The 57,671-nt window shown below is 38.8% G+C and carries 53 protein-coding genes, 1 pseudogene and 2 riboswitches (1 of these 56 running past the window's edge); of the genes and pseudogenes, 8 read left to right on the forward strand and 46 right to left on the reverse strand.

What is annotated here, in order from left to right; translation table 11 throughout:
- The 6 genes from J7E66_RS23995 to J7E66_RS24020 form a co-directional block, all read right to left on the reverse strand.
- Positions 1–471, reverse strand: a 471-nt coding sequence (locus J7E66_RS23995) for a helix-turn-helix domain-containing protein (RefSeq protein WP_215004484.1), incomplete at its 3' end; no start/stop codon positions are given.
- A 146-nt stretch (positions 472–617) separates the two neighbouring features.
- Positions 618–938: a ribonuclease E inhibitor RraB gene (locus J7E66_RS24000; protein ID WP_215004486.1), complete on the reverse strand. Its 321-nt coding sequence runs from the start codon at positions 936–938 to the stop codon at positions 618–620.
- 144 nt (positions 939–1,082) lie between these two features.
- Positions 1,083–2,207 (reverse strand): NADH-dependent flavin oxidoreductase, encoded by a 1,125-nt coding sequence (locus J7E66_RS24005; RefSeq protein ID WP_215004488.1) that lies wholly within the window; start codon positions 2,205–2,207, stop codon positions 1,083–1,085.
- A 108-nt stretch (positions 2,208–2,315) separates the two neighbouring features.
- Complete coding sequence (gene trxA / locus J7E66_RS24010) at positions 2,316–2,630, reverse strand: thioredoxin (protein ID WP_215004490.1); 315 nt, start codon at positions 2,628–2,630, stop codon at positions 2,316–2,318.
- A 71-nt stretch (positions 2,631–2,701) separates the two neighbouring features.
- Positions 2,702–3,094, reverse strand: a complete 393-nt coding sequence (locus J7E66_RS24015; protein WP_215004492.1) for an IDEAL domain-containing protein — start codon at positions 3,092–3,094, stop codon at positions 2,702–2,704.
- A gap of 119 nt (positions 3,095–3,213) precedes the next feature.
- Positions 3,214–3,633, reverse strand: coding sequence for an RrF2 family transcriptional regulator (locus J7E66_RS24020; RefSeq protein WP_215004494.1), 420 nt, complete (start codon positions 3,631–3,633; stop codon positions 3,214–3,216).
- Between the two features lie 250 nt (positions 3,634–3,883).
- On the opposite strand from J7E66_RS24020, the gene J7E66_RS24025 reads away from it, so the two are divergent.
- Positions 3,884–4,888: a DUF3231 family protein gene (locus J7E66_RS24025; RefSeq protein ID WP_215004496.1), complete on the forward strand. Its 1,005-nt coding sequence runs from the start codon at positions 3,884–3,886 to the stop codon at positions 4,886–4,888.
- Positions 4,889–5,123: 235 nt separating this feature from the next.
- On the opposite strand, the gene gltD is transcribed toward J7E66_RS24025, so the two are convergent.
- Both gltD and gltB read right to left on the reverse strand, forming a co-directional pair.
- On the reverse strand, positions 5,124–6,608 hold the full coding sequence (gene gltD / locus J7E66_RS24030) for a glutamate synthase small subunit (RefSeq protein ID WP_215004498.1): 1,485 nt from the start codon (positions 6,606–6,608) through the stop codon (positions 5,124–5,126).
- Between the two features lie 16 nt (positions 6,609–6,624).
- On the reverse strand, positions 6,625–11,175 hold the full coding sequence (gltB, locus tag J7E66_RS24035) for a glutamate synthase large subunit (RefSeq protein ID WP_215004500.1): 4,551 nt from the start codon (positions 11,173–11,175) through the stop codon (positions 6,625–6,627).
- Between the two features lie 128 nt (positions 11,176–11,303).
- On the opposite strand from gltB, the gene gltC reads away from it, so the two are divergent.
- On the forward strand, positions 11,304–12,206 hold the full coding sequence (gene gltC / locus J7E66_RS24040) for a glutamate biosynthesis transcriptional regulator GltC (RefSeq protein ID WP_215004502.1): 903 nt from the start codon (positions 11,304–11,306) through the stop codon (positions 12,204–12,206).
- Between the two features lie 208 nt (positions 12,207–12,414).
- Here gltC and purD read toward each other — a convergent pair whose 3' ends face one another.
- The 8 genes from purD to purK form a co-directional block, all read right to left on the reverse strand.
- Positions 12,415–13,677, reverse strand: a complete 1,263-nt coding sequence (gene purD, locus J7E66_RS24045) for a phosphoribosylamine--glycine ligase (RefSeq protein ID WP_215004504.1) — start codon at positions 13,675–13,677, stop codon at positions 12,415–12,417.
- A 58-nt stretch (positions 13,678–13,735) separates the two neighbouring features.
- On the reverse strand, positions 13,736–14,314 hold the full coding sequence (gene purN / locus J7E66_RS24050) for a phosphoribosylglycinamide formyltransferase (RefSeq protein WP_215004507.1): 579 nt from the start codon (positions 14,312–14,314) through the stop codon (positions 13,736–13,738).
- Positions 14,315–14,316: 2 nt separating this feature from the next.
- Entirely contained in the window at positions 14,317–15,351 is a 1,035-nt protein-coding gene (gene purM, locus J7E66_RS24055) for a phosphoribosylformylglycinamidine cyclo-ligase (RefSeq protein WP_215004509.1), read from the reverse strand.
- Positions 15,352–15,364: 13 nt separating this feature from the next.
- Positions 15,365–17,653, reverse strand: coding sequence for a phosphoribosylformylglycinamidine synthase subunit PurL (gene purL / locus J7E66_RS24060; protein ID WP_215004511.1), 2,289 nt, complete (start codon positions 17,651–17,653; stop codon positions 15,365–15,367).
- Entirely contained in the window at positions 17,640–18,323 is a 684-nt protein-coding gene (purQ, locus tag J7E66_RS24065; protein WP_215004513.1) for a phosphoribosylformylglycinamidine synthase subunit PurQ, read from the reverse strand. The genes purL and purQ overlap by 14 nt, the downstream gene beginning before the upstream one ends.
- A 12-nt stretch (positions 18,324–18,335) precedes the next feature.
- Positions 18,336–18,590 (reverse strand): phosphoribosylformylglycinamidine synthase subunit PurS, encoded by a 255-nt coding sequence (gene purS / locus J7E66_RS24070; protein ID WP_168244331.1) that lies wholly within the window; start codon positions 18,588–18,590, stop codon positions 18,336–18,338.
- Positions 18,583–19,302: a phosphoribosylaminoimidazolesuccinocarboxamide synthase gene (gene purC / locus J7E66_RS24075; RefSeq protein ID WP_215004515.1), complete on the reverse strand. Its 720-nt coding sequence runs from the start codon at positions 19,300–19,302 to the stop codon at positions 18,583–18,585. Before purC ends, purS begins: the two co-directional genes overlap by 8 nt.
- A 65-nt stretch (positions 19,303–19,367) precedes the next feature.
- Entirely contained in the window at positions 19,368–20,495 is a 1,128-nt protein-coding gene (gene purK / locus J7E66_RS24080) for a 5-(carboxyamino)imidazole ribonucleotide synthase (RefSeq protein WP_215004517.1), read from the reverse strand.
- A gap of 197 nt (positions 20,496–20,692) precedes the next feature.
- Between purK and purF the strand changes: the two genes are divergently transcribed.
- Positions 20,693–22,072: an amidophosphoribosyltransferase gene (gene purF / locus J7E66_RS24085; protein WP_215004518.1), complete on the forward strand. Its 1,380-nt coding sequence runs from the start codon at positions 20,693–20,695 to the stop codon at positions 22,070–22,072.
- Positions 22,073–22,630: 558 nt separating this feature from the next.
- Here purF and J7E66_RS24090 read toward each other — a convergent pair.
- On the reverse strand, positions 22,631–22,768 hold the full coding sequence (locus J7E66_RS24090) for a hypothetical protein (RefSeq protein WP_215004520.1): 138 nt from the start codon (positions 22,766–22,768) through the stop codon (positions 22,631–22,633).
- Between the two features lie 204 nt (positions 22,769–22,972).
- Between J7E66_RS24090 and J7E66_RS24095 the strand changes: the two are divergent.
- Positions 22,973–23,131 (forward strand): annotated as a pseudogene (locus J7E66_RS24095) (AIM24 family protein); the annotation flags it as partial.
- A gap of 64 nt (positions 23,132–23,195) precedes the next feature.
- Here the strand turns inward: J7E66_RS24095 and J7E66_RS24100 are convergent.
- Positions 23,196–23,627: a DinB family protein gene (locus J7E66_RS24100; RefSeq protein WP_251033116.1), complete on the reverse strand. Its 432-nt coding sequence runs from the start codon at positions 23,625–23,627 to the stop codon at positions 23,196–23,198.
- 213 nt (positions 23,628–23,840) lie between these two features.
- Between J7E66_RS24100 and J7E66_RS24105 the strand changes: the two genes are divergently transcribed.
- Complete coding sequence (locus J7E66_RS24105) at positions 23,841–24,989, forward strand: SLC13 family permease (protein ID WP_215004523.1); 1,149 nt, start codon at positions 23,841–23,843, stop codon at positions 24,987–24,989.
- Between the two features lie 110 nt (positions 24,990–25,099).
- Here J7E66_RS24105 and J7E66_RS24110 read toward each other — a convergent pair whose 3' ends face one another.
- From J7E66_RS24110 to J7E66_RS24125, 4 genes are all read right to left on the reverse strand, one after another.
- The gene (locus tag J7E66_RS24110; RefSeq protein WP_215004525.1) at positions 25,100–25,756 is read right to left on the reverse strand and encodes a hypothetical protein; all 657 of its coding nucleotides are present in this window, start codon (positions 25,754–25,756) and stop codon (positions 25,100–25,102) included.
- Between the two features lie 175 nt (positions 25,757–25,931).
- Positions 25,932–26,681 (reverse strand): hypothetical protein, encoded by a 750-nt coding sequence (locus J7E66_RS24115; protein WP_215004527.1) that lies wholly within the window; start codon positions 26,679–26,681, stop codon positions 25,932–25,934.
- 498 nt (positions 26,682–27,179) lie between these two features.
- Positions 27,180–27,674 (reverse strand): DinB family protein, encoded by a 495-nt coding sequence (locus J7E66_RS24120; RefSeq protein WP_215004529.1) that lies wholly within the window; start codon positions 27,672–27,674, stop codon positions 27,180–27,182.
- A gap of 129 nt (positions 27,675–27,803) precedes the next feature.
- Positions 27,804–28,997, reverse strand: coding sequence for an FAD-dependent monooxygenase (locus J7E66_RS24125; RefSeq protein WP_215004531.1), 1,194 nt, complete (start codon positions 28,995–28,997; stop codon positions 27,804–27,806).
- Between the two features lie 178 nt (positions 28,998–29,175).
- Here J7E66_RS24125 and J7E66_RS24130 point away from each other — a divergent pair, with 178 nt between their 5' ends.
- From J7E66_RS24130 to J7E66_RS24140, 3 genes are all read left to right on the forward strand, one after another.
- Positions 29,176–29,937 (forward strand): IclR family transcriptional regulator, encoded by a 762-nt coding sequence (locus J7E66_RS24130; protein WP_215004533.1) that lies wholly within the window; start codon positions 29,176–29,178, stop codon positions 29,935–29,937.
- A 216-nt stretch (positions 29,938–30,153) separates the two neighbouring features.
- Complete coding sequence (locus J7E66_RS24135) at positions 30,154–31,104, forward strand: fumarylacetoacetate hydrolase family protein (RefSeq protein WP_215004535.1); 951 nt, start codon at positions 30,154–30,156, stop codon at positions 31,102–31,104.
- A gap of 79 nt (positions 31,105–31,183) precedes the next feature.
- Positions 31,184–32,308, forward strand: coding sequence for a cupin domain-containing protein (locus J7E66_RS24140; protein ID WP_215004537.1), 1,125 nt, complete (start codon positions 31,184–31,186; stop codon positions 32,306–32,308).
- Between the two features lie 65 nt (positions 32,309–32,373).
- On the opposite strand, the gene J7E66_RS24145 is transcribed toward J7E66_RS24140, so the two are convergent.
- The 24 genes from J7E66_RS24145 to J7E66_RS32035 form a co-directional block, all read right to left on the reverse strand.
- Positions 32,374–32,541, reverse strand: a complete 168-nt coding sequence (locus J7E66_RS24145) for a hypothetical protein (protein WP_215004539.1) — start codon at positions 32,539–32,541, stop codon at positions 32,374–32,376.
- 148 nt (positions 32,542–32,689) lie between these two features.
- On the reverse strand, positions 32,690–33,559 hold the full coding sequence (purU, locus tag J7E66_RS24150; RefSeq protein WP_215004541.1) for a formyltetrahydrofolate deformylase: 870 nt from the start codon (positions 33,557–33,559) through the stop codon (positions 32,690–32,692).
- A gap of 39 nt (positions 33,560–33,598) precedes the next feature.
- Positions 33,599–34,999, reverse strand: a complete 1,401-nt coding sequence (lpdA, locus tag J7E66_RS24155; RefSeq protein ID WP_215004543.1) for a dihydrolipoyl dehydrogenase — start codon at positions 34,997–34,999, stop codon at positions 33,599–33,601.
- A gap of 113 nt (positions 35,000–35,112) precedes the next feature.
- Positions 35,113–35,418, reverse strand: coding sequence for a HesB/IscA family protein (locus J7E66_RS24160; RefSeq protein ID WP_215004545.1), 306 nt, complete (start codon positions 35,416–35,418; stop codon positions 35,113–35,115).
- A 36-nt stretch (positions 35,419–35,454) separates the two neighbouring features.
- Complete coding sequence (gene lipA, locus J7E66_RS24165) at positions 35,455–36,333, reverse strand: lipoyl synthase (RefSeq protein WP_215004547.1); 879 nt, start codon at positions 36,331–36,333, stop codon at positions 35,455–35,457.
- A 123-nt stretch (positions 36,334–36,456) separates the two neighbouring features.
- On the reverse strand, positions 36,457–37,941 hold the full coding sequence (gcvPB, locus tag J7E66_RS24170; protein WP_215004549.1) for an aminomethyl-transferring glycine dehydrogenase subunit GcvPB: 1,485 nt from the start codon (positions 37,939–37,941) through the stop codon (positions 36,457–36,459).
- On the reverse strand, positions 37,934–39,286 hold the full coding sequence (gene gcvPA, locus J7E66_RS24175; protein ID WP_215004551.1) for an aminomethyl-transferring glycine dehydrogenase subunit GcvPA: 1,353 nt from the start codon (positions 39,284–39,286) through the stop codon (positions 37,934–37,936). Before gcvPA ends, gcvPB begins: the two co-directional genes overlap by 8 nt.
- A 1-nt stretch (position 39,287) precedes the next feature.
- Positions 39,288–39,683, reverse strand: a complete 396-nt coding sequence (gene gcvH, locus J7E66_RS24180; protein ID WP_088088213.1) for a glycine cleavage system protein GcvH — start codon at positions 39,681–39,683, stop codon at positions 39,288–39,290.
- A gap of 125 nt (positions 39,684–39,808) precedes the next feature.
- On the reverse strand, positions 39,809–40,921 hold the full coding sequence (gene gcvT, locus J7E66_RS24185; RefSeq protein ID WP_215004553.1) for a glycine cleavage system aminomethyltransferase GcvT: 1,113 nt from the start codon (positions 40,919–40,921) through the stop codon (positions 39,809–39,811).
- Between the two features lie 14 nt (positions 40,922–40,935).
- Positions 40,936–41,817 carry an L-serine ammonia-lyase, iron-sulfur-dependent, subunit alpha gene (sdaAA, locus tag J7E66_RS24190; RefSeq protein ID WP_215004555.1) on the reverse strand — a complete coding sequence of 294 codons (882 nt, stop codon included), beginning with the start codon at positions 41,815–41,817 and terminating at the stop codon, positions 40,936–40,938.
- On the reverse strand, positions 41,817–42,329 hold the full coding sequence (locus J7E66_RS24195; RefSeq protein WP_215004557.1) for a serine dehydratase beta chain: 513 nt from the start codon (positions 42,327–42,329) through the stop codon (positions 41,817–41,819). Before J7E66_RS24195 ends, sdaAA begins: the two co-directional genes overlap by 1 nt.
- Positions 42,330–42,344: 15 nt before the next feature.
- Positions 42,345–43,595: a serine hydroxymethyltransferase gene (gene glyA / locus J7E66_RS24200; protein ID WP_215004559.1), complete on the reverse strand. Its 1,251-nt coding sequence runs from the start codon at positions 43,593–43,595 to the stop codon at positions 42,345–42,347.
- A 241-nt stretch (positions 43,596–43,836) separates the two neighbouring features.
- A riboswitch (glycine riboswitch) is annotated at positions 43,837–43,939 on the reverse strand.
- A gap of 112 nt (positions 43,940–44,051) precedes the next feature.
- Positions 44,052–45,440, reverse strand: a complete 1,389-nt coding sequence (locus J7E66_RS24205) for an amino acid permease (protein ID WP_215004561.1) — start codon at positions 45,438–45,440, stop codon at positions 44,052–44,054.
- Between the two features lie 355 nt (positions 45,441–45,795).
- Positions 45,796–45,895, reverse strand: a riboswitch (glycine riboswitch).
- 328 nt (positions 45,896–46,223) lie between these two features.
- Positions 46,224–46,991: a response regulator transcription factor gene (locus J7E66_RS24210; RefSeq protein WP_215004563.1), complete on the reverse strand. Its 768-nt coding sequence runs from the start codon at positions 46,989–46,991 to the stop codon at positions 46,224–46,226.
- Complete coding sequence (locus tag J7E66_RS24215; RefSeq protein ID WP_215004565.1) at positions 46,988–48,826, reverse strand: sensor histidine kinase; 1,839 nt, start codon at positions 48,824–48,826, stop codon at positions 46,988–46,990. Before J7E66_RS24215 ends, J7E66_RS24210 begins: the two co-directional genes overlap by 4 nt.
- A gap of 99 nt (positions 48,827–48,925) precedes the next feature.
- A complete protein-coding gene (locus J7E66_RS24220; RefSeq protein WP_215004567.1) occupies positions 48,926–49,951 on the reverse strand; it encodes a TRAP transporter substrate-binding protein in 1,026 nt (341 codons plus the stop codon).
- 54 nt (positions 49,952–50,005) lie between these two features.
- Positions 50,006–51,301 (reverse strand): TRAP transporter large permease, encoded by a 1,296-nt coding sequence (locus J7E66_RS24225; protein ID WP_168244361.1) that lies wholly within the window; start codon positions 51,299–51,301, stop codon positions 50,006–50,008.
- Position 51,302: 1 nt separating this feature from the next.
- A complete protein-coding gene (locus J7E66_RS24230) occupies positions 51,303–51,800 on the reverse strand; it encodes a TRAP transporter small permease (RefSeq protein ID WP_168244362.1) in 498 nt (165 codons plus the stop codon).
- Between the two features lie 517 nt (positions 51,801–52,317).
- Positions 52,318–52,467 carry a helix-hairpin-helix domain-containing protein gene (locus J7E66_RS24235; protein ID WP_215004569.1) on the reverse strand — a complete coding sequence of 50 codons (150 nt, stop codon included), beginning with the start codon at positions 52,465–52,467 and terminating at the stop codon, positions 52,318–52,320.
- Between the two features lie 17 nt (positions 52,468–52,484).
- Positions 52,485–53,291, reverse strand: a complete 807-nt coding sequence (locus tag J7E66_RS24240) for an RQC domain-containing protein (protein ID WP_215004571.1) — start codon at positions 53,289–53,291, stop codon at positions 52,485–52,487.
- Positions 53,292–53,867: 576 nt separating this feature from the next.
- A complete protein-coding gene (locus J7E66_RS24245; RefSeq protein WP_215004573.1) occupies positions 53,868–55,268 on the reverse strand; it encodes an MFS transporter in 1,401 nt (466 codons plus the stop codon).
- 93 nt (positions 55,269–55,361) lie between these two features.
- The gene (gene deoD / locus J7E66_RS24250) at positions 55,362–56,081 is read right to left on the reverse strand and encodes a purine-nucleoside phosphorylase (protein WP_215004597.1); all 720 of its coding nucleotides are present in this window, start codon (positions 56,079–56,081) and stop codon (positions 55,362–55,364) included.
- Between the two features lie 304 nt (positions 56,082–56,385).
- Positions 56,386–57,126 (reverse strand): GntR family transcriptional regulator, encoded by a 741-nt coding sequence (locus tag J7E66_RS24255; RefSeq protein ID WP_215004575.1) that lies wholly within the window; start codon positions 57,124–57,126, stop codon positions 56,386–56,388.
- Between the two features lie 342 nt (positions 57,127–57,468).
- Positions 57,469–57,671: the 3' portion of a Gp49 family protein gene (locus tag J7E66_RS32035; RefSeq protein WP_251033117.1), read on the reverse strand. The gene runs 247 nt beyond the window's last position; only the last 203 of its 450 coding nucleotides appear in the window; its start codon lies beyond the right edge, outside the window; it ends in the stop codon at positions 57,469–57,471.

Genomic DNA, 57,671 nt, shown 5'->3' on the forward strand with positions numbered 1-57,671 from the left:
GGCTTTCAACTTTTTTAAGTATGCATTCTCCATGCGTAAACGCTCTACTTCCGCTTGTAGTGCTTCAACTGATCCCTCAACAGGTTTTGCCTTTTTTGATTTCTTTACTTCCTTCTCCATGGTTGGACGCCCCTTTTTCTTTGATTCGAGGGCATCAATTCCATGTTTTTCGAATTGCCTTCTCCATTTTCGAATTAAAGAAGGATCAGCTATCTTAAAAATAGCAGCTGTTTCATTCGGCGACGTCCCGTAATCATTCATATATTTTAGTACGTCTAGTTTAAACTGTGTTGAGTAACTTGTATAGGATTTTACAAACGCTTCTACACCATTTTCTTCGTACTGCTTCACCCAAGTTATTACTAAAGAAGATGCTGCTCCAATGGAAGCCCCAATCGTACGATAACTATCATTACCTTGTAAGTAGCGCTGGACAGCCGCTAATTTATCCTTCGCACTAAATTTAGCCATAAAAAATGCACCCCTAATTGTTAGATAGTGTCCAACAATTCGGGTGCAGTTCAACATGCAGCAACATGTCCGGTCAGTTTAAATAATATTTCCATCAAAATGGGGTCGCACCAGTCGCTAAACCCAAGATGACTTCACTCAATCCTTTAATCTACAAAAACACCCCAACCGTCAGAATAACCACCATGTGGTTTGCTTAAGTTATTTAAATTATTCTGGATTTTAATTATTTCATTATAATTTAACAACATTCTTTTAGAGCAACAACATGCCCACTCGTCAGTTTCGTCGTCTTGATCTAAGAAACAATTGAATCCTTCTTCTTTTAGTACTTGTGTTAATTTTTCTCCTGTTGTTTGATCAGGCACAGCAACAAAAAATTCCACTGATTGTTGTTTTTTAAAATCTAATCCCTCTTTATATAGACTTCGTAAAGCATCTCCATCAGCATCATTAGGAAATTTCATTCTTTTTCCTCCAAATTCTAGTACATTCACTGTTGTCATTATAATTCACTTATTTCTTTTCGACAAACCAGAAAGATGACAGGATACTTATTTTATCCAAATTAGATAAGCTACTTTTATTCGTTTAGCAAGTAATCAACTGCTCTATTCTACTCCCGGAAACCATCCAGGCGAATGAATAATGGCCTGCCAAAGGGGATCTGGTACTTCCAGTTCGTGCTGATGATTCTTATTTATTTTGGTGACAATTTCAGATTCTCTACCTTGTTCCACTTTCTGCACCCACTCAGGATCAATAATCAGTTCGCGTGCCAGTGCAATTAAAGGGACTCCTGTTTCGTATGCTTTTAAGGCATCATCAGCTGTATAAATCGAACCGACACCGATTACTGGAACTCGGTCACCTACACGCTCCTGAATGATTTCAAGACGTGAACGTGTATCCTCAACTCCCCGTTTAGGTGTTGATCTGAAATCCTGCAATGAAACATGAAGGTAATCAAGGTCTTTTTCTGCAAGTGTATCTATTAGTGCGAGTGTGTCAGCCATAGTGATCCCAGGTGTTTCAGGTTCCTCAGGGGAAAAACGATAGCCAACCAAGAAAGGCTCTTTCCCATATTCAGCAACAACTCTTTTTACTTCATCAATTACCGCTAACGGAAAAGTAAGACGTTTTTCAAGAGTCCCACCCCATCGGTCTACACGACGATTAGAATGAGGAGAAAAGAATTGCTGAATCAAGTATCCATTAGCCCCATGTAATTCAACACCATCATAACCTGCTTCAATGGCTCGTCGAGTGGTTTCTCCAAAATCGCGTATAATGGATTCGATCTCTGTTTCAGTCAATGCCCGGGGTACAGGTTTTCCTGCACCTTCTGAAGGAACTGCACTAGCACTTACCACATCACCATCTACTAATTCAGGTGGAACCTGGCGTCCGCCATGGAAGATTTGCAAAATCGCTTTTGCCCCCTTCTCTTTAATCGCTGATGCCACACGACGCAAACTTGGGATCATCTCATCTCGGTCTCCACCAAATTCACCATGAAATCCTTTACCATTCATTGTCACATAGGTACATGCTGTAATGACCATTCCGACGCCATTGGATCGTCTTTCATAATACTTGACCTCCGCATCTGAGACGGTCCCGTCAGGATTTGATGAGAAATTGGTCATGGGTGCCATGACCATGCGATTTTTTAATTGAATCCCCTTTCCTATCGTAAATGACTCAAATAATGGTGCATATTTTAAATTCATCATGCTTTACTCCTCCACCTTGTTCATTAATGTTAAATTGGAAATTACTTTGCCCAATCTACAACTTTATCCTATAGTTTACCGTTTCGTTCAAAGCAAATTCCTACCATATTAAGTGTGCTTCACAATTAATTCTGTCAAAGCTTCTTTTGGTTGGAAGCCGATAACCTTATCTACTTCAACACCGTCTTTGAAAAGAATCAACGTTGGAATGCTCATGACGCCAAATGCTCGTGTTGTTTCTGGGTTCTCATCTACATTAAGTTTGATAATCCCAACTTTATCACCAATTTCAGCATCGATTTCCTCCAACACAGGTGCAATCATTTTACAAGGGCCGCACCACGGAGCCCAAAAATCTACTAACACCAATCCCTCTTTCATTTCTGAAGCAAAAGTTTGATCTGTTACGTGTGAAATAGCCATTATTTTTTCCTCCAATTTAATTTTTATATTTTTAAAAACTTATTGTGTTCTCTCAGACAAATAGATGAAAATTACCTTTTTGCATCAAAATTCCTAATTCTGTTTCCACTGATTAGATATTCAGTTTTCTTGATAGGCACTTCTTGAATTTTTTTAATAGATACTAATTTCGCCGATAATTCCTTAAACCACTGCTCATCTTTAAAAAGTAAAGCTAAATCTATTAAAGCTAAAAGCTCACTTTCATTTCTACCTGTTATCTCTGGCAGCTTTTCAGCCCGTTTATTTTGGATCCAAATCGATTTTCCAATCGCTTTTTCATTGTCACTGTCAACCACATTTACTTGTAGCATTTCTTTGTGAGAGTCTACGGTTTCAACATACCCTTGAATCAGTTCTCCATCTTTTGACCTTCCATGTACCCAATCCCCATTTTCAAATCGATTGTTATCGGCCATCGTCATCTACACCCCTTAAATGTTATAAAAAAAGTTACAGTTTGGTTTTTTAAAAAAGTATATCATCTTTATCGCATCATACTGTAATAAAATAATATACAGTATAAAGAAAAGAAAAAACTAAATCATGTGCAATGTTTAATTTTTTCTAAAACAGTACTAAGGGTTATATTCTCTAAATATTTTTCAAAATACAATTCAGCATCATTGAAAATTTGATCCATAACCACCTGGGTATTAGACGATATCACACATTTTTGCTCCGGATCACCTGTGCACCAGTTTGGTTTTAGGCTTCCGCGTGAAACTATACGATAAATATCTGCCAATGATACCTCTTGAGAGTTACAGTCGAGAATATAGCCGCCGCCGATACCTTCTTTTGTCTTAACAAATCCATGATTTCGCAAACAGCTCATGATCTTCCGAATCCGTGCGGCGTTTGTACAAACATTGGTAGCGATTGACTCACTGCTAGCCATATGATCTGGTAAATAAGCTAAATAGACTAAACTATGGACGGCTATCGTAAAATCACTATTCACTTTAATGCTTCCTCCTCAAGAAGATTAATGTAATTTTAATATTTACAGTTTATAAAGTCAACAAAAAATAACTCCATATTAATAATTTCCACTATAGCCTATTAAATTCGCGAAAATAGTTTTTTGAAATCAAAAAATTTAGTTTATGCAGGATAATTTTTATTCAATATTTAGAAGAAGCACACTGTAGCATTTCATAAAATAATTTCCTAATGGTTACATTATAATAATAAAACTAGGGGGGTTTAGCATGACGACTTCGAGCCAAGCACCTATTACATCATCAGAATTAGCAAATTTGTGGATGGCTTATCAAGAAAAAACCATGATGCTTAGAGTATTGGAACATTTTATCAAGCACTCCGATCATGAAGGAAAACAACTGTTACAGTCGTATTATACTGGTGCCGCCAAAAACATTGAGATGATTAAAAGTATTTTTCAACAAGAAGGCTCAGTAATTCCAATTGGTTTTACAGAAAACGATGTATATAAAAGCGTTCCAAAGTTATTTGATTTTATGTACGATATTATGTATTTACATTTGATGACTAAAGTGGAAATGAGCCTTTATGCACTATTCACAGGCATGTCCTATCGAAAGGATATTGAAGATTTATTTATCGGAATGACAGCTGAATCACAATCAATGAACAGCCAAGCAACTCAATTCCTTTTAGAAAAAGGGGTACTGGTACGTCCACCTTTTGTATCAATGCCAAAACAGGTAAATTTTGTACAAGATAAAAATTATATGGATGGGTTTAATTGGTTTAGTGAAAATAGATCCCTGAATACTGTTGAAGTTTCTCTTATCCATCATGCAATTGAAACTAACCTTGTAGGGATGCAATTAATGATTGGATTCGCTCAAGTTGCTTCTGATAAAGAGGTTCGAAAATATCTTACCAAAGGAATGGAATTGTCCAAAAAAATCGAAATAGATTTAGGTGAATTCTTACGCCAAAGTTATATTGAGCCCCCAGCTACTCATGCTGGAAAAGCAACAACGTCAAAAACTGCGCCATTTTCTGACAAATTGATGATGTACAATACCAATTTGTTAGCTTCATTTGGGCTCGGAAGTAATGCATTAGGCACTGGATTTTGTTTACGGAGTGACTTGCCGGCTAAAATGTCTTTAAATGCAAAAAATATTTTCACTTTTGCTCAAGATGGAGGAAAGATTTTGATCAAAAATGGCTGGATGGAAGAACCACCACAGATTGAGGATCGAAATCAATTAACCAAATAATTATTTTTTTAGAACAGCAAAACTAACCTTAAAAAAGGCTAGTTTTTTTCTTTCTAAAGTGCATTCTTTATTTTTTGGTTAATTAATTTAAAAATCTCCTACTTCTCCTTTATTTTTATATAATAAACATTGTCAATTAATAAACATCTATTCCGCAGGAACTTATACTTTAATTCATAAAAAAGAGACCTGATTCAATAATGATATGAATCAGCTCTTTAATCGAACTCGACATTTATTTAGGTAATAAGGATTTTCCCATCAAATAACGGTCCACTTCATGTGCAACCTGACGGCCTTCGTTGATAGCCCAGACAATTAGGCTTTGCCCTCTTCTTGCATCTCCCGCAGCAAATACACTTTCTACGTTTGTTCTGTACTCACCGTATGCTGCATCAATCTTTTGATTGGCAGCTTTTACACCAAATTGGCTTAAAAGCGGCTGCTCCGTTCCCTCAAATCCAATCGCAATAAACACAAATTGAGCGGGCCATACTTTTTCAGTACCTGGTATTTCTTTAAAATAGAACCGACCTTCATCGTCTCTCAATTTTTCCATTTGGATGGTATGAAGTTCTTTAAGGTTGCCGTTTTCATCCGCAACAATTTTCTTGGTTTGGATAGAATACTGACGTGGATCTTCACCAAACTTTGCCTCTGCCTCTTTATAGGCATAGTCCATAGTAAAAACATTAGGGTAGGCTGGCCACATATTTCCAGAATTACGATTCTCAGGTAACTGAGGGTGTTTACCAAACTGAACCACACTTCGGCAGTTTTGGCGCAGGGCTGTTGCCACGCAGTCAGCTCCGGTGTCGCCTCCTCCAATGACAATGACGTCCTTGCCTTCAGTAGTAATAAACTGGCCATCTTCAAAGTTAGAATCCAAAAGACTCTTTGTCGATTTGCTCAGGTACTCCATCGCAAAATGGATTCCCTTCGCAGATCGGCCTTCAATTACAAGGTCACGCTGTTTCTGAGCGCCAGTGCAAAGAATTACAGTATCGAATTGTGCTTGCAAATCTTCGGCAGTAATATCCTTTCCAACCTCAGTATTAGTGACAAAATCAATACCTTCTTGACGTAACAAGCTAATTCTGCGCTCTACCACTTCTTTATCAAGCTTCATATTTGGAATGCCGTACATAAGTAATCCACCTGGACGGTCTGAACGTTCAAAAACCGTTACCGAGTGACCTGCTTGGTTAAGTTGATCTGCACTGGCCAATCCTGCAGGGCCGGAACCGATAATCGCTACTTTCTTCCCGGTCCGTGAAACTGGAATACGAGGCGTGATCCAGCCATTTTCAAAACCTTTATCGATAATTGCCTGCTCAATGTTTTTAATCGTTACCGCTGGATCAGTAATAGCCAACGTACATGAACCTTCACACGGAGCTGGACAAACTCGCCCTGTGAACTCAGGGAAATTATTCGTTTTTAGCAAACGATCGAGTGCTTCCTTCCAACGGCCGCGATAAACCAAATCATTCCACTCTGGAATAAGATTATGAATCGGACAGCCTGATGTTGCTCCTTGAATTTCCATTCCTATATGGCAGAAAGGAGTGGCACAATCCATGCACCGTGCTCCTTGTCTGCTTAATGTTTCATCTGAGAAAGGAACTGAATACTCTTTCCAGTCGCTTAAACGCGTATGGGGATTTCGTTCTTTTCCTTTTTCTCGATTGTATTCCATGAATCCTGTTGCTTTTCCCATCTTCCTCTCCCCTTTCTTAGCGTAGTACAGCTTCTGGCTGTTTAGGTGTATTTTTCTGTTTGGAGGAATTGTCCAAAAACGCACTCATTATTGCGTCTTCTTCTGTTAAACCTGCTTCCTTTTGCTTCTGAATTTGCTCCAACATGCGTTTATAGTCCTTTGGAATGACCTTGTTAAATTTTCTCACATGATTTTCCCAGTTTTCTAGAACACAGCCTGCTTTTACACTGTTCGTATAATTGAAATGAGTTTGAATCATTTGCTTAAGTTCATTCGCATCGTTTTTCGTTAAAGATTCAATCTCTATCATCTCTTGGTTACATAACTTCTTAAAGGCATCTTGATCGTCTGCTAATACGTACGCAATTCCGCCAGACATCCCGGCCGCAAAGTTTTTGCCAACATCACCTAAAATAACAACGCGACCGCCCGTCATATATTCGCAGCCATGGTCACCAATTCCTTCGACCACAACGTTCACACCACTATTACGAACCGCAAAACGTTCACCGGCACGTCCATTAATATACGCTTCGCCGCTTGTCGCACCATATAAAGCAACATTCCCAGCGATTACATTTTCGCCTGCCGATAGTTTAGAAGATTCGTCTGCTTTCACAATCAACTTTCCGCCCGATAAGCCTTTTCCAAGGAAATCGTTTACGTCACCCGAAATCTCTAATGTCACGCCTTTCGGAACAAAGGCACCGAAGCTTTGACCTGCAGATCCAGTAAATCTTAGAGTAATCGTATTTTCAGGAAGCCCCTCTTCACCGTATCGCTTCGATACTTCACTACCGACGATTGTTCCAACGACACGATTCACATTCGAAATCGGGAAGCTCGCATCCACTGGAATTCGATCTTGTAATGCTTGTTGAACCGCCGGCAAGATTTTTTGAATATCAAGTGAATCATCAATTTTATGATTTTGTGGAGTCTTGAACGTACGAACTCCTTCAGGTTGATGCAGCAATGGAGTTAAATCTAGATCCTTTGCTTTCCAGTGTGCTTTTGCACGGTCACTCATTTTCAGAACATCTGTACGGCCCACCATTTCGTCAACGGTTCTAAAGCCAAGCTCAGCCATTAGTTCACGTACTTCTTGGGCAACAAAACGCATATAGTTAACGATGTAATCAGCTTCTCCTGTGAACTTTTTACGAAGCTCCGGATTTTGTGTAGCAATTCCAACCGGGCAAGTATCTAAGTGACATACACGCATCATGACACATCCAAGCACAACAAGCGGTGCAGTCGCAAAACCAAACTCTTCTGCCCCAAATAAGGCAGCCATTACGACATCTTTCCCAGTCATTAATTTACCATCTGTCTCAAGGACGACACGTTCACGCAAGCCATTAAGCATTAATGTTTGGTGTGCTTCGGCAAGTCCAAGCTCCCATGGTAATCCCGTATGTTGGATACTGGTTTTTGGTGATGCTCCTGTTCCGCCGTCATAACCACTGATCACAATAACATCAGCTGCACCTTTCGCAACTCCTGCCGCAATCGTTCCTACTCCGCCCTTGGATACGAGCTTAACGCTGATTCGGGCATCCCGATTAGCATTTTTCAAATCGTGAATCAGCTGTGCCAAGTCTTCAATCGAGTAGATATCATGGTGCGGCGGCGGTGAAATCAGCCCGACTCCTGGTGTAGAACCACGAACATCTGCCACCCATGGGTAAACTTTATTCCCAGGCAGCTGTCCGCCTTCACCTGGCTTTGCCCCTTGTGCCATTTTAATTTGAAGCTCATCAGCATTGACAAGATAGTGACTTTTCACTCCGAAACGGCCTGAAGCAATTTGCTTCACAGCACTTCGGCGATTATCGCCATTTTCATCCAAGATAAAGCGGCTTGAATCTTCCCCGCCTTCACCCGAGTTGCTTTTTCCGCCTAAGCGATTCATCGCAATCGCCAAGGTTTCATGGGCTTCCTTACTAATGGATCCAAATGACATTGCTCCTGTTTTAAAACGACGAACAATGGAATCGACTGTTTCTACTTCCTCTATTGGTAAAGACTTTCTAGTTTCATCAAATAAGAACAAATTCCGTAAGAATCCAATTCTCTCTTCATTAGCTAGCTTGGAATACTTTTTAAATAATTCGTAATCGCCTTTACGGCAAGCCCATTGCAGGGTATGAATCGTTCCAGGGTTAAACGCGTGATGTTCCCCTGTTTTTCTCCACTGGAAATTACTTCCTGAATCTAAAGTTTGATCATTCGAATCTGCGTAAGCCACTGTATGAAGCATTTTTGCTTCTTCGGCAATCGTATCTAAACCGATACCGCCGAGCTGAGAAACTGTACCAGTAAAGTAACGTTCAATGACATCTCCGCTAATTCCAACTGCTTCAAAAATTTGCGCACCGCGATAGCTTTGAACGGTTGAAATTCCCATTTTGGACATGACTTTTACAACGCCCTCAGTCATTCCTTTTACATACTTGCTTACTGCTTCCTCATATGTGAACGGTAAGCTTCCATCTAAGATAGCCTGCTTATAGGTTGCGAACGCAAGATACGGATTGATGGCATCAACACCATAGCCAATTAAAGCGGCCAAATGATGAACTTCACGTACTTCCCCAGATTCAATTATGATGCTTGCTTTCGTTCTGCTGCCTTCACGAATCAGATGCTGATGAAGGGCGCTTGCAGCCAATAATGAAGGAATCGCTGCTTCCTTTTGATTCATGTTACGATCAGATAAGATTAATAGACTTACACCTTCAGAGATGGCAGCATCCGCCTCTCGGCAAATCTTATCAAGACTACCTTCGATATCTTCAGTGAACAGGATGTCAATTACCTTACTCTTAAAACCAACTGAATCCAATGATTTTAGCTGTTCCAGTTGACTATTGGTAATTACCGGTGTATCCAGCTGAATTCGGCGGCAGTTTAATTCTGAAGGATTCAATATATTTCCTTCCGCCCCTAATAATGTCATCGTCGATGTGACAATCTCTTCACGAAGTGAATCAATTGGCGGATTGGTTACTTGGGCAAATAGTTGCTTGAAGTAGTTAAACAAGGATTGAGCACGGTCAGATAAAACCGCTAATGGCATATCATTTCCCATTGCTCCAATTGGATCTTTCCCTTCGCTCACAACAGGAACTAGATATTTTGAAATATCTTCGTACGTGTAGCCAAATGATTTCTGGCGAACAAGTAAATCCGATAGAACCTCTTCTTCGTTTTGTCCATCGTCATTTAATCGAACTAGTTGGTTATCTAACCATTGTTGATAAGGAAGAGCTTCAGCCATTTCGGATTTTACTTCTTCATCCGAAATAATTCGGCCTTCTTCTAAATCAATCAAAAGCATTTTGCCTGGGCTTAAACGTTCTTTATATATTACTTTCTCGGGTTCGACATCGATGACGCCAACCTCTGATGAAAAAATAATATAATCATCATCAGTAACGTAATAACGAGCCGGACGAAGACCGTTCCGATCTAATATTGCCCCAATTTGTTTTCCATCCGTAAAGGAAATAGCTGTTGGACCATCCCAAGGTTCCATCAGGCAGCTATGATATTCGTAAAAAGCTCTCTTTTCCTTTGACATATGCGGGTTTTCTGACCATGGTTCAGGTATCAGCATCATCGCAGCGTGAGCAGGTTTCCGGCCAGCTAACACCAAGAATTCAAGTGCGTTATCCAAAATCGAAGAGTCACTTCCATCTGTATCTAAAAGTGGGAGCACCTTTTGCAGGTCCTCACCAAATGCTTCCGACACAAATTGCTTTTCACGCGCCTTCATCCAATGGACATTACCGCGAAGTGTATTAATTTCCCCATTATGGATCAGGTACCGGTTTGGATGAGCTCTTTCCCAGCTAGGGAACGTATTTGTACTAAAGCGGGAATGCACTAAAGCAAAAGCCGATACAAAACTCTCATCCTGTAAATCTAGGTAAAACCTGTCTACCTGTTCAGGTGTCAATAACCCTTTGTATACAATTGTTCTGCTTGAGAGGCTGGCAAAATAAAAACGTAAATCCGATGCCTTAGCCCATAGTTCTGATTGTTTTCTAATGATGTATAATTTACGCTCAAAAGATAAATCATCCAATAGTCCCTCGTTTGCTCCGATAAAAACTTGGCGGATGAACGGGCGGCTTTTCTTGGCTGTTTCTCCGATTGTTTCTGTATTGACAGGCACAGTCCTCCATCCAAGAACCGTCTGACCTTCTTGTGCAACCAATTTATTGATATACGATTCTATTTTTTCTCTTTCAGAATCATTATTTGAGAAAAAAAGCATCCCTACCCCGTAGCGACCTTTTTCAGGTAATTGGACGTTCTGGAGGGCTTTGCGAAAAAAGCTATCTGGAATCTGGACCATGAGCCCGGCGCCATCTCCTGTAAATGGATCACTTCCCTGTCCCCCGCGATGGTCTAGTTTACAAAGCATGCTTAGTCCTTTTTTTACAATCTCATGAGATGCATGCCCTTTAATGTGGGCATATAATCCAATTCCACATGCATCATGTTCATATTCAGGGCGGTAGAGACCTTGTGCCTTTGGTAGTTGATGAAATGTCATTATTATCTCCCCCGTTCTTAATTTTCCGATAAATCAGTATGAAGTAATTTTATGTTTAAACATACATATAAACAATATATAATTAAGATTAAATCAATCTGATTTTAATATGAACGGAGGGAATTAGCGTGGAATTGCGTCAATTACGGTATTTTATGGAGGTTGCTGAACGCGAACATGTAACAGAAGCGGCTGAAAATCTGAATGTAGCACAATCGGCAGTAAGTTTTCAGATTGCCAAGCTTGAAGATGAACTCGGTGTTCGTCTATTTGAACGAACCGGAAGGAATATTAAGTTAACCCAGATTGGAATGACCTTTTTAATTCATATAAAAAAGGCGGTAAAATTTATTGATGAGGCAAAAGAAAAGATTGATGAGTATTTAGATCCTCAATCCGGCACCATTAAAATTGGATATCCAACAAGTTTAGCCAGCTATTGGCTTCCAACGGTTATCTCTGCTTTTAGAACAAAACAACCAAACGTTGTTTTCCATTTACGTCAGGGCTCCTATCAATACTTAATTGATGCCGTTAAAAATGGAGAAATTGATCTAGCGTTTATTGGCCCCGTCCCAACCAAAGATCCTGATATTGAAGCAAAAATTTTATTTACCGAAAACATTTCTGCTTTGCTTCCTGCAAACCATTCACTTGCCGACCGAAAGAGATTAGATCTAGGTGAGTTACGAAACGATTCCTTTGTTTCATTCCCAAAAGGGTATATTCTCCAAAAAATTGCAGTCGAGGCATGCAAAGAAGCAGGATTTGTACCAAATATCACCTCAGAGGGAGAGGATTTAGATGCATTAAAGGGACTAGTTTCAGCAGGCATCGGGGTATGCCTCTTACCAGAAAGCACCGTTCATGACTCCATTCCACGGTTTACAGTAAAAATACCGATTGATTCTCCTCAAGTCAAAAGAACAGTTGGCCTAATCACACCAAAATTTAGGGACCTAGCACCCTCCGAAAATCTCTTTTACCAATTCGCGATTGATTTTTTCCGCGTATTAGAGCAGTTCCAATAGATGGGATTTTCGGTGCGGTGTCAGGCACCATTAAAAGACACTTTAGCTCATTTGTCCATATGGGGTGGACATTATAGCCATTTCCTTTTTTCAGTGGTCACAGGAACTAGAGATTTATCGTCCATAAACGGTATGAAAGACAAATGTAGCTCCAGAGGAACAAGAGATTTGTCCTTCATAAGGGACGCTTATGACACGTTATTAATAGTCAACGAACTCCTTTAGATCCTATATCGGTTCGGTAATGTGCACCATTAAAAGATACTTTTTCTACGGATTGGTAAGCCAACTCTCTGGCTTCCTTCAAATGGTCGCCAATGGCAGTGATTCCCAGTACACGGCCTCCATTTGTTAGCATTTCGCCATCCTTTAAAGTGGTACCGGCATGGAATACAATAGCCGGTTCAGTTACATGATCCAATCCTTTTATTACCTGGCCCTTTTCGTATGGGCCAGGATAGCCAGCTGAAGACATAATGACACAAACTGCGGACTTGTCTTTCCATTTTACCTCTACTTTTTCTAATTCTCCGGTAAGGCTTGCCAGCAAAATATCAAGTAAATCTGTTTCTAGCAGTGGAAGAACAACCTGTGTTTCCGGATCGCCAAAGCGTGCATTATATTCAATGACCTTTGGACCTGATTTTGTCAGCATCAAACCGGTATAGAGAATTCCCTCATATGGGCAGCCTTCATCTGCCATAGCTTTTGCAGTGGGCCCGACTATTTCATCAATAATCCGCACAACTATAGATGGATCAATATGTGGTAACGGCGCATAAGTTCCCATTCCACCAGTGTTAGGTCCTTTGTCGCCGTCAAATACTGGCTTATGATCTTGAGCGGGAACCATGGGCTTTACAGTAGTTCCATTCACAAAAGCGAGCAGGGTCAATTCTTCTCCTTCCAAAAATTCCTCAATAACCACCCTCGCCCCCGCAGAGCCAAAGGAAACTTCTTTCATCATACTTTGAAGTGCTTCCTCAGCTTCTATCAGTGTTTTTGCCACAACCACACCTTTTCCTGCTGCTAAGCCATCTGCTTTTATTACGATTGGTGCCCCTTCGCTACGGACATACGCAAGTGCTTCCTCATAGTTAGTAAAAGAAGCGTAATTAGCTGTCGGAATCTCATACTTCATCATTAATTCTTTAGCGAACGCCTTACTTCCCTCGATCAATGCCGCTTCCTTCGAAGGGCCATATACCGCTAATCCCTGTTCTTTAAAATAATTAACTATCCCCAATGAGAGAGGCTCTTCTGGTCCTACAAAAGTAAGATTGATTTGTTCCTTTTTAGCAAAAGCTGCTAATTTCTCTATATCTGAAACCGCGATTGAAACACATGTTGCTAACTCTGCAATCCCAGGATTGCCCGGAGCACAATAAATTTGAGTAACTTTAGGACTTTGAGACAGTTTCCAAACAATCGCATGCTCTCGGCCTCCTCCCCCTATTACTAACACCTTCATTTCGTAGGACCTCCAGGTTTTTCTTTTCCTTCAATAAATCCAATGCATCTAGCCCGTCTCATCTTGCTGCCTCCCTGTTCGCCAGTCTTTGAATCACTTCTGGTAATAATCTGTGCTCTTGTTCCTGAATTTTTATAATTAAGGTTTCTTTTGTCTCGTCTGAATCGATAGTCACTGCTTGTTGAGCAATTATGGGACCTGTATCCATTCCTTCGTCGACATAATGGACCGTAACCCCTGTCACCTTTACCCCATAATCGAGCGCTTGACCAATGGCATCCTTTCCTGCGAATGCTGGTAATAAAGACGGGTGGACGTTAATGATTTTCCGATCATAAGCCTGGAGTAATACATTCCCAAGCAGTCTCATATAGCCAGCCAATACGATAAAATCAACCTTCCTTTGTGTTAACTCGTCAAGGATCCCTAATTCATAAGCTTGTTTGTTTGGATAATCTTTAGCCAAAAAAGTAAACACCGGGATCCGTTCATCCCTTGCTTTCTGAACTGCAAGGGCTTCAGGACGGTCACTGACCAGTAAAACCACTTCAACGTTATTGATTTTTTTCGAATAAATGGATTCTAGAATCGCTGAAAAATTAGAACCCGTACCAGAAGCAAAAACTGCAATCTTCATACTTACTCCTTCTTGAATACGACGTCTTCAGTACCTTTTTGCACTGTACCAATTACGTAGGCATCCTCACCCAACGTTTGCAGGTGCTCGATAATAGCCGTGGTATCTACAGAATCTACGACTAATATCATTCCGATTCCCATATTAAAGGTTCGGAACATATCATAATCTGAAATTTCGCCTGATTTTTGGATAAAGGAAAAAATTCCTGGGACCTTCCAAGATCCCTCCTTAATTTCAGCTTGAAAGCCTTTTGGAAGAATTCGTGGAATATTATCATAAAAACCTCCTCCCGTTACATGAACGAGACCATAGACAGTATATTTTCTTACAGTTGAAAGGATAGATTTTACATAAATTTTGGTTGGTTCAAGCAATACGCTTCCCAGTTCAGCCCCCAATTCATCCACATAGTCACCTAATGAGAACTTAGCATCCTCCAATAGAACTTTTCGGACAAGTGAAAAACCATTGCTATGTACTCCACTTGAAGCTAAACCAATTAGAACTTGACCTTCTTTTACTTGCGAACCATCAATGACATGTTTTTGATCTACCATACCAACGGTAAAGCCTGCAATATCATATTCCTCGTCCTGATACATTCCCGGCATCTCGGCAGTTTCCCCGCCAATTAGTGAACACCCCGCCTGCACACAACCATCTGCAATCCCTTTAACTATGGCTTCAATTTTTTCCGGGATGATCTTACCACAGGCTAAATAATCTAGAAAAAAAAGCGGCTCGGCCCCTTGGACGATGACGTCATTCACACACATGGCAACCGCATCGATTCCAATCGTATCATGCTTGTTCATGGCAAAAGCAATTTTCAATTTGGTCCCTACTCCATCCGTACCAGAAACAAAAACAGGTTCTTCCATCTTCGTTAAATCTGGTTTAAATAGAGCCCCAAACCCTCCTAATCCCGTTAAAACCTCTGGACGGAAGGTTTTTTTTACATGTTTTTTCATTCGTTCAACGGCTTCATTTCCCGCATCGATATTGACTCCAGCTTGGCGGTACGCATCACTCATTCGTTTCTCTCCTTTACGGTAAACTTGCAGAGATTTCCTGCATATTGAGCTTTTTTAATAATCCCGAACGCATTATGTTAGGAATTGCATTCTTCCAGGCTTCTTCCAATGTAGTAATCGGTTGAGAAATAACGGTCTTTCCATTATGTGTAATTGATAGTTCCTGACCTTTCACCCTACCGATTTCTTTTATAGGCACCTCCTGCTGTTGCGCCATTTCCTTAATCCTCTCCGTATGTTTCGGAGAAACGGAAAGAATGATTCGAGATTGAGTTTCACTAAAGAGGCTTAAGTCCGTTCGCAATTCATCGGTTAACTTAATTTCTGCTCCCAACTTCCCACCAATACAGCTTTCAGCTATTGCTACTGCTAAACCGCCTTCTGCCGCATCATGACTCGATTGGACTAATCCTTCTTGAATGATCTTAAGGGTAAAAGCTTGTATCTTCTTTTCCAAATCAAGGTTTAACTGCGGCGGGCGTCCTTCGATCTTTCCTGTCATAATTTTTTGGTATTCCGAACCGCCTATTTCGGCTTTGGTTTCCCCAATTAAAAAAATTAAATCTCCGTCTTTTTTAAATTCTTGAGTAGTAATATGGTCAATATCTTTAATTAACCCAACCATGCCAATGGTTGGTGTTGGAAAAATAGCTTCTCCCTTTGTTTCGTTATATAGGCTGACGTTTCCGCCAATTACCGGAGTATTGAGTTGACGGCACGCTTCACTAATCCCATCTGCTGCCTTTTCAAACTGCCAGAAGATTTCCGGCTTTTCTGGACTTCCAAAGTTCAAGTTATCGGTAATAGCTAAAGGCGCCGCACCAGAACAAACTACATTACGCGCCGCTTCTGCTACCGCGATAGCTCCTCCAACAAACGGATCAAGATAAACATACCTTCCGTTGCAATCCGTTGTCATCGCCAGTGCTTTTCGTGTTCCACGGATAGCAACTACAGCCGCATCCGATCCAGGTATGACAGCCGTATTAGTTCTAACCATATAGTCATATTGTTGATATACCCACTCTTTGCTTGCAATCGTAGGTGATGCTAGCAGCTGTTGCAGAACTGATTGATAATCCTTTGGCTCTTCAATAGCTGCAGCTGTGTCTAAGGAAGAATATTGTTCGTAATAGGGCGCCTCTTTAGATGGCTTACAATACACGGGGGCATCTTCTGCCAGCTTGTCTGCGGGGATTTCCGCAACTATTTCTCCCTTGTGAAGTAAACGGAGTTGGTTATCATCAGTCACCCTGCCGATCACAGCGGAGTGGAGCCCCCATTTATCAAATATCTTTTTTACTTCCCCTTCCTTTCCTTTTTTCGCAACAACCAGCATTCTTTCTTGTGATTCGGAAAGCATCATTTCGTAGGCATTCATTCCTCTTTCTCGCTGTGGAACGAGATCAAGATCCAATTCAACGCCATTTCCCGCTTTACTGGCCATTTCAGAGCTTGAGCTGGTTAAACCTGCTGCCCCCATATCTTGTATCCCGACCACATGACCAGAGGCGATCAATTCAAGAGTGGCTTCCAGCAGTAATTTTTCCATAAAAGGATCGCCCACTTGGACGGCTGGACGTTTCGCTTCGGAATTTTCACTCAATTCTTCTGAAGCGAATGTCGCTCCATGAATTCCGTCTCTTCCGGTAGCGGCTCCAACATAAATGACAGGGTTACCAATCCCTTTAGCCACGCCTTTTTGAATTTCATCATGGCTGATTAAACCTACACACATGGCATTAACAAGGGGATTCCCTTCATAGGAGGAATCAAAGTAGATCTCTCCACCAACCGTCGGAATGCCCATACAGTTACCATATCCGGCAATACCCGCAACCACATTTTCAAAGATATATTTGGTTTTCGGATTATCAAGTTCGCCAAAACGAAGAGAGTTCAATAAAGCGATCGGGCGGGCACCCATGGAAAAAACATCCCGAATAATACCGCCAACCCCTGTTGCTGCACCTTGATAAGGCTCAATGGCCGAAGGATGATTGTGGCTTTCAATTTTAAACACGACTGCTTGATTATCACCGATATCAACAATTCCTGCTCCTTCTCCAGGGCCTTGCAAGACATGCGGGCCGGAAGTCGGAAAACGTTTGAGCACTACCTTCGAATTTTTATAGCTGCAATGTTCGGACCACATGACACTAAATATGCCCGTTTCGGTATAATTTGGTTTACGTCCAAGAATTTCGATTACTTTATCAAATTCTTCATCGGTTAATCCCATTTCCTGATAAACCTTCTGCTGGGCAATTTGCTCAGGAGTTGGTTCTTTATGCTGTACCATGTTGTTTCCTCCAGTAACTTAAAATAGATGAAAACATACGTTTTCCGTCATCTGTCCCCAGCCATTTATGAACCGCACGTTCCGGGTGGGGCATTAATCCTAAAACATTCCCTCTCTCATTGATCACTCCTGCAATCTCAGAAATCGACCCATTAGGATTCGTCCCTCTATACCTGAATACGATTTGATTGTTCTTTTCTAATTGATCCAACGTCTCTTGATCACAATAATAATTTCCGTCGCCATGGGCAATGGGAATACGTATCGTTTCACCTTCCTGATAGTCTAATGTGAACGGAGTTTGGTTATTTTCTACTTTTAAATCAATGGTGTCACAATGAAATTTTAACCGTTGATTTCTTCTTAAAGCACCTGGCAAAAGATTAGCTTCAGTTAGTATTTGAAATCCATTACAGACACCAAGAATTAATTTCCCTTCTTCAGCCGCAATTTTCACCTGCTCCATGACAGGAGACAAGCTCGCAACAGCCCCTGGCCGCAAATAATCTCCATAGGAAAAACCCCCTGGGACAAGAATCGCATCATATTTTGATAGGTCCGTTTCTAGATGCCATACATATTCGACCGACTGTCCAATCGTATCTAAAACAGCCTTATACATATCCACATCGCAGTTTGAGCCAGGAAAAACCAGTACCGCAAAGTTCAACTTATTCCCCTCCTATCCTTCCTGCTTAGTAAGATCAAACCGAAAGTCTTCAATCACCGTATTGGCTAACAGCTTCTCACACATATCCTTTACTCGTTCTGCTGCAGCCTTTTGATCATCGCTATTAATTTCAAGCTCCATGTATTTTCCTATTCGTACATCTCCAACCTCATCATATCCTAGTGAATGCAGTGACTCATGAACCGCATTCCCTTGAGGATCTAATACACTTTCTCTTAAGGTTACATATACCGTTGCTTTAAACATTGACACTACCCCCAATTCTCCTTAATATTTCTTGATAGGCTTCCTCAACGTTCCCTAAATCCCGCCTAAACCGATCTTTATCTAACTTTTCCTTTGTATGGGCATCCCAAAATCGACACGTATCCGGAGAGATTTCGTCAGCTAAGATAATAGTGCCTGCAAGTGTTTTTCCAAACTCTAATTTAAAATCCACTAAGATAATATCTTTGTTTAAGAGATATTCGTTCATAATATCATTGATTTTTAATGCTTCCTTTCGAATGGCTGCTACTTCATACTCTTTAGCCAGCCCAAGAATGGCAATATGGTCATTGTTAATCAAAGGGTCCCCCAGCTCATCATTCTTATAGTAGAATTCCACAATCGTTTCTGGGAGTTCCTTCCCTTCCTCCCATCCCAGCCTTTTAGCAAGTGAGCCCGCCGCTATATTTCGAACGACAACCTCAATCGGGATAATCTCTACTTGCTGAACAATCTGCTCTGTAGATGAAATCTTTTTAATAAAATGATTTTCCACGCCTTTTTCTTTTAATAAACTTAGGAAAATGGAACTAATCTCATTATTTAGAGTTCCTTTTCCTGCTATTTGACCTTTTTTCTCGCCATTGAAGGCAGTGGCATCATCTTTATATTCAATCCAATACTTTCCTGGTTCTGATGTTTTAAACACTTTTTTCGCTTTACCTTCATAAAGCTGTTCCAATTTCTCCATTATTTTCCACCACTTTCGCTGTTTGGTTATGTTTTTAGCCGGACAACTAAAATAGCCGCGTATCCTTATGACCAAATTCCGAGATTCTTAATTTGCTCGTCTATTCGCTCGAGAGTTGAACCTAAAAAATTAATGTGACCCATTTTCCGATTTTCTACGCTTTCCTTTTTGCCGTATAAATGTAGTTTGGCTGTTGGAGGAAGCTGTTCTATTTTATCTAGCACTTGCCTTAGATGCTGACCTAAAATATTAACCATTATAATCGGAGTTAAAAGAGTAGTATCTCCTAAGGGCAGTCCACATATTGCTCTAATATGTTGCTCAAATTGAGAAGTAATACATGCGTCCATTGAATAATGCCCGGAATTATGAGGTCTTGGTGCTAACTCGTTCACGATAATTTCACCATCATTCGTAAGGAACATCTCTATCGCAATTAATCCAACTACTTGTAAGGAGTCTGCTATTTTCAATGCTGCAGTTTCCGCTTGAATCCTTTGCTCATCGGTGATTCTAGCAGGAACGAAAGACTGATGCAGGATATTATTAATATGGACATTTTCAGCTACTGGGAAAGTTTTTGTTTGACCATAAATATTTCGGGCAACAATCACTGATAATTCCTTACGAAATGGGATAAATTGTTCGATGATCATGTCCCTCCCTGCCTTATTCCAAGCCTCCATTGCAATTGGAATTTCATCCCTTTTTTTTATTACCCATTGCCCTTTCCCGTCGTATCCCCCTGTAGCTGTTTTCATTATGAAAGGCAATCCAAAACGATCAATAGCCGTTTCAAAGTCATTTTCCGATTGTATGACCAAGAAAGGAGCTACTGGCACATTGAAGGACTTTAACATGGATTTTTCCAGAATCCGATTTTGGGTTATTTTGAGCAGTTTGCTTCCTTGTGGTACAAAGGATGTAGTTTCTAAAATGGAGGTTATAGTAGAATCTACATTTTCAAATTCATAAGTAATAACATCTGAGGAATCTGCTAGTTCTTTAACTGCTTTAAGCTCAGAATAGGGAGCAGTGATTTGAAGATCTGCAACTTGTCCACAGGGTGAGTTAGGTGTCGGATCCAAAGTAATAAAGCGATATCCCATATTTCTACCAGCCATTGAAATCATTCTTCCTAGCTGGCCTCCCCCTAAGATACCAATCGTTGAGCCGGGTTTTATGACTGTCAAAGTATTTTTCCTCCCTCATCCTTTTTTAAACTCTTCATAATTTTAGGTTTTCCTGAAACACACTCCTTTACTTTTTTAATCAAAAAAATTTTTATAGTTAACCAAAACCAATACAAACAATTAGACTTTGAAAGAAAAGGATAAAAATTCTGCTTTCGCCAAAAATAATGAAATGAAATCAGGGGAGGAATATTAAAATGGATTCAGAAATGAAGGATAAATGCGGTGTATTTGGAGTTTTTAATCACCCCCAAGCGGCCGATTTAACATATTATGGACTACATGCCCTTCAACACCGTGGCCAAGAGAGTGCAGGAATTGTAACTAGCGATGGAAAATCATTCAGGCATCACAGGGGAATGGGATTAGTTTCCCAAGTATTTTCACGTGAGATCCTTGATGGACTAAGCGGAAATATGGCCATCGGTCATGTACGATATTCTACTTCTGGTGCAAGTTTACTACAAAACGCACAACCTCTTGTTTTTAAGTATAGTGAGGGCGATTTGGCCGTTGCCCATAACGGGAACCTAGTAAACGCCAATATCGAACGGAAGGTTCTCCAGCAACAGGGTGCCATCTTTCAGACAACAACTGATACGGAAATTATTGCTCACCTAATTGCCCGTTCCAGTAAAAAATATTTTGATGAAGCTGGCCCGGATGTCCTGAAGCGAATTGACGGTTCCTTTGCTTTGTGCATCATGACCGATAAAGAAATGCTGATTGCCCTGGATCGTCATGGTTTACGTCCCCTTAGCCTTGGAAAAATTGGTGAATCCATTATCGCGTCTTCAGAAACATGTGGGCTTAATGCGGTTGATGCTAAGTTCTGGAGGGATGTTGAACCGGGCGAATGGCTTCTTGTTAACGAAAAGGGAATAAAAACAGGAAGATTTGCTGCAAAAGGTGACGTTTCCCTTTGCTCCTTTGAATTTGTTTATTTTGCTCGTCCAGATAGTGTGATTCATGGAAGAAGTGTATTAGCCATACGGAAAGAGTTAGGCCAAATTTTAGCAAAAGAACATCCGACACCGGCTGATGTTGTCGTTGCCGTTCCAGAATCGAGTGTCCCTGCAGCAATGGGTTATGCTCAACAATCAAGAATTCCATATGAAATGGGAATCATCAAAAACCCCTATGCCGGTCGTTCATTTATTGAACCAACCCAAGAATTGCGGGACTTGGCCGTGCGTCTAAAATTAAGTGCTGTCCGTGAAATTCTCGAGGATAAGCGGGTCGTGCTTGTTGATGATTCGATTGTTCGTGGAACGACAAGCAAGCGAATTGTTGAATTGATCCGTCAGGCAGGTGCCAAGGAGGTCCATGTACGAATAAGTTCCCCTATGGTAAGAAATCCTTGTTTTTATGGAGTGGATATGCCGACAAAAGAAGAACTTTTTGCTAACAAACATGAACATGAACGAGCAATGGGAAAGGTGATTGGAGCAGATTCATTAGCCTTCTTAAGTACGGAAGGGTTATTAGAGGCGGTAGATGTAGATCTTGCAGAAACAAGCAGTCGCTGTATCGCCTGTTTTAGCGGAGCATATCCAACTAAATTGTATTTGAAGTGATCATCTTAATTAAACTAGGACCTCCTAAAATGGAAGTCCTAGTTAATTATTATATTTATTCCCGAATAAACCCAAACTTTTGAAATTAAATTATCAAAAAGCAGCGTAAAACCCCTAGCTTTAGATATGGGGAAATAAGCTGTTTTTTGTTCGTTTTTTAGGATAATGCAAGTAATTTTATTATACATTCTTTGAAATTCTTTGGTATAATGAGGATATAAATAGAACGTATGTTCTTTGTGAGGGAGGGGTAAATTCAGCCGGAACATTAATTGTTCGCGAAAAACTTGTACAATATCACCAACTACTATATTAGATAGGTTTACACAGCTTTAAACAAAGAAACAAGAAATGAAAATCAACTTCAAGTTCTAACAGATATTCAAGTCCATTTAACTCAAATGAATAAAATTCGTCTAAAAAGTTTTGAGAGAGGCAAATCTTACGATAAAGAAAAACCTTCAAATTTATGAAGGTTTTAGCTTATTATGAATATTTGATTCTAGCCTTGCAAAAAAAGAAATATACGTCCTATTTCCCCTGAAAATCACTAATTAATTAATTTTCATCATTTTCGTACGCAATAACTACTACTTTTTTATGAGCTTGCTCGCTTATTTTTTCTTCTAGTGATTGAATTTCATTAATCAAATTAGGTGAAAGCGCAGCTGCAACATACTGATTTTCTTTAACCATTTTCATTACTCCTTTACGATAATTTGTCTTTGGAATTATTAAAAACCTAAATAAAGATTTTTCTTCATCAGGAGAAAGATTTGGATCCCTGCCTGTAATAATAGGACTTTTTCTGCCTGAATATCATTATTATTAAGTTCACTTCAATGTCTTATTCATTTTCGTAATTGTCTACCCCTCAATTTGAAATTCCTGTGGAGAAAAATGAAGAAAATTGTCGGAATGATGGCAGGCGGGTTATTTAATGTTCGTTGTGAAGGAACCGGAATGATTGCTTTTACTGCGTATTACGAACCACTCACCTTAAGGGTGTCGCCTGGCAACCCTATGATAACGGATCCAAACCCAACTGTAGCCTGGTCAAAAAGAAGTTCCTGGTACCAGGAACTTCTTTTGCTTTCTGGCGTTCACCATTTATTCCCCTCTTCTATCTCCTAAAAGTAACAAAGTCTACATTAACAGGTTCGCTTTCATTAACTCTCAGAAGTAGATTGATCTGTCCTCGGTGATATTGACCATGTAATGCAACATGGGTCAATATATCCCTTATCGAATTTTGAAACTCTCTGCCTTTACTATTTCTGTATAAAACGATCTGTTCGAGATCAGAATTGGATAAACCAGAAAGAAGTTCTTTAAAGTTTTTCAGATTTTGATTAACAAGTTCTGCACAGGCTTCTAAACTGACCTCTGCCCAAATAGGTAATTTGGAACTGTCCGATCCTTTTAACCTAGTAAACCACACATGTTCTGCCAAAAGCAGATGTGAGAATAGATTCTTAACTTGTTTGTTCTCTCCTTCCATATTTTTCAAGGCTTCAAGAATTCGATGATTAGACCAATGTAAATGCTTAAACATATTTCGAATCGTTTCCAGATGACCACCTCCAAGTATTTAAACAATATGTATAATCAAATAGAATTTAGAACCCTTTACATTTTAGACAATACCAACAATTTTTGTTATAAATCATTACTAATTTTAGGTATTATCATCGATAGGTTTCCAACCATAACTGTACATGTTAGAATCATATAGTTATTATATCCTTTCTACTATCGGTGGTGTACTGTGAAAGAATCTGTACTAATACAAAAAAATAAAAGTATCAAACTGAAATTTAGTTTTCTAAAAAAAGACATGGTCTTTACCATTTCACTTATTTTAGCAGCGACAAGCTCTTTAATTTATCCTCCAAAATTGGAGTATATCAATTTTCAAGTGTTATTTATTTTATTTAGCCTGATGCTAACCATAAAGGCGTTGGAAGAACTTAGATTTCTTGATAAACTCGCTATAGCTATCATTAATAAATGTAATAATAGCCGGTCCGTTTCAGCCATATTAATTTTGTTATGTTTTTTTACTTCAATGTTTGTGACGAACGATGTGGCACTGCTTACTTTTGTACCTTTGACTCTTGTTAGTAGCAGAAAAACCAAAATTCCCATGATGGAGACGATTATCCTGCAAACTATTGCAGCCAATATTGGAAGCAGTTTAACACCAATGGGAAATCCTCAAAATTTGTTCATTTATTCTCATTATGGAATCAAGCCATTGCCCTTTTTTTCGACCGTCCTATTCATGGCTGTCCTTGGGATATGTTCTATATATATCCTTATAAAAAGAATGCAAAATAGAGACTTGAAAGTAGTTTTTACTCCCATTCTATTAGACGATTGGAAAAAACCAGCTGTCTGGGGATTAATCCTAGCAATAATCATCGCTTCAATTTTTGGAATGGTCAGTTACCAGGTTGCCTTCGTGGTTACATTCATATCCGTGATCATTTTGAATGTAAAATTATTGATAAAAATTGATTATCTATTGCTGTTTACCTTTATCTGTTTTTTTATCTTTATCGGAAATATTTCCAATTCAAACACATTACAAGCATTTGCCAGTGCAAATTTGAAAGGCACTACTTCCGTCTATTTTAGTTCGATATTTTTAAGTCAATTTATAAGTAATGTCCCTGCTTCTATCCTCCTGGCAGAATTCACAACAGATTGGAAACCTTTATTATTGGGAGTTAATATTGGCGGACTTGGGACCATTGTTGCTTCATTAGCCAGTGTAATTTCTTACAAACTATACATTCAGGCAAATCCAACCGAGAGTAAAAAATATTTAATTAAATTTAGTCTATATAATTTTTCCTTTTTAGCCTTTTTAGGTTTGATTCAGTACTTTATCATTAAACTATTTTTAAAATAAGCTTTTTCATATGCAGTGTATTTAAAAAATCCGGCACCATCCAGAGAAATGGATGATGCCGGATTTTTTATTAAAAGGGAATTCCTATGATTAAGTCTCTCCAACCTGAACTAATTTTCTTTTGACAGGTCAAAGAAAAAAATCTTACCTTCTTTAGTTGGAAAAAGATTTAACTCCTTAACCTTATCTGCGTGATTCGTCATGATTTCCTTAAAAACTTCATTCGCGGATTTATTTTTTGTTTCTATCCCCAATTTTTTTGCAGCTTGGAAAATTCGTTTTTCTCGAACTTCATGGGCTACTTTACGAAGATTTTTATTTTCAATAGAAATGCCTAGTTCTTTAGCGTCTTTTTTAATCTGAATCTCACGAATTTCATGGACTAAATCCTTTAATTCTTTGCCATTAGTCGAGATTCCTAAATCCTTGGCCACTTTTTTTATGTGGGTTTCACGAACTTCATTGGCTAAATCATATAGTTCTTTGCCTTCAATCGAAATACCCAACTCTTTCGCTTCTTTTTTGATTACTGTATCTCGGACTTCTTTCTCCAATGAATCTATGTCCTTCCCTTTGGTGTCAATCCCTAGCGATTCGGCCTGCTTTTTAATAAACTCAGGGTCGTATTTAAAATGACCTCGACCATGGGCTTCTGTTGCCTTTACTTGTGCGTTATCCTCTGTAGTTGCAAAAACCTGCACTGAACCTAGAAATCCAAACAATAAAACCATTACACAAATACAGGTCCTCTTCATCTTTCTCATCATGTGATATCCTCCTAAAATGGTTTGGGTATTACAGATGATAGGATTTCCATAAGATATTACCAATTTATGAACAAGTTGTTAAATTTTGTATTCCCTTTCTTTTATTTTTCTTTATTAAAATTAAGGATTCATAATCTGAGAAGAGATGAGTAAGGGATTTTTCGAATTGAAGAATTTATTTTGAAGAGAATGTTTCCTGAGTTTTCATGAAGATCATTCTTTCTATTTGCAGCATAACGGATACTACGTGGAAAAATGCCTCTTTCATTGATGAAGTTTTTAAATGTTTTTCATAATGGTGATGCAGGCAGCTGGCCATTGCTTCTCTTGCCTCATAATCGAAATGATAAAAATCAACAATTGGGAAATATAATCCGCCGCCTAACGGGATTAATGTCGCCATGGCGAATCCCCCTTCTTTAGGAGGGATAGCAGTTGGATCATACACAATGATTTCCAGAGATTCATGAGTTAGAATATCAATAGCCACAAAGGAACGATCATTATATTTATGGCCAATAAAATAGAATTTTGGTACTGCCTTATTACACTCCCTTAGCCAAGATTTAATGAAAGGCTTGTCTCTGAGTGTATAGTGTTTATCGGAAATATAATCATCAAAACAGCTATTCACTTGATGCGATCCGGAATCATACATTAATCGCCACCAAAACAAATTGTCAAGTAATCCTTGCTGTTTATCCGTCTTAGGTTTATGTTCCGCCACAAATTCCTTAAGCAATGACAGATTTTCATTATCATAATATAGATCAAAAGCATAAATCATAAAATCCCTAAAAACGTCACTTACCATAACCCGCCTTAAGTCTTCAGACACAGGATAATCAAGCCGAAATTTTTTTGTTTTGGTAACAGACTGTTCAAACTCTACTATCTTTTCAACGGTTTCTGGTTTACCCATCATATCATCAATCCTTTCATTAACTCGGGTCCAAAGTTATGTTCATAAATTCCAAAGAATTAACCTTCATTTTTATTCGGAAACTGATCCTAATACCTATTGGAATGTTCAAGTTAATTCACTTTTCGCTTCACGCTTGTAACTTCACTAAAAAGCAATTCAATATCTGCATTAACATCTGATTGAAGTCTTTTTAAGATAACAAAATGTAGAAAGGATAAATTGGAAAAATCATTATAGAATCATAAAACTGTAGAATCAATTGTGATGAAAACGAGGAATTCAAAAAAGGAATGGTAGTGGACATGAAAATTATATCATTCCTATTCATATAAACTATGTCTTAATAATAGTTTTCATAAAATTGTAATATTTTCGAACTGTTCAAAGGCATTTTTTCCCACTTCCTGTTATTTAAGTCCAATCATTGGTTGGTAATCATACAAAAATAAAGCTCCTGCAAAATTAGGAGCTTTAAAAGAAGTTATTATATAGTTTTGTTTATCGAACTTTTTCTAAATGACGTACCATTTGCCCGTAATGACCTGTTACGTGCTGAACGATTAAATGGTCGACTAAGAATGATAACGGTTTTCCGTCAAAGTTTGGGTTATAACTTGAAGCTGTTTTTACTAGATCCTCTTCTTTAACTCTAGCAAGTGCTGCCTCAACCTTCGGTACTAAGTTTAGTAGTTTACTTATGGCATACTCTTTCTTAATACGAGATACAACGTTTTCATCTACTGCAGCTAAACGACGTACATGTTCATGATTCCGTCCCCATTTTGCACCTGGAACAACTAACAATGCTTCCAAATCGGCTACCCAAAAATCTACCGCTTCTAAAATATGAGAAACAATTTGCATGGCGGACCATTCTTTTTCAGAAGGTTTAACATAAAGTGTCGCCTCTTCCGTATTTTTCACTACTGCTACAATATCATCTATACTCTTTTTAAAAGTTTCCAATTTTTCATTCAGTACTGCTGTTGTCATAGAATACGCCCCCTTCAATTCACTTATTGTGAACTTTCAACACTTTCGTGCTAAATAGTATTATAAGAATAGATTAAAAATGCGCTAGAGTTGGCTCTAACGCATTTTTGATTTGCGTAAAGTTGTAAATTAGCAATCGACACGTTGGTAATTTTTATTGAAATAGCCATATAAGAAATCAACAATCTTGTAATCAGTTGGTTTGTGTTGTTCGAAAATAAAGTTGCGAAGTGAAATGGTCGTTGGGTCCTCCGCGTGAATGATTTCGCCCCATTTACGTGCTGTTGTTTGTACCATTGCAGAACGTGGAATTCGCATTTCTTGGTATGCTTTAAATGCTTCTTCGTAAGTATTATGTTCTTTTAATTTCGCACCTAGGACAAATGCATCTTCAAATGCTTGAACGCCGCCTTGAGCTAAATATTGAAGCATAGCATGACCAGAATCCCCTAATAGTGTAATGTTGCCTTTTGTCCAATTGTCGATTGGTTGACGGTCATACATTTGCCAACGGAATTGACGGTTAATATAAGTTAAAGCGTTTTGAACTTTTGGATGACTATTTTCAAACCGACGTGTTAGTTCTTCTGGATTTCCCCAGTCTTCTACAGTAGCATCATATGATTTAAATACCACTACTTGGTTGTAAAGCTCTCCACGACGAACTGGATATTGTACTAAGTGCAGGTTTGGCCCAATCCACATGATGACATCATCTAAGTCTAAGTTTGAGTTATTAGCCACTTCTTCAATTGGAATCGTTCCACGGTAAGCTACATACGCAGAGTTTACTGGTTCATCTTCAATCAATAGCTTACGCATGTTTGATTTTACCCCATCCGCACCAATCACTGCTGCTGCACTAAACGTTTCACCATTTTGGTTGACAACTGTTACAGTATCACCATTTTGTTCTGCGGTTTGAATGGTTTGGTTTGTAAAAAATTTGATATTGCTGCTTTTTTGACATGCTTCATAAAGAACTCTGTGTAAGTCAGAGCGATGCAATACGATATATGGCTGACCGAATTCTTTTTGGAAATCTTCCCCTAAATCAAGAGTTGCTAACTCTTCTGCAGTATAAACATCTTTTAGAACAAGACGTTTTGGTACTACCGCATGCTTTAAAATTTCTTCCTTTACTCCTAGACGGTCTAACACTTCTAACGCGTTTGGTGCTAACTGAATACCTGCACCTACTTCTCCAAATTCAGGTGCTTGCTCAAAAATTGCTACTGATTTACCAGATTCCTGGATTGATAGGGCTACGGCTAAACCACCGATTCCTCCACCTACTACAATAATATCGCTTACATTAGTCATTGAAAATTCCTCCCAAATAGGTTATTATCTTCTACAAATAGTGAACATTGTTCTTGATAAGTAAACTTTAAATCATCTTTCACTATTTCGTCAATACAAAAATTTTTAATTCTGAAATTTCTTTTATTCAATTTTTCTACAACACTATCCAATATCAATTGAAAACAGGGGGATCATTATGACAATTGAAACGAAAGCTACCGGTATTCAGTCATTACAAATTGCGTTAAACATATTAGAAACCTTAGCAATGGATAAAGAGCCTCTAAAGTTTACTGATATTCAAAACCGAACTTCTATGACAAAAGGTAATTTATATAAATATTTAGCAACACTATGCCAATTTGGATTAATCAATCGTAATCCTCATACGAACACGTATACGCTTGGACATAAATTAGTACAGTTAGGAAATATTGCTTTAGGTCAAACTTCTTTAATTGAAGTGGTTATACCCTATTTCAAAAAGATCACCGAGCACACGAGCTTAACAGTACTACTGGCTATTCCTTCGATAAAAGGCCCACTCATTTCATATATTTTAAGTGCAGATTATGGAATAAATATCGGAGCACAAATGGGGACACACTTGCCTCTTTCCTCCTCAACCGGTGTCGTTTTTTCTACTTTTGAAAAAGATGTCCTCATGAAAGAGTGGGAAGAAGAAGAATTAGCCAAGCTCAATGAAAGTGAATTACAGCAATATCTAGTTGAAAAGGAAAAAACAAGAGAGTTGTTTTTTGTATCAAAAACTGAACCGCTAATCAATCATGTCTCTTCTTTTAGTGTCCCTTTATTAAATTTCAACAATGAACTGCTCGGTGCCATTACCATCGTTGGTATTACTGAGACAGTACCAAAATCAGCGGACCATCCGATTGGACAATACGTTCTCAAAACCGCAAAGGAAATTTCAGAATATTATGGTTTTATAAAATAATCTCCTACTCTTCCATCTACGTTTTAGCATGGAGTTCTTCTATAGAAGTTTATGCTTTTTACTTTGTAATCCTGGATATTTGAGGAGATATGAAATGATAATAGAAATTTTATTTTTTCTGAAAACAAATAATATTGACAATCTTATCAAAACCTATTAATATTTTTTATAAATAGTGAACTAGTTTCACAATTAATGAAAACAAGGAGGACAACAATGAAACTTATTAATTTTACTGTCGCTGGGCATACTCGTGCAGGGGCAATCGTGGACAACCAAGTAATCGACTTAAACTATGCGTACCAAGCACAGTTAAAAACAGAAGGAAAGTACCGTTTCGAAGCCATCGCAAAAGCATATGTGCCAGAAAATACAGACGAGTTATACCAAGGTGGTAAAGAGTCGCTGCAACTAGCGCAAAATGCAATCGATTTCATTTTAGCTAATCCTGAAAGCTTTGATAAAAAAGTGATTTACAATCGCGAGGAAGTTAAGGTAGAAGCACCTGTCGGGCGACCAGGCAAAATTATTTGTGTGGGTCACAACTATCGCGAGCACATTTTAGAAATGGGGCGTGAACTCCCATCCCACCCAGTTATTTTTGCAAAATTTGCTAATACAATCTTAGGGCCTGAGGACGATATTCCACACTATCCAATTTCTGACAAACTTGACTATGAGGCAGAGTTTACATTTGTTGTTGGCAAACAAGCCCGCAATGTTTCCGAAGAAGATGCATTAGACTATGTAGCAGGTTATACAATTACAAATGACGTAACCTATCGTGATATTCAACGCCGCACTATTCAATGGTTACAAGGAAAAACAGTTGATGGCAGTGCACCAATGGGACCATATTTAGTAACTTCAGATGAATTACAAAATCCATCGGGCTTAGATGTTGTCCTAAAAGTAAATGGGGAAGTACGTCAAAAAACGAATACTGCCAATCTAGTATTCTCCGTTCAAAAATTAGTCTCTTTCTTATCAAATTTAATGACATTAGAGCCAGGAGATGTTGTATTAACAGGAACCCCTGGAGGCGTTGGATTTGCAATGGATCCTCAGCAATTCTTAAAAGATGGAGACGTCGTTCGTATTGAAATCGACCAAATTGGTGCCCTTGAAAATAAAGTAAAGGCAACTGAAGTCTTAGCCACTGTATAATTAGGATTTGCAAGGGGTCTAGCAGCATACGCTGCCCCCCTTTTCGCTATAAGATTTGAATAATAAAGGAGAATGTGAAATGGCTGAAGTAAATCCAGAAGTTCAGGAGTTTATGAAAAGCTCGATTGTAACCGATTACACAAGAGATATTCAACAATACAACTTAGGACCTCTTTGGGAAGCAATTCCAGCAATTATGCACAAAACGCCAAAGCCTCAGGCACAAGCTTATCTTTGGAGCGATGAATTGCTCAAAAAGAAAATGGCTGAAGCCGCTCAAATCTTCACACCAGAACGCGGTGGGGAACGCCGTGCGATTTATTTCCAAAATCCTGGCTTAACTTATCGTGAACCTTGGGGATGGGGATCTACTACTCAAACGATTTATGCAGCTATTCAAATGTTATTGCCTGGTGAGCAAGCTCCCTCGCACCGTCACTCACAAAGTGCCTTGCGCTTCATTTCTGAAGGATCAGGTGCATACACGATCGTACAAGGTCAGCGTATTTTCATGGAAGAAGGCGACTTTTTAATTACTCCAAAGGGCTTATGGCATGGGCATGCCCATTTAGGTACAGAGCCGATGTATTGGATGGATGCTTTAGATATCCCTACTCTTTACGCAATCGGTGGTACCTTCTTTGAACCTTATGAAGATGGTTTACAACAACCAGATATTCCGGATAACTTTTCAGAGATTCGTTATCGTGGCGGCATGGTTCGTCCTGTTGGTGATGAAAAATTCACAGTTGCTCCACTTGCTAATTATAAATGGGATCGAACGCTAGAAGGAATTAAAGGCTTGATGGAATTCGATCCAAATCCACATCATGGATATGCAGTAGATTACATTAACCCATCTACAGGTAAATCGGCGAACCCGACGCTTGGCACTCGAATGCAGCATTTACCACATGGGTTCCAAACAAAGGCATTACGCCATACACACTCAACTGTTTACCAAGTACACAAAGGCTCAGGTCACACAGTCATTAATGGCATTCGATTCGATTGGAAAAAAGGCGATTACTTCGTTGTTCCAAACTGGGCTTGGTATGAACACTCTGCATCAGAAGACTCTTACCTCTTTTCAGTAAACGATTTACCAATTATGAACCGTTTCGACTTAGAACAAGAGCAATTCTTTGAAGAAAACAACGGCCACCAAAAAATGACTGGCGAATTTAAAGCGGACTTCCGTTAATAGAATGATTTAAAAAAACGCTCAATTTGAGCGTTTTTTTCATTTGCAAATTTGAAGGTTAGCCTTTATGACCACTTCACTAGTGAATTAAGTAATATACCCACGGCAAAAAGCAGCAGCATGATATGTGTGTAGGTTAAGGTACGCTTTCGTTTATTTTGAAGAAAAATCAATATCCAAAGAATAGCTAAAACGATATGAATAAAGTCCAGTACATGTTCATCTCCTGCCATTAGCACCATCTCCTAGGATCTTCGTTTACATGTGTTTCCGAAAATCCCCCGATATCCTCTCATCCTTATCTTTTGAGCCATTTTTAGGCTCCTATCTTCCGATTCCAAATGACCATTTAAACAGGGGCAACCACCTTATGAAACCCACTCATGCAAATACAATCGTTTTATTTCCATGAACAAGTACTTTATCTTCAACATGCCAGGAAACGGCTTCGGCGAGAACTCTTTTTTCCACATGACGTCCCGCAGTCTTTAAATCCGCTACTGTATAGCGATGATTAATACGCTGTACATCTTGTTCAATAATTGGTCCTTCATCAAGATCATTTGTTACATAATGGGCAGTTGCTCCTATTAACTTCACCCCTCGGTTAAACGCTCTTACATAAGGATTTGCCCCAACAAAAGCCGGTAAGAATGAGTGATGGATGTTAATGATTTGTTTAGGATAATGCGAAATGAAATTAGGAGAAAGAATTTGCATATACCTGGCCAGAACAATAAAATCTACTTTCCCTTTCAATAGTTCAAGTGCTTTCTGTTCGGCATCTCCTTTCGTTTCTTGAGACAGCGGGATATGATAAAAAGGGATGCCATAACCCTCAACCAATTCTTTTAAATCAGTATGATTACTGATCACCATAGGGATATCCACAGGAATTTCATTAGATTTCCACCGCCATAAAAGCTCACTTAGACAGTGGTCCGCTTTGGAAACAAAGATGGCCATTCGCTTTCTTCTTTCATTACTGCTCAATTGCCAATCCAAAGCATAATCTTGCGCCATCTCATGTAGATCTTTTTCAAGTTTTTCAAATGTAGAATCAAATTCTTCCAGATCAAACTCGATCCGCATAAAGAAAATTCCTGCTTGGGGATCCGTTGTATGTTGGTCAAAATGTACAATATTCGCTTTGTGTTCTAATAAAAAATTCGTTACCGTCGAGATGATCCCCGGCTTTTCCGGACAAGAAATTAATAATTTTGCACGGTTCAGCTTTACCTTTGTGTTCATTTCTCTTCCACCATCCTTAGGATTATGATTGATGTTATTCTATGCATGAATTGCCTTTCCATCTATGGCAAGGGCAGCTTCACCAATTGCTTCAGCTAATGTCGGGTGGGGATGGATTGTATGAGCAATATCCATGGCTGTTGCGTTTAATACACGAGCGAGGCTAATTTCTGTAATCATATCCGTTACATGAGGACCTACCATATGAGCTCCTAACAGCTTATTCGTTCCTTCTTCAACAACCAGTTTGACAAAACCATCTGATTCACCAAAAACCAATGCCTTTCCGATTGCACGGAATGAAAATTTACCAGTTTTTACTTGATACCCTTTTCCCTTTGCTTCTCCTTCTGTGAGCCCAACACTTGCTACTTCTGGGCTGCTGTATACACATTTTGAAACAAGAGTCGAATCAAGTGGTGCAGGGTTTTCTCCTGCCATATGTTCAATCGCGATGATTCCTTCATGTGAGGCAACATGGGCAAGCTGAAGGCCGCCAATCACATCACCTATAGCGTATATGTTTGGTTCATTCGTTTGATAAAACTCATTTGTTTTAATAAAATCACGATCCAGATCAATGGTAGTTTTTTCAAGCCCAATGCCTTCCGTATTTGGTAATCGCCCTACGGAAACTAAAAGCTTATCAGCAGAAAATGGCGTTTCTTTTCCTTTATGCTCTGCTTTAATCGAAACACCTTCACCTTTTTCAAGTGTCTCAGGCAGTACCTTTGCACTAGTGACGATTTTCACACCTTTTTTCTTCATTAAACGCTGGATTTCCTTTGATACATCTTGATCTTCTGTTGGTAATATACGGTCGGCATATTCAAGTACGGTTACTTGTAATCCGAAGTCCACGAGCATCGATGCCCATTCGATTCCAATCACTCCGCCGCCAACAATGATAATTGATTTTGGAAGCGTCTCCATTTTTAAGGCTTCATCCGATGTCATCACATACCTTTCATCTACTTCAAGACCATGGAGTGTTCTTGGACGAGAGCCTGTTGCAATCAAAATATTCCGGGGGCTTAAAATGATTTCCTCTTCTTGGTTATTCAATTCCACTTGAACATCTTTTGACTGCAAAATACTACCTTTCCCATCATAAACATCGATCTTTCCTTTTTTCATTAAATGCTGGACACCTTTAAATAGCTGGGCCGTAATTTCTTCTTTCCGAGCCTGTACTTTTGAGAAATCAAGTCCAACTTCTGAGGCAATAACACCATACTTATCTACGTTTTTTGTTTGAGCGTACACTTCTGCGCTTCTTAATAAGGCCTTACTCGGGATACAACCAGCATGAAGGCATGTTCCACCTAATTTTCCTTTTTCAATGACCGCCACTTTTAAACCTAATTGAGAGGCGCGAATGGCTGCAACGTACCCGCCTGTTCCACCGCCGATAATAACAACATCATATTCTTTTGTCATCTTCGTGACTCCTTTAATAAAAATATGTAATTATATCTATAGGAAAACTTGGTTTAATATTTTTATAAATAGCTATTAGCTCCATTCAGTAATAGACATCAACCATTTTCCAATTAATCGAATTCAATTGCACATGCACTAGAGGCAAAGCTTTCGCCAACTAGAAAACCTTGTTCGTCTCTATAATCAATTTGTGTTTCTTCATCTAAATAGCGTTTTGTAAAACGATCCAACCGAATCTGAATCCCATCCGTCTCAATGCATAAATCATTTCGCCGTGGCTCATCAAAAACAATTGAAAACTTAACAGTCATCCCGCATCCGCCAGCGACCTCGGCGTCAATCCGAGGAGTTTGCTCTCTATTGACCGACATTTCCTTAAGCTTGTTCATTGCTGCTTCTGTCATTTTTATCATCATAGGACTTCCCGCCCCTTATTCGCCTATTTTAATTGATTACGCATTCGCTTTTGCTGCATTAACCTGTTCGTCTGCATGATAAGAGGAGCGTACTAGCGGACCTGCTTCGCAGTGACTAAAGCCTTTTGACATGGCAATGTTCTTTAGATCTTCAAATTCTTGTGGACTCCAGTATTTTTGGACTTTAAGATGATGTTTGGTTGGCTGCAAATATTGACCGATTGTCATAATATCTACATTGTTTGCACGAAGATCGTCCATTGTTTCTATAATTTCTTCTTTTGTTTCTCCTAGACCAATCATAATGCTTGATTTTGTTGGAATAGTAGCATTCATTTCTTTTGCTCGGCTCAAAAACTCAAGGGAACGTTCGTAAGTTGCCCGTGAACGAATTCTAGGTGATAAACGTTTCACTGTCTCAATATTGTGATTTAAAATGTCTGGCCTGGCATCCATTAATGTTTTTAAGTTGTCATATTCACCCTTCATATCGGACGGGAGAACTTCAATGCTGCAAAATGGATTGCGCCGTCTTACTGCCCGTACTGTTTCTGCAAAAACCCCAGCTCCCCCATCTTTTAAATCATCACGAGCAACAGCGGTAATCACTACATGCTTTAGTCTCATTTTTTCCACTGACTCTGCAACACGCTCTGGCTCATCCCAATCCAACTCTGTCGGAAGCCCTGTTTGAACCGCACAGAAACGGCATGCACGGGTGCATATACTTCCTAAAATCATAAAGGTTGCGGTTTTGCGTTCCGCCCAGCATTCATGAATGTTTGGACATTTCGCTTCTTCGCAGACCGTATGTAGCTTTTTTTCACGCATCATTTTTTTTAAGCCAGTATACTCTTCATTCGTATTTAATTTTATTTTTAGCCATTCTGGTTTGCGAACATGATCAATTGACATCTCTTCCACTCCTATGAACAGTCATGAAGTTTTCGGTTTATTTTAAACCACCAAGAATGACATAGTTAGAAAATTTATTTTCTCTTTATCTTCATTCTCAGTGGTTCATGTTTACCCATTCGTTTAAGACATTACGGTTTCTCTTTTTACTGCTTCTTCTTTTGTATAACGTAAGATTGGTGTTCTAGCTGCCTGTACTTCATCCAAGCGGCCAATAACCGTAGTATGTGGTGCGTCTAATACGACACCTGGATTTTCTTCCACTTCTTTTGCAATTTGAATCATGACATCCGCAAAAGCATCTAGTGTTTCTTTTGACTCTGTTTCTGTCGGTTCAATCATCAAACATTCCTCCACATTTAGCGGGAAGTAGATGGTAGGTGGATGGTAGCCAAAATCAAGCAGACGTTTGGCCATATCAAGTGTTCTTACACCAAGTTTTTTCTGTCTTGATCCAGATAACACAAATTCATGCTTACAAATTTGTGAATACGGTGCTTCAAAATACGGCTCGAGTTTTTTGCGCAGATAATTCGCATGTAGTACTGCACTTTCCGACACTTGACGTAACCCTTCAGGTCCCATTGTGCGAATATAGGTGTACGCACGTAATAGAATACCGAAGTTTCCATAGTATCCTTTAACTCGACCGATAGATAACGGTTGGTTAGAATCTAGCACATATACCTCATTCACTTTCTCAACACGCGGTACTGGTAAAAACGGAATCAGTTTCTCTTTCACACCGACTGGACCTGCACCTGGGCCGCCGCCCCCATGAGGTGTAGTAAATGTTTTATGAAGATTTAAGTGCACGATGTCAAAGCCCATTTGACCCGGAGTAGATTTCCCTAAGATGGCATTCGCATTAGCTCCATCATAGTATAATAAGCCGCCTGCTTCGTGAACAACCTTGGCGATTTCTACAATTTCTTTTTCAAACAGGCCGAGAGTATTTGGATTTGTTAGCATCAGTGCTGCTGTATTATCATTTACATGCTTCTTTAATTCTTCTAAATCGACTAACCCATGCTCATTGGATGGAATCGTTATCGTTTCAAAACCGGCAACCGATGCACTTGCAGGGTTTGTTCCGTGTGCAGAGTCTGGTACAAGGACTTTCGTTCTTACCTCTCCTTTTTGCTTATGGTAGGCTTTGACCATCATTAACCCTGTCCATTCACCTTGAGCTCCTGCTGAAGGCTGTAAAGTTACTGCATCCATTCCTGTGATGACAGCTAACTCTTCCTGTAATTCATATAAGACCTCTAGTGCGCCTTGTACTGTTTCAATTGGCTGGTATGGATGAATGCGGCTAAACCCTTCCAAACGTGCTACATCTTCATTAATTTTCGGATTGTACTTCATCGTACAAGAACCAAGTGGATAGAAGCCATTATCGATCCCATGGTTTTTATTCGAAAGCGCTGTGTAATGGCGAACAAGCTGCAACTCTGATACTTCCGGGAGTTCTGCTGGCAGGTCACGAATCAAATGCTTGGGAAGTTTATCATTTAGATCAACAGTATCAACGTCACTTTCCGGAAGGCTTGATCCAACACGTCCTTGACGACTGATTTCAAAAATTAGGTCATTATATTCAACCATTTACAACTGCCTCCAATACCTCGATAAATTGGTCAATCTCTTCTTTTGTCCTCTGCTCTGTTACTGCTAGTAGCATTTGATTTTCTAAACCGTAATCCGTTCCTAAATCAAACCCACCGATGATACCTGCCTCAAGAAGTTTGGCATTGACTTCCTTTACCGGACGAGGAAGCTTAACAACAAATTCATTAAAGAATGGCGCTTTATTCATAATGGTAAAGCCTTTTTTATTTAGAGATTTTGCCATGTAATCTGCTTTTTCAAAGTTTAATTGGGCCATATGACGAATTCCTTGCTTTCCAAGTGCACTCATGCAAACCGCAGAAGCAAGTGCATTTAATGCTTGGTTTGAACAAATATTGGATGATGCTTTATCACGGCGAATATGTTGTTCCCGTGCTTGCAGGGTTAATACAAATCCGCGTTGTCCTTTTTCATCTTTCGTTTGCCCGACAATTCGTCCTGGGATTTTTCGCATGAATTTCTTACTTACCGTAAAATAACCGCAATGTGGGCCGCCGAAGGACATCGGGATTCCTAATGGCTGCATATCCCCAATCACAATGTCTGCTCCAAGTTTACCAGGAGCCTGCAATAGTGCCAGTGCCAATGGATTGGCGCTTACAATTAAAAGCGCTCCTTTTGTATCCGCGATATTCTTAATTTCTGCTAGATCCTCAATGGAACCGAAAAAGTTTGGGTATTGAACAATAACAGCAGCAGTGTTTTTATCAATTTGTCCTTGTAACTTCACTAAGCTTGTCTCATCATCAGTAAGATTGACGTCTTCAACTATATAACCTTGGCCATCTGATACCGTATTTAAAATGGCACGTGATTCAGGATGAACTGCCTTTGACACAAGTACTTTGGAACGTCGTGTTGATGCAACAGCAAGTGATGCAGCTTCCGCAAGAGATGTAAAACCATCGTACATCGAAGAATTGGCCACATCCATTCCCGTCAGTTCACAAACCATGGTTTGGAATTCAAAAATCGCCTGTAATTCACCTTGGCTGATTTCCGGTTGGTATGGTGTATAGGCTGTGTAAAATTCGGACCGTGAAATCATATGATTGACCACACTTGGAATATAGTGATCATAAGTTCCTGCACCAAGAAAGGTTGGGTAATGATTAGCATTTTTATTTTTGGAAGCCAGTTGATTCATTTTTTTCAAAAGAAGCGGCTCAGGCACTGCCGCTGGAATAGGCAGCTCACCGTTTAGTTGAATTTCAGCTGGAATATCTTCAAATAACTCATCTATCGAAGAAATATTTAAAAAAGCGAGCATTTCCTCTTGATCTTGTTTCGTATCAGGGAGGTATCGATAAGTGGAAGTCATTTTATTCCTCTCCTTCATTAATAAATGCTTGGTACGCATCTTCATTTAAAAGTGATTCCAATTCTTCAGGATTGGACATTTCCACTTCTACTAACCAACCTGCTTCAAATGGATGTTCGTTAATCGTCTCCGGAGCATCTCCTAACTCTTCGTTTACAGTAACAACCGTACCTGATACAGGAGAGTATAGGTCAGAAACTGCTTTTACTGATTCGATGGTCCCCATTGATTCATTCGCTTTTACTTCATCATCCACTTCTAAGGTTTCAACAAAGACAATATCTCCTAATTGCTTTTGTGCAAAATCAGAGATTCCAATACGTACTCGATTTCCGTCTAATTGTAATACCCACTCATGTTCTTTGCTATATAGTAAAGTTGCTGTCGCTTTAGTCATTGTTTCTCTTCCTTCCGATTGTAAATTCAAGTTTGATCATTCAGGTCTTGATTTCATGTAAGTTTACGTACAGTCGGCCTGCCTATCATCTTTATGCAAGTTAACCAGAGAACTCTATCACTCTATTAACCCTTTTTATAGAACGGTGTTTTAACAACAACCGCCTCAATCTGCTTATTACGGATGACCACTTTTAATGGTGTTCCCACTTCTGCATGTTCTGCGGATATTAGTGCAAGGCCTATGCTTTTCTTTAAAGATGGTGATTGGGTTCCTGATGTAACAACACCAATTTCCTCTCCACCTTCTGAAACTACTTGATAACCGTGGCGTGGAATCCCCCGGCCTGTTACCTCAATTCCTACTAATTTTCGTTTTAATCCGGCTTCTTTTTGTGCTGAAAGTGCGGATTTACCGATAAAATCACTTTCTTTTTTCGTTTTTACGGCAAAGCCGATTCCAGCTTCAAGGGGACTAATATCACTTAATAGCTCTTGACCATAGAGTGCAAGACGTGCTTCTAAACGAAGCGTGTCACGTGCACCGAGGCCACATGGTTTTAAGCCATCATCACTTCCTACTTCTAAAAGCTTTACCCAAAGTGCTGCGACTTGTGCAGCATCTAAATAAAGCTCAAAACCATCTTCTCCTGTATAACCTGTCCGAGATACGAGCACATCTGTAATACCGTCCAGGTTGACATGTTGAGCAAATTTAAATGGGCCAATTTCTGATAGATCTGCTTCCGTTAACTTTTGTAAAATGCCTTCAGCCTTTGGACCTTGGATGGCAAGCTGTGCAATGTCATTCGAAATATTTTGGAGCGTCACATCTCCTTTTACATGCTGCTTCATCCATTCATAATCTTTCTCAATGTTTGAGGCATTAATGACGAGTAAATATTTTTCATCTGCTAATTTGTACACTAATAAATCATCGACTGTTCCGCCGTCTGGATAGCACATTGCTGTATATTGTGCTTGATCGATACTAAGCTTTGTAACATCGTTAGTGACAAGGTAGTTAATGTAACTCTCTGCATCTTTGCCTTCAACAAGCACTTCACCCATATGTGAGACATCAAAAAGACCTGCTTTTGTTCGAACAACCTCATGCTCATCTAAAATACTGGAAAATTGTACTGGCAATGCCCATCCTCCAAAATCAATGACCTTCGCACCTGATTTTCCATAAATTTCAAAAAGTGGTGTTTGCTTTAATGCTATTTCTGTCCCCATTGATAGACCCCCTCTTATGATTTCCTACAAAATAGTCGTTCCTTCACCTGTTTACCTGTTTCTGTCGTTGCTAGACCTCCAAGCGCTGTTTCCCGAAGTGTCCGAGGCATATCTTTTCCAACCCTATACATCGCTTCAATTACTTCATCACACGGAATGCGACTTTCAATCCCAGCAAGAGACATATCAGCCGCTGAAAATGCGATAGAAGTTCCAATCACATTTCGCTTTATGCAAGGCACCTCAACAAGACCTGCGACTGGATCACAAACTAAACCCAAGAGTGACTTCATGGCAATGGCCGTCGCATTCACTGCTTGCTGTGGCGTGCCCCCTTTTAACTCAACGATTGTTCCTGCGGCCATGGCTGTTGCAGACCCTACCTCTGCTTGGCAGCCTCCAGCTGCCCCAGAAATGAATGAACGATTTGCAATGACATACCCGAGCATACTTGCTGTGAACAACCCCATGACTAAATCTTTATAGGGTGTGCCATCATTTTTATGAAGCGAAAACAATACACCAGGCAAAATACCGGCTGCCCCAGCAGTTGGCGTGGCTACAATAACCCCCATCCGTGCATTGCTTTCAGAAGTTGCCAATGAAAAGCTCATTGCATTGCTTACATAACTACCTGACAGAGATTTACCTTGATGTACGTAATCATACATTTTCACGGCATCCCCGCCAGAAATTCCACTCGGTGCGGTTGAGGCATCTTTTATACCGCTATCAACGGCTTCTTTCATTTTGATCAATCGCTCTTCCATCATGCTTATTATGGTTTCTTGGTCTCTTCCTGATTTTTCTGTTTCCATCATCAACATGATTTCACCAATGGTTTTTTGTTCTCTTTCACAAGCTTCAATCAGCTCTTTCATGGACTGTATCTTCATTAAATTGCCTCCATAAGTACTTTCCCTCTTGGTTGATAAGAACTAGCAAGGACTGTAAAGTCATCGCCTGCACTTAAACGAATATCTACCATCTTCTCGTTAATCATAAAGATTTTTGATAAGCCTCCACCAAGTGATGCACCGCCAACCTTTACAACACGATCTTCGAGTTTCACTGTCACGATTGTTGTATTTGGGTGGTCATAGTAGTCACAGATATCTTCAAATTCGAAATGGTACTGCATGCCAACCTCTTTTGCCCACTCCAATGAATGTTTAATGCGTGTATCATCGGTATCCATCCCAAGCAATCCGCCAAGAAGTGCTTTATCTGTTCCATGTCCTTGATAAGTTTCAGCAAAGGAATCATAAAATACAATCTTGACCTCTTGTGGACAATCTCCTAACAGTTCATAAATAAATTTCCCGATAGATACGACACCTGCTGTATGAGAACTCGACGGTCCCACCATAATCGGGCCAATAATGTCAAAACAACTTTGAAATTCCATCCTCATACCCCTTTCTTATACTGTGACTGCCTGTTGAAATAACGGATAGACTCCACAAATTGCTTTGGTTGTTTCTTTTGCTTTCTCAAGTACGACTTTGTCCCCTTTGCTCTTCAAAACAGCTGCGATAACTTGCCCGATTTTCACCATATCATCCTGTTTCATACCCCGTGTCGTTAAAGCCGCTGTTCCCATGCGAATACCGCTCGTAACAAACGGCTTTTCTGGATCAAATGGAATCGTATTTTTATTTACAGTAATGCCCGCTTCTTCTAATAATTTTTCTGCTTCTTTTCCAGTTAAATTCCACGGACGTAAATCTAAAAGGACGATATGATTATCCGTTCCACCAGAAACAAGGGCTGCACCTTCATTTTTTAATGTTTTGCCTAGTGTGTCGGCATTTAGAATGATTTGTTTTGCATATTCCTTAAAGCTTGGCTGCAATGCTTCATTGAATGCAACCGCCTTAGCTGCAATAATATGCATTAGCGGGCCGCCTTGAATCCCTGGGAACACCGATTTATTAATGGCTTTTATCATATCTTCATCATTTGTTAAAATAATGCCTCCACGCGGTCCTCTCAACGTTTTATGCGTAGTGCTCGTTACAACATCTGCGTATGGAACCGGCGATGGATGAAGACCAGCTGCAACAAGTCCCGCAATATGCGCCATATCTACCATGAATTTTGCGCCAACTTGATCAGCAATTTGTCTAAACCGTGCAAAATCAATCGTTCTAGTGTAAGCACTTGTACCTGCAATGATCAATTTCGGTTTTTCTTTATTCGCGATCGCTTCCAGTTCATCATAATCAATCAATTGAGTATCTTCTCTCACACCATAGGACACTACCTCAAACCATTTTCCTGAAACACTAACAGGACTTCCGTGCGTTAAGTGCCCGCCATGAGAGAGGTTCATCCCCATCACTTTATCACCAGGTTGAAGCAGTGCGAAAAATACAGCAAAATTTGCTTGTGCACCTGAGTGAGGCTGAACATTGGCATATTTAGCACCAAACAGCTGTGTTAGGCGGTCAATCGCTATTTGTTCTGCCACATCGACAAATTCACATCCGCCATAGTAACGCTTCCCTGGATAGCCTTCTGCATATTTGTTCGTCATCACACTTCCCATTGCTTCTAAAACATCTTGGCTTACGAAGTTTTCAGATGCGATCAACTCCAATGTTTGATGCTGACGATGCTGCTCTTTCCTAATTGCTTCAAAAATAGTTGAATCATTTTGTTGTAAACTCAAACCGTTTCCCCCTTGATTCGTTGTATTAGCTACCTCTATCAGTGTTTAACCTCGGATTTTATCTGTTTTTCCCAAGATAGAATCTGAAGCGAAACCATACTTTTTTGCACGCAAAAAAGGACAGAAAAGGGTAGCACATGGCTTACTTCTACCCTTCTCTGTCCTTTTACCTGAGAGTTTAAGTTCGATTAAGAACCTTCCCCTTTGGTGGCAAATACTTTATCTGCGCTCTCCAGAGTTGCGTCCAATTGTGGTTCCATCTACCTGAGAGATTTGTTCCAAGGGTCTTTTTGGAACTTGCTCCTTCGGTGGCGTGTAAACTTGCACTCTCCCACAACCATCTTCCGCTTATTTATTTTTATTATTTTCAGAATAATAGTAAATGGAATCTAAGTCAAGCTTTTTTGAAAGCGGAAACATTATTTATTAATAAAAGTTATTTTCTTGGGTTGCCACTTAATTTTCTGCTACTTGTTGTTGATTCTCCTGATCCGCATAATCCGCCTTTTTTATCAACATCTTATAAATTGCAATCAGCATGATAAACCAGACAGGTGTTACGAACAAGGCAACACGAGTGTCTTCCGCAAGTGCAAGGACGACAAGCACGAACGCAAGGAAGGCAAGGATTAAGTAATTGGAAAATGGATAAAGCGGCAATTTAAATTTGTTCGCTTTCGCTAGATCTGGTCTGGTTTTGCGGTATTTCAAATGACTGACGACAGTAATACCCCAAATAAAGATGAAACATACTGTTGAAATACTTGTAATCAACGTAAATACTCCTTCTGGCATTACATAGTTCAAAACAACGGCAATTAAAATAACAACAGTGGAAAAGAACAATGCATTGGAAGGTACCTGACGTGACGTAAGTTTTGCAAATGGTACAGGTGCATTTTTATCTCTGGCAAGTGAGTATACCATCCGGCTTGTACTGAAAATGGCGCTGTTACATGCCGATGCTGCAGATGTTAGAACGACAAAATTGACGATACCAGCAGCTGCAGCGATACCAACCGCCACAAATACTTGAACGAATGGGCTTTTCGCTGGATTGATGGCGTTCCACGGATATATACTCATAATGACAATAAGGGCGCCAATATAGAAAATTAATACCCGAATAGGAATATTATTGATTGCTTTTGGGATAACTTTTTCCGGGTCTTCTGTTTCACCAGCAGTAAGTCCTACAAGTTCAATGCCAACAAACGCAAACACCACCATCTGGAATGAGAGGATAAAGCCATTTATGCCATTTGGGAACATGCCGCCGTGGCTCCATAGATTTGTGAAACTGGATGCGCCTGAATTTGTGGAAAATCCTTTAATAATCATGAAAATTCCGACAACAATTAATGCAAGAATCGCAATAACTTTAATTAATGCGAACCAGAATTCCATTTCGCCAAAAAGCTTTACGGTTGCAAGGTTCATAATTAGCAAAACGACTAGTGCAATTAATCCTGGCATCCATTGTGGTACACTTGGAAACCAAAACTGAGTATAGAGACCAACTGCTGTTAAATCGGCCATTGCAATTGAAATCCAGCAAAACCAGTAGGTCCAGCCAGTAATAAATGCTGCCATATTACCTAAATAGTCTCTAACAAAGTCAACAAAAGAATGATATTTCAAATTGGATAAAAGTAGTTCTCCAAGTGCACGCATGATTAAAAAGCAAATGACACCTGTAATCAAGTAAGCAAATAAAATCGATGGACCTGCTAAATGAATAGATCTACCTGCTCCAAGAAATAATCCTGTTCCGATAGCCCCGCCAATAGCGATAAGTTGAACGTGCCTGTTTTTTAAACCTCTCGACAATGTTTGTTCCTGCATATGAATTCCCTCTTTCTACTTTTTGAGAATGTTTGCAAATTTTTGATGATTTTAAATAATCAAGTAATATGTAAAATCAATAATTGCAAATTGATCCCAATGAAAATTTAATATTTATTTAGTCAATTCGGCATAAATAAGCGCTTACATTTTTCAAAAAAATAAATATTCAACAGGTCAATCATGATGCGCCTCACCAATTATTAGTTTTGTCTTTACCTCCTCCTTTTTATGTTTATTACTATTTTTCTCCACAAAAAAAAAGGACAGAGAAAAATAGGCGTTCCCCATTTTCCTCTGTCCTTTTACCTGAGAGTATAACTCCTTTGGTGGCACATGGCGCTCTCCAGAGACGCGTCCTATTGTGGTCCTTTTACCTGAGAGATTGAGCCCAATTTTTGGGACTTGCTCCTTCGGTGCTAAACAATGCGTTTAGTCTCTCCCACAATACTCATCCGCAATTATGAATATAATTTAATCCTAATCTATCGAAAGCATGATGTCAAATGAATTTTCTGAATTTAATTATTATTATAATTTTTTAGAAATATAGAGGGCATTGCAACAGACTACTATTAAAGAGTAAAACTAGTTAAATCTGAACCGTATCATGACATTCCTATCACTTCTTCAAAGGAAAACGCTTTCAATCAAAATAATTGTATAATTTAGAAGGTAAACAATAATAGAGAATATTTTTAGGTGAATTTGTGTTTTTTAAGATTTAAAATATTCAGGTATATATACCCCTAGCCAAAAACTAGATTCTTGGCTCGTCGACCTTTATGGAGTTTTTTCCGGTACCTTTACAAGCGCTGATTTTCGAAACTCTGATGGTGAAAAGCCTGTAATTCTCTTAAAGTTGTTACTAAAATAGGCTAAATCCGAGTATCCCACTCTCTCAGCAATCTCGGCTAATCGTAAGGTTGTATTCAGTAACAAACGTTTGCTTTCCTCAATTCGCAGCTCGGTAATAAAATCGACGAACTTTTTGTTCAGCTGTTGTTTAAATAATTGGCTAAGATAACTAGGATTCATATGGACTGACTCTGCCGCATCCTTCAGTGTAATTTGGTCTAATGGTGTTTTCTCTAAATACTGCAAAACCTTTTCAATCGTTGAGGAAGGAAGATTTTCATCCCCATTTATTGGAGTATTCCTTTTTGTCTCTTCTTTTGATTTCATTTCTAGCCACTTTTCAAGACACCCTTTTAACTCGGCTTCCTCTACTGGTTTTAGAAGGTAATCGGTTACACCGGTTCGAATCGCTTGTTGAACAAATTGAAACTCGTCATGAACACTGATTACAATGACATCCTGTTTCTTCTTCAAATGACTCAATTCTTTTACTAACGATAGCCCGTCCATTATCGGCATTCGAATATCCGTTAACACTAGATCTGCATCATTATGCTTAATCCAGTCGAGTGCTTCTAACCCGTTTTCACATTCGTGGACCACTTGCAAAGGAAGCTTCAACTTGTTTATCGTCCACTTTAGAGCTGTTCGAACCCATCTCTCATCATCAACCAACAAGATATTTTTCTTCATACTCTCTCCTCCTCCACATGATGAACTAGTATGGGTAAATGGATTAATACCTCAGTCCCTGAACCCTGTTCACTTTGAATGGTTATTCCATACTCAGGTCCAAACAAATAATGAATTCTTTGATGAACATTTACGATTCCTATATTTTTCCCATCACTAGTAGACGTTTTTAAGTCCATTCTTTTCTTGATTTCTTCTAAAATATGATCCTTTATTCCTTCACCAGTATCGGAAATGCGAATAACAATGGAAGACTCAGAATGACGGAAAGCTGATATCACAATTTTTAATTTTCTAGTATTAGGACCATAACCATGAACAAAACAATTCTCAACCAATGGCTGGAGTGAAAATTTTACCATTTCTAGTTCCATTACCCATTGAGGAATATCAAACATGTACTCAAAACGGTCCTCAAAGCGAAACTTTTGAATCTGCAGATACATTTCACAAAAATTCACTTCTTCTCTAAAACTCACGGTAGATGAATGATTATTAAGATTATACCGAAGTAGTTTTCCAAGTGAGAAAGACATGGTTGCAATATTTTCCTGATTTTCTTCCAATGCCATACCCCTTATAGTTTCAAGAGAATTGTATAAAAAGTGGGGATTCATTTGTGATTGCAGCATTTTTAATTCCACTTCTTTTTGTTTAAGTGACATTTCTGCTTCCCTTAACTTAGAGACGTATACTTCTTCAAGTAGGTTGGATAGTTTCTCAACTGTATTATTAAAACCAGCAGTCAATTGTCCGATTTCATCATTAGAATCCACTCGAACTCTGCCATCTAATTTTCCAATTTCAACTTCCTTCATAAAATGTTGCAGACGACGGATGGGCCGAATGATGCTTGTGGCGAATCCGAACCCGATCAAATAGGCAATGATCAAAGAGACAAGAATGGTTAAGGATATGGCTTTTTCAATTTGAACGATCCCCCCCGCCAAATCTCGGTATGGGACTGCCGATAGAAACCTCCAGCCGAGGTTTCGAGAGAAAGTATAGGTAACAAAATCTCTCCGTTCATTTTCTAAAATTTCCGTGCTGTTTCCTTCTGTTTTCAGGTTTGAAAGTTGTTTGAATTCAACCCTTTTCCCGAGCTTTGAGTAGTCAGGATGGTAAATATAATGCCCGTTCGCATCTAAAATGGAAAAATAGCCATTTTTACTGATGGTTACCTTGTTAGAGATTTCTTCAATTCTTCTGAAATTGATATCAATAATAAGCATGCCTACAGGTAAGAGAGTCTGGGGATTATATAGTCTCCTTACGAGTGAAATGACAGGCTGTTCCTTATTTTCTAATTTTAACTTTCTCATAACTAACATACTCATCCCATTAAGTGGGACAGACGAATACCAATATTCCTCTTTCATTTTCGTAGCAGGATAGAAATTTCTATTTCCAAGAGTATCAATTACCTGATTGTTATTAAGTAGTATAGTGATATTAGTTATATCTGCTCTTGAGTATTCTGCTTCTTTAAGGGTGTTACGAGTTGGTTCAATAAATTGATCTCTATTTTCTGACGTTTTCAATTTCAAAAGGCTCGATAATTCAGGAGAGTTGATAATTTTTAGACTGGTAATCTCAAAATCTTGTAAATAATATTCAATATGTGACTCTACTTGATCAATTACTTGGCTGCTCGATTGTCTAAGTACATTTTCAAGTTCAACCGATGAACGATTGTATGAAATAACTCCAACTGAAATGACTGGAAAAATAACCAGAAAACTGGAGAAAACACAGAGCTTTATCATCAGTGATTGATTTTTTAAGAGGATGTATCGTTCAAGGAATTCTGCGATTTTTCTCCACCACTTCATCATTGTTGTTATTCATTCCTATTTATTAGTGATTTTTTAAACAGAAAAGACCTAGCTGGTAAATGGATATATTTACCGGCTAGGTTTACTGCCTGCTATCGATTATGGACGTGCTTTTTCAATGGCATCCATTACCTCTTTATAATCTATTGAATATTTATCAACCATGGATTTAACAGCGTCTTTCCAAGGTGTAATATCATCAACCTCAGTGAAGGTAACTCCTGCCTCTTTCAGTTTCTTAGTAGAACGCTCTTCCCACTTATCCCATTCATCTCTTTGAGCTTGAACGGAATCAAGTGCTGCTTGTTTCACAATTTTTTGGTCTTTTTCTGAAAGCTTATCCCATGCTGCTTTACTAATAAGCAGGACTTCTGGGATCCGTTGATGATGGTCTAAAATAAAGTTTTTCGCTTCTTGATAATGGTTTGAAGAGTCTAAGCTTGGAATGTTATTTTCTGCGCCGTCAATGATTCCTGTTTGCAGTGCACTGAATACTTCGCCATATGGCATTGGTGTCGCACTTGCCCCAAGAGCTGCCATGAAATCAATATTGATTTTACTCTGCTGCACACGTATTTTTTGCCCTTTTAAGTCCTTTACACCTTTTAGTGGTTTAGTAGAATAAAAACTACGTGACCCAGAATCATAATAAGCAAGCCCTTTCATTTTTGACTGCTCTAAACCATCTAACAATTTTGTACCCATTTCACCGTTAAGAAAATTCCATAAGTGTTCTTCGCTTTCGAATACATATGGAAGTCCCAGTGCAGTGAACTGATCATTGAACTCGGCAAGCGGACTAGAATTGATCCTTGTGAACTCAATGGCTCCAAGCTGAACCTGTTCCAATACGGATTTTTCATCCCCTAATTGGGCAGATGGAAATACCTCAATTTTAATTCGGCCATTTGTTCTTTCATCAACCAATTCGGCAAACTTTTTGTCTCCAACAACAGTTGGATAATCTGGCGGCTGATTATCTGCCAACCGGAACGTATATTTAGGTTCCTCAGCTTTCGAACCCCCATCTTTTGTACCCGTCGTTGCTTCTTTCCCACAAGCAGCTAGGATGCTACCCATTAAAAGCGTTGCTGCAAGAATTCCTGTAATCTTTTTTTTCTTCATTCTTGTAACCCTCCCTTAAAAAATTATATTATTTTATTTTCACCTTTCCTTCGGTTACTTGACTAACATATTAGGAAGCCACAGGACTACCTCAGGAATATAGGTAATAACCAACAGAACAACTAGTAAAGCGTAGAAAAATGGCATCATTGCTTTTGTCCCTTGTTGTATCGAGACCTTTCCTATCGCACATCCGACGAACAAAACGGTTCCTACCGGCGGCGTTAATAGGCCAATCCCAGCATTTAAAATCAGGACAATTCCGAAGTGCACCGGATCCATTCCAAAGCTGGTTACAACTGGAAGGAGAATAGGTGTCATAATTAAAATCATTGGCGCCATGTCCATTGGTGCTCCAAGGAGAAGCAACAAAATATTAATAATCAATAGAATAATAATAGGGTTATCAGAAATACTTAAAAATAAGTTCGTTACCATTGAAGGAATTTTCAGGTAAGCTAATATCCATCCAAACGAAGCTGATGCTGCTATTAAGAAAAATACCATCGAAACAGTTCTCATCGTCCGGGTTAATATTTTCCATACATTAGAAAATTTTGCTTCCCTATAGACAACAAACGCTAGAATAAAAGAATACAAACAAGCTAATGCCCCAGATTCCGTTGCAGTAAACCAGCCACTCATAATCCCCCCCAAAATAATGACTGCTGGGCTCAAGGATAAAAGTCCATGTAGAAGGATCCCGCCAATTTCTGACTTTGGAACAGGGTCCGCTTTTTGGTAGCCTCGTTTTCTAGCAATAATGTAACCCGTGATCATTAAGGAAATTAACATAATAAATCCAGGAACAATCCCAGCCATAAATAAACTGGCGATGGAAACACCACCTGCTGCTAAGGAGTACAAAACAAGATTATGACTCGGCGGAACAACTACACCTTGAATGGCCGATGCAATCGTTACTCCCACTGCATAGTCTGCTTCGTATCCCTTCTTTTTCATCATCGGAATCATAACAGACCCAACGGAAGAAACGTCGGCGACGGCAGAACCTGAGATATTTCCAAAGAATAATGCAGCTACACTGTTAACCATGGCGAGCCCACCGCGAATTCTACCAACCATTAAACTTGCCAGATTCACAATTCGAGTCGCTAGGCCGCCTTCACTCATAATTTGTCCGGTCAAAATAAAGAACGGAATCGCAAGTAAAGAAAAGGAATTCATCCCTTGAATCATTTGCTGGCCCACTACCGGAAGAGGTATACCTAGATAGATAACCGTCAGTAATGACGAGGCAATCAACGTAAGGGCAATGGGAAAACGAAGTAAGATTAAAATAACAAAGCTTGAAAGTAAGATAATGATCCCAATTGTGTTGCTGTCCAAGTTACATGCCCTCCTCTATCTCTTTGTGGCGAGTGGTGTTAATGTTAAAGAATTGTAAAAGAGAATAAACACAAATCATCACACCAGTGACTGGCATCACCGCATAGGTGATACTACTTGGCCATTTTGTCGCCGGCAAAGTTGAATCCATCATCAATACCGTGAAGTCCCAGCCCTGGATCACCAAATATAATCCGAAAGCAAAAATAGAAGCACTGATGATTTTATCTAAAACCTTATTAAAACTTTTAGGAAATAGATTCGTGAAAGAATCAATTCCTAAATGGATATACTCTCGAAATCCCACCGCTATAGCCATAAAGGCAAACCAAGCGAGTAACAAAAGAGTAACTTCCTCTGACCAAAAGAAAACAAAATTAAATAATTTCCTGGTAAAAACTTGTAGGGTGACGACAAAAATTAAAGCAATTAACGATAGTAGAGTGAATTTTTCAAAAATGGTATCGATGACTAGACCTACTTTTTTGATTACATTCATTTGATTCCCCCCATTTGAAAACGTTTTCCTGTCTCTCATTTTATGAATCTTTTGAATGTTTTTGAATGTTCTTTTTTTAGGATAATTTGTGATTTTTTTAGGTGGAATTTGAAATTCTTTCTATTTGAAACTATTTATGTATTTTTGTAAGTTTAATAAACAAATAAATTATATATTTAAACTTATCATGTTACCTGTATTCCATCAACTAGTAATAATAATTGGCTCTATCAATATTAGATAGTAGTTTCGAAACGGTGGAGAAAGATTATTAATAGCATCAATGCTATTGCATTATATAAATGGCATAGAACATGGGGACGTTTCTTATAGGGGACAATCGGAAGTTTTTCGCACAAAAAGCACAACTAGTGGATTTTCAGCTAGTTGTGCTTTTTTTTTTGCGTATGTGAGTCTTAAATCGTTGTGTAAGCTTCCTTTGGTTACTGTCAGACTAGTTTTTCCCACTTAGCGGTCATCATTTTTATGATTTTTTTGCATAAGAAAGTCCTTTTTCTCAAAGGGACTCATTTAGAATTCTCACCGCTTTCGGTCCAACACCATGTAATTTCAAAATGTCTGATTCCGTAACTTCTGATAATTGAGCAAGGTTAATATACCCATAATTGGTAATTAGTGTATAAATATTTTCAAATGTTATTTGCATTATTGAGCATTTCTCCTTCAGTCAATAACTCTTGCCACGTTACCACCACACTTGTGACATTCCCCTTCCAATACAATTCCAGTAGGAAATTCTTTGACTGTATATCTTTCAATTTTAACCACATCACAACAAGAACCGCACCAAACATTTTGTTCTAATTTTCTACGGATTTCTGCAGGAATAGAAAGCCATTGTTTATTTGCGGAAAAAGAGATCACTTCTTGATTATGTATTTTTTCAGGATCTTCTTCTACTTTCTCCAACAGTTCGATAACTTCTTGGATCTTGGTCCTGACTTTTTTATATTCAATCGATTTCCACGCATCCAGGATTGTGATTAACTCTTTATTGCCTGAATTTGCAATCTTATCTAATAAAAGAAGAATCAAGCTGCGGTTCCGGTCTTTTAATGTTTCAACAAATTCATAAGTTCTATTTTCAGCAGCATCAATAAGCTTTTCCAATAATTCATCAGCATAGGTCTCGCGTTCAATGTCCCAGCCATTATCCGTATAGACAAGCAATGGGAGTCTGCCACTATACTCGATGGCTAAATAATGATGAAGAATCAGCCAGTCTATTTTTGCGAGAATCTCTTTTTGCGGAACACCTTTGAATGCCCCGTATACAGGGCTGTGGTGCAATTCTAGTTCTAATAACTTTTTATCTTTTGATCCCGCAAGAATTTTGGCAAGCATTGCCCGGCCGCCACTCAGGATCAAATCATCTGCCCCACGTAAAATAGTTTTAATTTCATTGTCTGGCATCGACCTAATTCCGTTTGGATTAAGTTCATATCTCACTTGTTTTCCTTTTTTAACCATCGTCGTCATCCCTCATTTTAAAAAACTTTAAACCAATAAACAAGAGCGTATGTTTGTATTATTATATCACACCAGCGAACAAAGACTAATAACCATTGAAGAAAAATAATAGCCTCCCTAAAAACCAGAGAGATTTTTTTACACACGGCCACATTCATTTTTCAATACTGGCACCTTATCATGAAATCGAAAGCCAAGAAACCATCTATGTGCTAGGTAAGTTTCGTTTTCAATAGTTTTCCGCATTGTTGTGGTTGAAGCCATAAGTCTAGTTTGCTTTATAAAAAATCGCTCAGTCAATTCAACTGAGCGATTTCCTAAATTAAATAAATTGATGATGAATAATTTAATCACTTTTTCAAAGAAAACCTGAGAGATTCAGACCTCGCTTACTGACTCCAACAATCCTATTTCAAAGCAAGTATTAATCATATTTTCAAATGTGATTTGCATTATTGATTATTTCTCCTTTAATCAATAACTCTTGCCACTTCATTACCACACTTTTTCCATTTCCCTTCCAATACAAATCCACTAGAACAAAACTCCATAAAAGCATGATCAGCACTGTGTCTTCTAGTTACTTACTGCCATTTTCATCTTTCTGCCCACTAAAACCCAGTATAGAAACAAACTGAAAACAGCCAAAAATGCCAGTACAAATAAGACATTACTATATAAGGATGCATTCGAATTGTTGATGTATCCCAGTAGTTTGACTTTCATAGCAGAATTGTCCATCATTGCTGCTGTATAAGCAATTCCAATGGAAGCAGCGACATTAAGGATCAAATTATAAAAACCGATTGCTGTTCCAGAATTTTCTTTTGAAATAGTCCTAATACAATTATCAAGCATCGGTGCATACATAAATGCAAACGAGCTAGAGAATACAACCATTGATAAAACAAATATTATTACCGAACTTTTTACAAAGAATCCGCCTAACAATAGACTAGCTGTGATTCCGATAATTGCTATCGTAATACACTGCTTGGTGCCCATAATTTTAGCTACTTTTCCAGATAGGGCCCCAACAATAGCTGCTAGGACATATGCTGGAATTAATAATAGCGAAATGGTATCTAGTTTCAAATGATAAATCGATTCTAATAAAAATGGAAACAAGAAAATATATGCTAATTGGACAGAATAGACAACAAAAGCAACTGCAAGCAGGGAAAGAAACTGCTTATTTTGAAAGAAAGAAATACCAATGAATGCTTTTGTATTTTTGCTTATATAAACTAGGAAGAGCGCAATGGCTCCAATAAATAAGAGAAGATAAATCCAATTGAAATCTGTAATATATAATAGAAGAAATGCAGCAATTGATCCAACTAAAAATAATCCTAGCACATCTACATGATTGCCTTTCCCCTCTTCCTTAGGAAGATATTTTAGAATAAAAGGAAGAATGAAAAGGGTGACTAATGGAACTAAAAATAGCGTTGTCCAATGGAAATAAGTAGATATATAGCCGCCTGTTAGTGCACCAATTACTTGTGAAAGGGCAAAGCTGCTAGTACTTAATCCTAAAAACTTCTTTTGTTCACTTGCAGGAAGATGTTTGGTTACAAATATAACATATAATGTTTCAGCAGATGCCAAGCCAGCAGTTTGAACAATTCGTGATAGTACGACCATTATGAACGATTGTTGAAAAATATATCCCATTACAGAACCAACACAAATTAAAATAATTCCGACGCTAAATAGTTTTCTGATACTAATTGAATCTGCCAAGGCTGCGTAAACAACAGCTCCAATTCCAATTACAAGTCCCGCTAATGTTGCTTGCCAGCTAACTGTTGTTGCAGAGATATTGAAATCCTTCGCCATATCCACAGAAATAATTTTAAAAGAATTATCTATAATCAAACATAGTAAAAATAATAGTAAGATAACAGGAACCGCTTTTTTAACATTATACTCTGATGCATCAGTCACACTTATATCTGCACTTATTGTCGCCATCTTTCTCTCTCCTTTTGTGCTACAGGAAATCGTCACATGAATGAAGGAAAATATCCAGTAGATTTGTCATATTATATATCAAGATTTCGTTTATTAAGCTAGTTCCAAGGCGATTTCCATCATATTGGTAAAAGCTTTTTGTCTTTCTTCTGGTGTCGTTTGTTCATTACGAATAATATGATCACTTACTGTTAAAATTGTCAGTGCGTTTACCCCAGCATAGGCTGCATTCATATAAAGACCAGCTGTCTCCATTTCAGCACATAAAATTCCCATCTTCCGCCACTTTTCTATTGCGCTTTCATCGGCATTATAAAAGATATCGCTACTAAGGACATTTCCAACATGGACAGGTAGTCTTTTTTCATCGGCTGCTTTTTTGGCCTTCTCTAATAACGTAAACGAGGCAATATTAGAAAATTCTCCTGGCAGATTGTATTGATGAACATAACGAGAATCTGTAGAAGCACCCATCGCCATTACAATATCATACAAATTCATATTGTCCTGAATAGCACCGCATGTACCAATACGAATTAAATTTTTCACACCAAATACATTTATTAATTCCCATGAGTAGAGACTCATACTTGGCATGCCCATACCAGTTCCCATAGTAGAGACTTTCTTTCCTTTATAGGTTCCGGTAAAACCAAGCATATTGCGCACTGAATTAAACTGAACAACGTCATCCAAATAGGTTTCTGCAATAAACTTTGCTCTTAAGGGATCTCCTGGTAAAAGGATTGTTTCAGCAATTTCTACCCCATTAGGTTTTATATGTGGGGTTTCCTTGTGTTCTATAGTACTCATCATATCTCTCCTCCATTTGAGTTTTCCTTCTCGTATCTGAAAACAAGAAAGTAGTATGTTTGTTTGCGTTTTCATTTAGATCCACCACTAATCTTACAACGTTGTATAGTTGTATAAAAACTTGTATGACCTCCAACAATAATAAGGATATCACACCAAACATTTGCCCACAACCTTGTTTTAATAAAAATATGTACAATCTGTAACAAAAAAAGCGGTGTCATTATAAAAATGACACCGCTTTTTTTTGTTTACCAAGGAAATAGCTAGGTAGGATCTGTAAACCCGATATTTACTGCTGACACTATTTCTTAGTATTTATCCTTATTTGACTAAACTCTGTTGGAATATAATATTTATTATAGACAACTGGATATTTATCGCTGATATAGACGCTTTCTAAAATCAAATCACAATCCCCTCCATCAAAAATTTGATATTTTAACGATGGAGTATTTATGGAATGAGAACGTTTTATTTCGATTGTAGAGGAATTGGCTAGTTCATATACTTCTGTTTCTAACATTTCTAATAATTGTTTCTCATTCTGTAAGTCCAACTCTAACTCCGAAACTGCTTCAATTGACATTATGGTAAAAGCATAGGCTGCTACCTTATTGCCGCTCATATACCAGCGGTCCACTGCAACAACCGCAGTCAGCGGACGGTTCAATACCTGCACTGCATAGTCTGTGACTAATTCCATCCTTAAACTAAGCTCGACATCATCAACTTTTTCCGGAAAGCATTTATATAAGGGATTCCCCAATTTCTCCAATCCAATTTTGTTTTCATTTTGATGAACTTTCGTAATAAAATTACCTTTTCCATGGATGTTCTTCACCAGTCCATCTTCTTGCAAAAGGGACAAAGCTTGCCTTAATGTCATTCTACTAACCCCAAATACTTTTGCTAATTCTGGTTCTGTGGGCAGTCGGCTATCAGGCGGAAACGTTCCATCCATAATCTGTTTGTACAGTCGGTCATAGACTGTAACGAATAAGGGTTGTTTATTTTTAGTGGGCTCATTCAGTTTATTGTTCATATTAATACACACCTATTAATTTCAATAATATTTGTAATCTTACTTTTAAGGTTGCATATCTCACTATGCTTTTTGTTTTCTCTATTGTAGCGTACTTTGCTATTGAAATTAATACAATTCATAAAATAGTCCTAATTTAATAATGAAAAATAGGTGCGTTCCTTTTCTTTTCCTAATACGATCCTCCGTTTCATATAATTCACATTTGCTTTGTTTCACTTTTCCCGTCCCTTAGGTGGCCACAGTTTAGCTCTTTCTATTTAGAAAAACAGGGTCAACATAAAAAAACCTGAACACAATGATTCTTGCATTCAGGGTTCGGACTTTTCGCAGCTCCACATTCTAAGACTGTATCGCTATACTTTGAGTTTTGTAAGCTTCAAGCTCACTAATTTTATGTTTAATCCGTTCCAAACAAATCTGGGTGTTTGTTTCTTTGTTATAGGATGCCGCATCTACACTGGTTATCGATTCGGTGATGATAAACCCATTGGGCAGCTGGACCGCAACCATAGTGCATCTTCCAAAAGCCTTAATAACTTTAA

This window comes from Bacillus sp. ISL-7 (assembly GCF_018613065.1).

Excerpts from the sequence above, each read along its gene's own strand:
- J7E66_RS24000 (WP_215004486.1), bottom strand. The coding sequence starts at position 938 with ATGAAATTTCCTAATGATGCTGATGGAGATGCTTTACGAAGTCTATAT.
- J7E66_RS24005 (WP_215004488.1), bottom strand. The coding sequence starts at position 2,207 with ATGATGAATTTAAAATATGCACCATTATTTGAGTCATTTACGATAGGA.
- trxA (WP_215004490.1), bottom strand. The coding sequence starts at position 2,630 with ATGGCTATTTCACACGTAACAGATCAAACTTTTGCTTCAGAAATGAAA.
- J7E66_RS24015 (WP_215004492.1), bottom strand. The coding sequence starts at position 3,094 with ATGACGATGGCCGATAACAATCGATTTGAAAATGGGGATTGGGTACAT.
- J7E66_RS24025 (WP_215004496.1), top strand. The coding sequence starts at position 3,884 with ATGACGACTTCGAGCCAAGCACCTATTACATCATCAGAATTAGCAAAT.
- gltD (WP_215004498.1), bottom strand. The coding sequence starts at position 6,608 with ATGGGAAAAGCAACAGGATTCATGGAATACAATCGAGAAAAAGGAAAA.
- gltB (WP_215004500.1), bottom strand. The coding sequence starts at position 11,175 with ATGACATTTCATCAACTACCAAAGGCACAAGGTCTCTACCGCCCTGAA.
- purD (WP_215004504.1), bottom strand. The coding sequence starts at position 13,677 with ATGAAGGTGTTAGTAATAGGGGGAGGAGGCCGAGAGCATGCGATTGTT.
- purN (WP_215004507.1), bottom strand. The coding sequence starts at position 14,314 with ATGAAGATTGCAGTTTTTGCTTCTGGTACGGGTTCTAATTTTTCAGCG.
- purM (WP_215004509.1), bottom strand. The coding sequence starts at position 15,351 with ATGAGTGATGCGTACCGCCAAGCTGGAGTCAATATCGATGCGGGAAAT.
- purL (WP_215004511.1), bottom strand. The coding sequence starts at position 17,653 with ATGGTACAGCATAAAGAACCAACTCCTGAGCAAATTGCCCAGCAGAAG.
- purS (WP_168244331.1), bottom strand. The coding sequence starts at position 18,590 with ATGTTTAAAGCAACGGTATATGTAACCTTAAGAGAAAGTGTATTAGAT.
- purC (WP_215004515.1), bottom strand. The coding sequence starts at position 19,302 with ATGGAGAAATTGGAACAGCTTTATGAAGGTAAAGCGAAAAAAGTGTTT.
- purF (WP_215004518.1), top strand. The coding sequence starts at position 20,693 with ATGGATTCAGAAATGAAGGATAAATGCGGTGTATTTGGAGTTTTTAAT.
- J7E66_RS24090 (WP_215004520.1), bottom strand. The coding sequence starts at position 22,768 with ATGGTTAAAGAAAATCAGTATGTTGCAGCTGCGCTTTCACCTAATTTG.
- J7E66_RS24100 (WP_251033116.1), bottom strand. The coding sequence starts at position 23,627 with ATGTTTAAGCATTTACATTGGTCTAATCATCGAATTCTTGAAGCCTTG.
- J7E66_RS24110 (WP_215004525.1), bottom strand. The coding sequence starts at position 25,756 with ATGATGAGAAAGATGAAGAGGACCTGTATTTGTGTAATGGTTTTATTG.
- J7E66_RS24115 (WP_215004527.1), bottom strand. The coding sequence starts at position 26,681 with ATGATGGGTAAACCAGAAACCGTTGAAAAGATAGTAGAGTTTGAACAG.
- J7E66_RS24120 (WP_215004529.1), bottom strand. The coding sequence starts at position 27,674 with ATGACAACAGCAGTACTGAATGAAAAATTGGAAACTTTTAAAAAGAGT.
- J7E66_RS24125 (WP_215004531.1), bottom strand. The coding sequence starts at position 28,997 with ATGACTAATGTAAGCGATATTATTGTAGTAGGTGGAGGAATCGGTGGT.
- J7E66_RS24130 (WP_215004533.1), top strand. The coding sequence starts at position 29,176 with ATGACAATTGAAACGAAAGCTACCGGTATTCAGTCATTACAAATTGCG.
- J7E66_RS24135 (WP_215004535.1), top strand. The coding sequence starts at position 30,154 with ATGAAACTTATTAATTTTACTGTCGCTGGGCATACTCGTGCAGGGGCA.
- J7E66_RS24140 (WP_215004537.1), top strand. The coding sequence starts at position 31,184 with ATGGCTGAAGTAAATCCAGAAGTTCAGGAGTTTATGAAAAGCTCGATT.
- J7E66_RS24145 (WP_215004539.1), bottom strand. The coding sequence starts at position 32,541 with ATGGCAGGAGATGAACATGTACTGGACTTTATTCATATCGTTTTAGCT.
- purU (WP_215004541.1), bottom strand. The coding sequence starts at position 33,559 with ATGAACACAAAGGTAAAGCTGAACCGTGCAAAATTATTAATTTCTTGT.
- lpdA (WP_215004543.1), bottom strand. The coding sequence starts at position 34,999 with ATGACAAAAGAATATGATGTTGTTATTATCGGCGGTGGAACAGGCGGG.
- J7E66_RS24160 (WP_215004545.1), bottom strand. The coding sequence starts at position 35,418 with ATGATGATAAAAATGACAGAAGCAGCAATGAACAAGCTTAAGGAAATG.
- lipA (WP_215004547.1), bottom strand. The coding sequence starts at position 36,333 with ATGTCAATTGATCATGTTCGCAAACCAGAATGGCTAAAAATAAAATTA.
- gcvPB (WP_215004549.1), bottom strand. The coding sequence starts at position 37,941 with ATGGTTGAATATAATGACCTAATTTTTGAAATCAGTCGTCAAGGACGT.
- gcvPA (WP_215004551.1), bottom strand. The coding sequence starts at position 39,286 with ATGACTTCCACTTATCGATACCTCCCTGATACGAAACAAGATCAAGAG.
- gcvH (WP_088088213.1), bottom strand. The coding sequence starts at position 39,683 with ATGACTAAAGCGACAGCAACTTTACTATATAGCAAAGAACATGAGTGG.
- gcvT (WP_215004553.1), bottom strand. The coding sequence starts at position 40,921 with ATGGGGACAGAAATAGCATTAAAGCAAACACCACTTTTTGAAATTTAT.
- sdaAA (WP_215004555.1), bottom strand. The coding sequence starts at position 41,817 with ATGAAGATACAGTCCATGAAAGAGCTGATTGAAGCTTGTGAAAGAGAA.
- J7E66_RS24195 (WP_215004557.1), bottom strand. The coding sequence starts at position 42,329 with ATGGAATTTCAAAGTTGTTTTGACATTATTGGCCCGATTATGGTGGGA.
- J7E66_RS24205 (WP_215004561.1), bottom strand. The coding sequence starts at position 45,440 with ATGCAGGAACAAACATTGTCGAGAGGTTTAAAAAACAGGCACGTTCAA.
- J7E66_RS24210 (WP_215004563.1), bottom strand. The coding sequence starts at position 46,991 with ATGAAGAAAAATATCTTGTTGGTTGATGATGAGAGATGGGTTCGAACA.
- J7E66_RS24215 (WP_215004565.1), bottom strand. The coding sequence starts at position 48,826 with ATGATGAAGTGGTGGAGAAAAATCGCAGAATTCCTTGAACGATACATC.
- J7E66_RS24220 (WP_215004567.1), bottom strand. The coding sequence starts at position 49,951 with ATGAAGAAAAAAAAGATTACAGGAATTCTTGCAGCAACGCTTTTAATG.
- J7E66_RS24230 (WP_168244362.1), bottom strand. The coding sequence starts at position 51,800 with ATGAATGTAATCAAAAAAGTAGGTCTAGTCATCGATACCATTTTTGAA.
- J7E66_RS24235 (WP_215004569.1), bottom strand. The coding sequence starts at position 52,467 with ATGCAAATAACATTTGAAAATATTTATACACTAATTACCAATTATGGG.
- J7E66_RS24240 (WP_215004571.1), bottom strand. The coding sequence starts at position 53,291 with ATGGTTAAAAAAGGAAAACAAGTGAGATATGAACTTAATCCAAACGGA.
- J7E66_RS24245 (WP_215004573.1), bottom strand. The coding sequence starts at position 55,268 with ATGGCGACAATAAGTGCAGATATAAGTGTGACTGATGCATCAGAGTAT.
- deoD (WP_215004597.1), bottom strand. The coding sequence starts at position 56,081 with ATGAGTACTATAGAACACAAGGAAACCCCACATATAAAACCTAATGGG.
- J7E66_RS24255 (WP_215004575.1), bottom strand. The coding sequence starts at position 57,126 with ATGAACAATAAACTGAATGAGCCCACTAAAAATAAACAACCCTTATTC.